The sequence below is a fragment of the Brucella pseudogrignonensis genome (assembly GCF_032190615.1).
Lineage (GTDB): Bacteria > Pseudomonadota > Alphaproteobacteria > Rhizobiales > Rhizobiaceae > Brucella > Brucella pseudogrignonensis_B.
Genome location: NZ_JAVLAT010000001.1, coordinates 1,062,501 through 1,120,015 on the forward strand (window position 1 = coordinate 1,062,501; position 57,515 = coordinate 1,120,015).

Below are 57,515 nucleotides of genomic sequence, written 5' to 3' on the forward strand. Positions count from 1 at the left end.
GCTTTACAGAGTGCTGGCTACACGGACGACGATGCATCCAATATGGCCGACGCCATTACGAAGCTGCTGAATTCACCTCGTCTGAAAGAAGGAAGCGTTCTGCGTGTTGGAACGGAAACACGCAACGGCGAGGATCGCGTCGTCAGAGCGAGCGTTTATCATCGTACAACGCATCTGGTCACAGTTTCGCTTAACGACCGTAATCAATATGTGCCGTCCGATCAGCCCGAAGAAACGCCGCTGCTCGCATCGGCATTTGATGGAGATGCACCGCCGAGTGCAATTCGCGGTAATCTTCCAAGTGTTTATGATGGTATCAGCCGGGCGGCGTTAGCTTATGGCATGACAGAAACCATGCGCGAGCAACTCGTGAAGATGTTGGCGTCAGATGTAGACTTACAAGCGCGCCTCTCGCAGAGCGACAAGATCGACGCTTTCTTCTCCCTGCCTGACGATCCTGAAAAGCCAGACGGCGATTCACAACTGCTTTATGTCGCCGCCAATTTCAGCGGAACCACGCGAAAATTTTATCGCTATCAGGCTCCGGACGGCAGCGTTGATTATTTCAACGAAGACGGAAAAAGCGCCAAGCAATTCCTGTTACGCAACCCAGTACCAAATGGTGTGTTCCGCTCGCCATTTGGAATGCGTCGCCATCCCATCCTCGGCTATAGCCGCATGCACACCGGTGTTGACTGGGCAGCACCTCGCGGCACACCGATCATCGCATCGGGTAACGGTGTTGTTGAAAAAGCCGGCTGGACTAATGGCTATGGCAATCAAACTCTGATTCGTCACGCCAATGGTTATGTCAGCAGCTATAGTCACCAGAATGCGATTGCGCGTGGCGTAACGGCTGGTTCACGAGTGCGCCAAGGACAGGTTATCGGTTACGTTGGATCGACAGGTCTCTCAACCGGACCGCATTTGCACTACGAACTTATTGTCAACGGCACCAAAGTTGATCCGCTTCGCATTCGTTTGCCGGATAATAAGGCTCTCAAGGGCAAGGAACTCGAGGCCTTTATTCAAGAGCGCGAGCGTATCGATACGCTGCTGAACACAGATGATACAGGCACCAAGCTTGCATCAACAGGAACCACAAAAAGTTAGAGAGTCTATTCAATTACTGAATGCCAATCATAAAACACCCGGAAATCGCTACCGATTTCCGGGTGTTCCTTTTTAGCAGATGATCTTCAGCTGTGCTTATTCTGTAAACTCAACAGTTACACCAGCTTTGACGAGTTTCGCTAATTCTTCCGCATCCCAATTCGTCAAGCGCACACAACCATGGCTCGATGTCTTGCCGATACGCGAAGGTTCAGGAGTTCCATGGATACCATAAGTTGGTTTTGACAGTGCGATCCAAACCGTACCAACCGGACCATTCGGACCGGGAGGGATAGTGAGTACCTTGTCATTACTGCCCTGCTTGAAATTGATCTTTGGATTATAAGTGTAGTTCGGATTAATCGCGATTCGCTGCACCTGAACGATACCTGAAGGCGATGGAGTATCGGACGAACCAATTGTCGAGGGGTAAGCCACTACGAGCTTGCCATTTTCATCATAACCCCGAACCTGCTTGCGAGCCTTGTCCGCAATGATCCTCGCAACCTTTGCACGGACCGGCTTACCGAGATTTGGTACCCGAACAACAGAACCCGGCTGATTAAAGTTCACGCCCGGATTGATCTCTTTGAGATAAGCTTCATCGATATGAAATTTCTCCCCAAGCATTTCAGTCACAGACGTGTATGCCATCGCAGGTAGCTGCGCCTTGTGAGCATAGTCATCCGGGATCGAAGCCACATATTGACGACCGACATCTTCATTTGTGATCGTATATTCTGTGAAAGCCGGACCGCCGGTCGCCTGCAATTCTGCCTCGATTGAAGCTTCATCGGTTGGATTGAGGAACTTGCCCGTCATCTCGCTATAAGCGGCCGCTGCCTTATCGACATTGGATCCTGAACGCCCGTCAATCACGCCCGGCGAAGCACCTGCCCGATCAAGCAAGACCTGATAGGCTGCGATCTTCTGCTTCGCACCCTGCCCTTTTGGCATTTCAATGGCTGGCGTCATATCATCGGCATTGGGCACAGCATGTGGCTGTGTCGATGGCTGTTGATAGCCCGGATCGCGATTGATGCTTGCAGTTGGTGATTCTGTATCGGGATATTCCGTACCTGCCGGTGGCAACTCAGAGCGCTGCACCTGACCATCGCGATTAAATTCATAACCCGGTGCTGATGGTGCTTCGGGGTAATAATTCGGATCTTCTGGCACATTACCGAAGCCATCATAAGGCGCACCACCGCCAACAGGACCATCTGACCACCCACCGTCCTGCTGACCACCACCTGCATAACGGCCTGAATCGCGGGGATCTTCAATATTGATTACACGTCCACGGCGATCAATCGTGACCTGCCGGCCATATTCATCTGTATAAACGCGCACTCCCCGATCCCGGCCACGCTCATGCCCCCAGTCGAAAAGCTGTGCCAATTGCACGGGTTGCGAAACATGAGTGGTCGCATCGCGCTCATCCGCAAAGGCTGAACCACCTGCTGCAAAAATGATTGCAGAACCGACCAAACCGAAGCGAAGCATGCGTAAGAGATGCGACATACAAGAAACCCTGAATTACCTTACATAAGGGATGCAACTATATGGTTAACAATTAATTACTCAATAACAGCAAATGCCAGATGAACTGGACATGAAGATGGCCTTAAAAATCGATAGTTCATAAAAAACGCCGCAATCGAATGATTGCGGCGCTTTCGTCATCAGCTCGATAAAGCCTTATGCCTTTTCATCGTCCTTCACCGGCTCACCCTCACCCATCACGCGGATGGGACGAAAGTTCAGTCGATCAGAGCCAGGCAATATTTTGACGATGGAACCGTCAAAAATATCGCCAAGCAGAATGCGTTCTGCCAGCGGGTCCTGAACTTCCTTCTGGATAACGCGCTTCAGTGGACGCGCACCATAAGCCGGGTCATACCCCTTGTTAGCCAACCATTCGCGGGAATCGTCTTCCAGTTCCAACGTGATCTTGCGATCATGCAAGAGAGCCTGCAGACGCTTCATCTGAATATCGACAATCGAGCCCATGTCTTCGCGACGCAGCCTATGGAACAGGATGATTTCATCGACACGGTTCAGGAATTCCGGACGGAACGAAGCCCGCACCACACCCATCACCTCTTCACGAACACTTTCTACATCATCCTTCTCACCAAGATTGACGAGATATTCAGCGCCAAGGTTCGAGGTCATAATGATCAGCGTATTGCGAAAATCGACCGTGCGCCCCTGACCATCTGTCAGGCGTCCATCATCGAGAACCTGAAGCAAGACGTTGAACACATCCGGGTGCGCCTTTTCGATTTCGTCGAACAGGATCACCTGATATGGCCTGCGTCGCACAGATTCCGTCAGAACACCGCCTTCTTCATAGCCGACATAGCCGGGAGGTGCACCGATCAGCCGGCTCACAGAATGCTTTTCCATGAATTCCGACATATCAATGCGAACCATGGCCGTGTCATCCTGAAACAGGAATGAAGCCAAAGCTTTGGTCAACTCGGTCTTGCCAACGCCGGTTGGTCCGAGGAAAATGAACGAACCAATTGGCCGGTTCGGATCCTGAAGACCCGCACGTGCACGACGAACAGCTTTTGAAACAGCCTGCACTGCTTCACCCTGTCCGACAACCCGTTTGCCGATTTCATCCTCCATGCGCAAAAGCTTTTCGCGCTCGCCTTCCAGCATCCGCTCAACCGGGATGCCAGTCCAGCGGGAAACAATCTGCCCGACATGCTCTGGTGTTACGGTTTCCTCCAGCAAGGAGCCTTTGTTCTCATTGCTTTCAGCCTCGACAAGCTGCTTTTCAAGCTGCGGGATCGTGCCATAGGCCAGTTCACCAGCCTTCTGGAATTCACCGCTGCGCTGCGCAATCGCCAAAGCATTGCGCGCTTCTTCAAGCTGCCGCTTCAAATCTGCCGCAAGTCCAAGCTTCTGCTTTTCAGCCTGCCATTTGGCTGTCAGTTCCGCTGATTCTTCTTCCAGATCGGTCAGCTCTTTTTCAAGACGCTGCAAACGATCAATCGAAGCCGTATCAGTTTCGACCTTCAGCGCTTCCCGCTCGATCTTTAGCTGCATCGCACGACGATCAATCTCGTCCAATTCTTCCGGCTTTGAATCAACCTGCATACGCAGACGCGAAGCGGCTTCATCGACAAGATCAATAGCTTTATCTGGCAAAAAGCGATCTGTGATGTAACGATTCGATAGTGTTGCAGCCGCAACCAGTGCCGAGTCGGAAACGCGGACCTTATGGTGCTGCTCATACTTCTCCTTCAAACCGCGAAGGATTGAGATCGTATCTTCAACAGTCGGCTCATCAACAAACACCGGCTGGAAACGACGAGCGAGCGCTGCATCCTTCTCAACATATTTGCGATACTCCTCAAGCGTGGTCGCACCAACGCAGTGCAATTCGCCACGAGCCAATGCTGGCTTGAGCAGGTTGGATGCATCCATCGCACCATCAGACTTGCCTGCGCCCACAAGCGTATGCATTTCATCGATGAAAAGAATGATCTGGCCAGCAGCAGCCTGCGTTTCCGAAAGCACAGCCTTCAGACGTTCTTCAAACTCACCGCGATATTTCGCGCCAGCGATCAACGCCCCCATATCGAGCGCCATCAACTGCTTGTCTTTCAGTGATTCCGGCACGTCACCATTGACGATACGCAAGGCCAGACCTTCGGCAATTGCTGTTTTACCAACGCCAGGTTCACCAATCAAAACTGGGTTGTTTTTGGTGCGGCGCGACAGAACCTGAATCGTGCGGCGAATTTCTTCATCGCGACCGATGACAGGATCGAGCTTGCCCGCACGCGCATCTTCCGTCAGATCACGCGCATATTTTTTCAGCGCATCGTAATTGCTTTCAGCAGAAGCGGAATCGGCTGTGCGGCCTTTGCGCATGTCATTGATAACCTTGTTGAGCGCGGTCGGTGTCACACCGGCGGCAGCCAGAATTTCAGACGTTTTTGCAGATTTCTCGATAGCAAGGGCTGTGAGCAAACGCTCGACCGTGACAAAGCTGTCTCCGGCCTTGCTTGCCAGCTCTTCGGCAAGAGTAAAAACCTTTGCCAATGGCTGCGCGAGATAAAGCTGATCGTTACCGCCGCTCACCTTTGGCAGTTTTTCAAGCGCTGTCTGCAAGCCCAAACGTACGTCGCTGATGCGGCCACCGGCACGCTCAATGAGCGATGCAACAAGACCTTCGTCATCATCGACGAGCACTTTTAAAAGATGTTCAGGGGTAAACTGCTGATTGCCCGAGGAAAGGGCGAAAGTCTGGGCCGACTGAATAAAACCGCGAACCCGTTCGGTGTATTTCTCAATATTCATATTGTCTCCTTTTCCTTCCAACCCATTCTGGCATCGGAAGAGTTCTGGTGACGGAGCCCCCGAATTCGGCTGGCTCACTATCCAAGGAGAAATATGGGAAGATCAATAAGGTTCGGCAAGACCAGAAAAGCCAAAAGCGCGTAAATAAAAAAGGCGCGGAAAACCGCGCCGTTTTTTTGCAATCAACCATATTGCCATTCAGGCTTTATGCGTCGGAATCCGCTGTTTCAGGAACTTCATCCTTCGGAACTCGACGCGGGCGGCCCGGACGACGTGTGACACGGGCTGGAGCTTCTTCCTTAGCCGAAGCTTCAACAGGTGCTTCCGCTACAGGCGCTGGCTTTTCAACAACAGGTGCTGCTTCTTCTGCAACCTTTGCAGGCCTTTCAGCGCGTCTTGGCTTTTCGACCACTGGCTGTTCTGCAACTGGTGCCTCAACAACCGGCGTTTCAACGAAAGGCTTTTCAGCAACTGGAGCTGGAATCGACTGCTGATCGACAACCGCAGCAGCAACCGGTGCCTCTACAGCTGGCTGATCGGACTGCTCATCCGCATTGAAGCGCTCGCGCTGAGGACGACGACCGCGACCAAGACGGCGCTGATCACGTCCGTCGCGTCCTTCGCGGGAATCACGACCTTCGCGTGGCTGCGAACGGTTGTCAGGACGGCCATCAGAACGAGTATCCGGGCGTCCTTCCGAACGATTGTCGCTGCCTTCTTCGCCATAAACCACTTCAGCTGGAGTGCCTTCAATCACAGGCTGCGGACCCGAACCATTGACGGGCTGGTGCACAGGAGTGGTTGGCACGAAGCCACCTTCATCCTCATCGCCACCATCATTGTCGAAGTTTTCTTCGCGCTGATATGGAATGTTCTGCGCTGCCATAGCAGCCATAATGATGCGATTATAATGTTCTGCGTGCTGAAGATAATTTTCAGCCATAACACGGTCACCAGACGCCTGTGCGTCGCGAGCCAGTGTCGTATATTTTTCTGCAATATGCTGAGCATTGCCGCGGATTTTTACGTCCGGACCATTGCTTTCATAATTACGCGACAGAGGATTGGGGCCCTTGCGGTTGTTATTGTTGTTATTATTGTTATTCCCCCGTCCGCGCATACGCCTGTTCTGCTGTGCTGGCCTCATCGTCTTCTCTTTTCAGATTTAAGGGCGTCATATTCCTGTGGCTTAAAGCCACCGGCTTCGCATTATCGAGCCATGGAGGAAGCACACCCTAAAACTTCCCACACATCGAATTGTTAAGAGTTCCGCACTGTCCACCAAAGACAATGCGAACTTTCCGGCTTGGCATTTGCAAGACCCTCCGAAAAGCAAAACTCTTCGGAACTATTTGTGAAAGCCGTGCACTTCCGTACAAACCATCCCTTGAGAAAAACCCTCACGGGAGCATGACCTAAATCGTCATGGAGTATTTCCGCCACCGCCCTCAAGCGGGCAAAACCATTCTGGCTATATACGGTGGCTGGAAACTAAACGGCTTCGCCGCAAATTCCAAGCGCTTTTTTGATGTCATCGCGCGTTTTTTAACATGCAGTCTTTCAAACGCTTACACTGTCTAAATTTATGAAAACCATGGCCCTTCTATGACCACCGAGATCTATTGCTTCATTCGTCAATTGAAAATCAGCGCTTTCAAAAATGACGCGCACATCGTCAAACTGGCCTGCGCCAATCTCAACGGCAACTATTCCACCTTCATATAGGTACGCACGAGCCTCATTTGCAAGGAAGCGATAGAAATCAAGTCCGTCATTCCCGCCATCCAGAGCCGCCATTGGGTCATGCTCACGCACTTCGCGCGACAGATCTTCAATGTCCCTGCTTGGAATATAAGGCGGGTTTGAGACAATGAGATGAAACCTGCCACTTACATTTGAAAACCAGTCGCTTTTAAGCGCAGCAAATCTCGCGCTCACACCATTGGCCGCCGCATTGATCCGTGCCATGGCAAGCGCGCCGTCGGCAATATCGAGCCCGATACCGTTGAGCTTTTCAAACTTGTGCAGAAGTGAAATCACAATAGCACCAGTGCCGGTGCCCATATCGAGCATCAAGGCCCGACCATGCTGTTCGATCAGCTTTTCGATATAGGGTGAAACGAGATCGACAAGCGCTTCCGTATCCGGGCGCGGTTCAAGCGTTTCCGGCGAGAGTCTAAATGGCAGACCATAAAACTCACGCATACCGATGATGCGATGCACCGGCTCGCCTGCAATACGGCGCTCCAGCGCATCGTTTAACTGCGCGACCTTGTCCTCATTTATCAACTTTTCCGGCCATGAAATCAGATCAAGCCGTGTTGCGCCAGTCGTCCATTCGACAAGCAATTGTGCATCAAGATCAGGCGTATCGACGCCCCCCTCCCGCAATTGCATGCGAGAAGACGCCATCAGCCGATCAAGGCGTTCGCCGCTCACGCGTTTTCGCCCAGTTCCATGAGAAGGGCTGTCTGATGATCAGAGATCAGCGCATCGACAAGCTCGTCAAGCTCGCCCATCATCACGCGATCTAACTTGTAAAGCGTGAGGTTGATACGGTGATCGGTCACGCGGCCCTGCGGAAAATTATAGGTACGGATACGCTCGGAGCGATCGCCAGACCCCACCTGACTGCGGCGCGATTCAGATCGTTCGCTTTCTGCTTTCTGACGTTCCATGTCATAAAGACGGGCACGCAGAATCTGCATGGCACGGGCGCGGTTCTGATGCTGTGATTTTTCCGCCTGCACAACCATGATGCCTGTTGGAATATGCGTTATACGAACAGCGGAGTCGGTCGTGTTAACGTGCTGACCACCCGCACCCGAAGCGCGCATGGTATCAATACGAATATCTTCGTTGCGAATTTCGATATCGATGTCTTCCGCTTCAGGAAGAACCGCGACCGTTGCAGCAGAGGTGTGAATGCGGCCACCCGCTTCTGTTTCCGGCACACGCTGCACACGATGCACACCGGATTCAAACTTCAGTTTCGAAAACACACCCTTTCCCGAAACGGTCGCAATGATTTCCTTAAAGCCGCCGGCATCGCCATCGCTTGCCGAAACCAGTTCGACTCGCCAGCCTTTTTCAGCGGCAAAACGCTCATACATGCGAAACAGATCGCCAGCGAAAAGTGCCGCTTCCAATCCGCCCGTACCCGCACGAATTTCCAAAATCGCGTTCTTCTCGTCGGCCGCATCTTTGGGCAGAAGCAAAATCTGAACTTCCTGCTCAAGCACTTCGATGTGCTTTTCAACTTCTGGCAGTTCTTCAAGCGCCAGCGCACGCATTTCCGCATCAGTCGATGCATCATCGCGCATCGCAATCAGATCTCTCGCCTCGCTACGCGCATCCGTCAGTTCGCGAATTTTACCGACAACGTCCTGAAGCTCGGAATATTCGGAAGCCAGTTTCACATAGGTAACAGAATCAGGATTGTTGGCCATCTGGCTTTCAATCATTGAGAACCGCTTCAAAAGCTGGTCCATCCGGTCCTGTGGCAAGGCGCTCATGGGTATGTCCTGAAATCTTTAATCTTGGCGTGAATAAGCAAAATTGAGCGCCGAACATAGAGTCCCGCGCCCAAACATTTCCTGCAATGATCTCAGCTATAGCGGAATATCGTTGTCTTCTGCAAACTGAAGCAGCAATTCACGCAGCGAATGCGCACCATTCGGCTTATCGAGCTTCTCATTGAGAAGTGTATTAAGCTTGCTCACATCAAGCGCACCAAGCATGGCCTTGACCGGGCCAATATTGGCAGCCGACATCGAAATCGAGCGGAAACCAAGACCCAGCAATGCCATAGCCGTCAGCGGACGTCCGGCCATTTCACCACACAATGTCACCGGCTTACCGTGCCGATTACCAGCATCAACAATGTGACGAAGCGTGCGCAGGAAGGCGGGCGACAACTGATCGAAACGGCTTGAAATCAGCGAATTGCCACGGTCAACCGCCATCAAAAACTGGAACAGATCGTTGGAACCGACGGAGACAAAATCCACAATCGCCATCAGTTCATCAAGCTGCCACAAAAGCGCTGGCACTTCGATCATCGCACCAAGCTTGAGATTATTCGGCAATATATGGGCAAAGCGCGAAAGGTGACGCACTTCGCGATCAATGATCTCGCGCGCAGCCTTAACCTCGGATACCTCAGTGACCATCGGCAGCATAATCTTGAGCTCTCGCCCACCAGCAGCTTTCAGAAGTGCGCGCAACTGCGTGCGCAGCAATCCCGGACGATCCAGCGTGAGGCGAATTGCACGCCAGCCAAGCGCCGGATTTTCTTCCTGCGCAGTTGCCCGGAAATAAGGAAGAACCTTGTCACCACCAATATCAAGTGTGCGGAAAGTCACCGGCTTGTTGCCCGCAGCCTCAATCACCGAGCGATAGAGACGCTCCTGCTGCTCAGCACGTGGGAAGGTGGACGCAACCATAAACTGAAGTTCGGTACGGAACAGACCGATACCACTGGCACCTGATGCTGCAAGCTGTGGCAAATCCACCAGCAGACCCGCATTCATCAGCAGAGAAATGTCAACGCCATCTTTGGTCAGTGCAGGCTTGTCGCGTGATTCGCGATAAAGGGCCTGACGGCGCGCACGGAAGCGAACTTTTTCGGCATAGGCCGATTCAACATCTGTCTGCGGACGCAGATGCACGATGCCTTCATCGCCATCGATAATCGCAGCATCATTGTTTTCAGCCATAGACACAGCGCCCTTGGCCTGACCAACGACAGGAATACCCATCGCACGGGCAACAATCACCACATGGCTCGTGGCTGCACCATCTTCCAGCACCACGCCACGCAAACGCTCACGCGGATAATCAAGAAGCTCGGCAGCGCCCATCGTGCGCGCGACAATAATCGCATCCTTAGCCAATGATTCGGCCATCGTTTTGACATCGCGACCCATCAGCTGACGCAGCAGACGATTGGCCAGATCATCAAAATCCGACAAACGCTCCCGCATATAAGGGTCAGTCAGATGCACCATGCGCGCACGCGTATCGCTCTGCACCTTCTCAACAGCCGCTTCTGCTGTCAGACCATTGTGAATGGCTTCTTCAAGACGACGCACCCAGCCGCGATCATGCGCAAACATGCGGTAAGCTTCGAGCACTTCACGATGCTCACCTTCAGCAGCAACATCACGTCGCGAAAGCATATCATCAATGGAAATGCGCAAAGAACCGAGCGCTGTTTCCAGCCGCGTCAACTCCGCCTGGCTGTCTTCGTTAAACAGGTTCGTTACGACGATACGCGGCTCGTGCAGGACAACATGGCCAAGGCCAATGCCGTCATTGAGCCCGTTTCCGGTCACACTCATCGGTCGACCAAGATCCAGTTCGATACCGGGCCGCGCCAAACGCAAGCCATCGCCCGTCGCGATAATCTCGGCCAGAACCATTGCTGTCGTCTCAAGTGCTTCAACCTCGTCTTCGCGATAGGCCCGCTTGGTCTGATTCTGAACGACAAGAACGCCCAAAGTGCGGCCAGCACGAAGAACAGGAACACCGAGGAATGAATTGTAAGCTTCTTCGCCGGTTTCCGGCAAATAAGCAAAGGCTGGATGGCTTTGCGCATCGGTCAGGTTCAGCGGGCGCGCGCTTGCAGCAATCGTTCCCACAAGACCCTGCCCCAGACGCAGCTGTGCCAGGTGGACAGACTGTGGATTAAGACCCTCAGTCGCGTAAAGCTCAAGCACACCATCAGCACGAAGAATATAAAAAGAGCAAACTTCCGCGACCATATTTTGCGCGATTTCACGGACGATCCGGTCAAGGCGTTCCTGTGGCTCCAGTGATTCAGCCATCAATTCGCGCAGCCGCTTCAGCAGCACGCGGGGACCAGTTGTCAGATCACGCATGATCGTGGGGGGCTCCTCATTTGGTACAGGCTCAGCTTTTCCGCAAAGCCAGTTCCCTTTACCCGCCTGCGAAGCGTTACGCCGAATCCTTTGTGAGCATTTTTGACACGCGCGTCTAGTCTAATCGTCAGAAAATCTGACAACTTATATCATAAGAAAATGCCGCGCCCTTATTATAGGGAGCGGCATTGTTTCAAAACGAAGCAGACAAAGAGGGCGAATTACTTATCTAAACCGTAAACGCCATGCAGCGTGCGCACTGCGAGTTCAGCGTAAGGGCCATCAATCAGGATCGAAATTTTAATTTCCGACGTGGTGATAGCGCGGATATTAATGCCCTTTTCAGCCAATGCTTTAAAAGCGGTCGCTGCAACGCCCGCATGACTACGCATACCGATGCCGATTACAGAGATCTTAGCAAGGCCGGTTTCAGACTGGATGTGATCAGAGCCGATTTCGGCCTTCACTTTATCGAGAACACGCAGCGCCTTGTCGATATCGCCCGTTGGGATCGTGAAAGTCATATCGGTTTTCGAGCCGTCTTCCGACACGTTCTGCACAATCATATCGACATTGATGTGCTCTTCAGCCAGTGGGCCGAAAATTGCTGCCGAGATACCTGGCCGGTCGGCCACGCGTCGGAGCGAAATCTGAGCTTCATCCTTCGCATAAGCGATACCAGTGACGACCTGCTGTTCCACGATTTCATCCTCGTCGCAAATGAGTGTTCCGGGCGGGTTGATCGGATCATCCATGCCCGGTGCATTGGGGTCCGTAAAACTTGAGCGCACGAAAGTGCGAACTTTATGTACCATGGCGAGTTCAACCGAACGCACCTGCAGAACCTTTGCGCCGAGCGAAGCCATTTCCAGCATTTCTTCAAACGTAATGCGGGAAAGGCGCTTTGCCTTGGGTTCAATACGTGGATCGGTCGTGTAAACGCCATCAACATCGGTATAGATGTCACAACGGTCAGCCTTCACACCAGCAGCAATCGCCACAGCCGAAGTGTCCGAACCACCACGACCGAGCGTTGCAATGCGGTTATCCGGGCCAATACCCTGAAAACCGGCAACAACGGCGACCTGACCCATTTCCATGCGACGGATGATTTCCGAGCCGTCGATTTCCTGAATACGGGCAGCGCCATGCGCATTGTCTGTCTTGATCGGAATCTGCCAACCCTGCCACGAACGCGCGTCAACGCCGATAGATTGCAGCGCAATCGCCAGAAGACCACTCGTTACCTGTTCGCCAGAAGCAACGATCGCGTCATATTCGCGTGCGTCGTAGAAAGGGGATGTACCACCGGAAACCTTGGGCATGTTCTGCACCCAGTTGACCAGCTCATTCGTCTTGCCCGACATGGCGGAGACGACAACAGCAACCTGATTGCCCGCATCGACTTCACGTTTGACGTGGCGCGCCACATTAGAGATGCGTTCCAGATCGGCCACAGAAGTGCCGCCGAATTTCATCACGATGCGCGCCATTTAAGGATACGTCCCGTCTTTTGCAAAATTACACTAACGCCTGCCGAAACCTTATTTTCTTGCGACAGACAAACCCGGGGTCACATAGCTAAAATGTCGCGCTTCCGCAAGGGTGTGATTCCCGTGAAACAATAATCAACGCGTCCAATTCGGGAATTTGATTTGATCCTTGACTTTAACACGCTACCTTGAGAGCAGGATTGCACGCGCTTCCGCAGGAGAATGATATGACAGAGACCGCCCGCACCACCATCGATGCTTCTGAAATCGAGCATTTTTCGCGTATTGCCGCGCAATGGTGGGACCCACAGGGTAAGTTCCGTCCGCTCCATAAATTCAATCCGACGCGCCTGACTTATATCAAGGAAAAGGTCTGCGAGAAGTTCAACCGCGACCCGAACAGCCCGCGCCCCTTTGAAGGCCTGCGCTTTCTCGATATCGGTTGCGGCGGTGGTCTGTTGTGCGAACCGATGTCGCGTCTCGGTGCGACAGTCATCGGTGCCGATGCTTCTGAGACCAATATCGAAGTCGCAAAAATCCATGCAGCCCAAAGCGGTGTGGACGTCGATTATCGCGCGACCACTGCGGAAGCTCTTGCTGAAGCGGGCGAGAAATTCGACGTCGTCCTCAACATGGAAGTGGTCGAACACGTTTCCGACGTTGACCTGTTCATGTCGAAGACCAGCGAAATGGTGAAACCGGGTGGACTAATGTTCGTCGCCACCATCAATCGCACGCTCAAGGCCTATGGCCTTGCGATCATTGGTGCGGAATATGTGCTGCGCTGGCTGCCACGCGGCACGCATCAATATGAAAAGCTGGTCCGCCCGGAAGAACTGGAAGCAGCCTTTTCAAAGGCTGGCCTTACCCTGATCGACAAGCTGGGCGTGACCTATAATCCGCTTGCCGACAGCTGGAGCCGCTCACGCGATACCGATGTAAACTACATGGTTCTCGCTGAACGGCCTGCTTAATACAGCAACTATTATCGTTTCTGAGCTTTTGTCGTCAGCGCCACACCAATGGCGATGACGACTGCACCTATCCATGTAAGCGGCGGATAGTTTTCCCCCAGGAATAGCGTGCCTGAAATCAGTCCGAGTGCCGCAGCCACATAACCGATCTGGCTCAGATAAACCGGACCACCCACCGCCTGTAGCCGGAAGAAAAGCGCAAACATACCTGCCGCAGCGATCCCTTGCGCCACAGCAGTCGCGGGCGCCAGAGCGAGCGTTTCAATCGGGAAATTGCCGCTAAACAGCAAAATCCCGACAAACAGCATCAGGGCCGCCGCCAGATGACTGCCCGCAGCAAGCTCAGTCGGATCAGCATTTTTCGGCCAATCGATTGTGCGATAGACATTTCCCATCGCCAGAAACACAGGAATGAGAAGCGCCAAGCCGATCCACAGCGGATCGGCTGGCTTGCCCACTTCACCACGGGTCATCGCAACCATGATTGCGCCAATAAAGCCCACAACAATACCAGCAATACCCAGCGCGTTGGGGCGTCGAAGGCCAAAGCCCATCGAAATCAGAAGCGTGATCACTGGCGATAGCGTGTACATGATTCCTGTGAACCCAGCACCAAGACGCGGGATCGCAGACAGTATCAGCAGATTGGGCAGCGCATAGGAAATCGCAGCTGTGCAGATGTAATAACGCAGCCTGCCACCCGCAAAGCCAATACGCCTTTTTCCCAAAAGCATGACCAGCAACAGGATAATACCGGCACTTGCCGAAAACAGAAATGTCCAGATCGCGGGTGGAACACCTGCCTCAGCCGCAATCTTACCAAGCGGTAAAATAAGCCCCAGAAGCGTGCCGGTCGTCAGCAACAAAAGTGGCGCAGAATCCATGAGTTTCATGCGCCTGATCTCCTACGCATCACAATTATCAACTAATTCTTATCTTCCGGGAAAACCGGCAATGGCATGACTTCAACACCATCTTCAAGCAACGAATGAACATCTTCCTTGGACGCTTCACCGTAAATCCCGCGCGCTTCCGTTTCACCGAAATGGATTTTACGCGCTTCCTCGGCAAATTGATCGCCAACATAATCAGCGTTCTCGCGGACCTTGCGGCTGAGCTCGCGCATTTGCTCAAGCACCTGCTTTTGCGCCTGATCCATAGCAATCGCCACCTGCTCTTTCGAACGGCTGGTAGAGACCGCAGGGGCCATCAGTGATTTCTGAATATCAGGCGAATTGCAAACAGGACAGGAGACGAGTTTTCGTTCCGACTGCCGGTCAAAATCGGCATTGTCGCGAAACCAGCCTTCAAATTCATGGCCGTGATCGCAATGAAGCGAAAAGCGGATCATAGATTATGCGTCCTGTTTCTCTTGGGCGACCTTCACCGAAAACTCGCGCGCATTCTTGAGGTTTGGCACTTTCGCACGTGCCGCAACGCTCTCCGCAACATCAATGTCAGCAATGATGACACCCGGCTCATCATGGGCGGCTTCTGCCAGAACTTTGCCCCATGGCGAAACGATCAGTGAATGACCATAAGTCTCCCGACCGTCTTCATGCACACCACCTTGCGCCGCTGAAATCAGGAATGCGCCATTTTCAATGGCACGCGCACGCTGCAAAACATGCCAGTGCGCCTCACCTGTCTGACGCGTGAAAGCGGCAGGCCCCGTGATTACATTTGCACCAGCCAAAGCCTGCGCACGGAAGAGCTGCGGAAAGCGAATATCATAACATACCGCCATGCCAACCTTGGCAAAAGGCAGCTCCGCAATCACCGTTTCCTTGCCAGGCTCATAGGTTGCCGATTCGCGCCAGCTTTCGCCGTTGTCGAGATCGACATCAAACATATGCACCTTGTCATAAGTCGCGATCTTCTCACCCGATGGCGCGAAAATACCGCCACGATTGGCAATCTTGCCATCACCCGCTGCAATGGCTGTCGAACCGATATGCAGGAAAATGCCGTGCTTCTTTGCAAGCGCTGATGCGGCTTTAAAGACGAGGTCATCATTTTCATCACGCAGGCTTGCAAAAAGCGCTGCACGGTCGCGCATCAGCGCGCCCGTCATCTCAGGGGTTTGCACATATTGAGCACCTTTTGCCACAGCATCGGAAACCATTTTTTCCATCGCCTCAACATTGCGGGTCACATCGGTGCCTGAACGCATCTGAACGGCAGCAGCGCGAAAGGTGCTCATAAAAATCTCCCCTACCCTGATCTTAGTTCAGTTCGCCGGTCGCGAGCAGGCCGTCAAGCTTGCCTGCATTGTCGAGTGCGACAAGATCATCGCAACCGCCAACATGCACCGAGCCGACAAAAATCTGCGGGAAGGTATTACGGCCCGAACGTTCCTGCATTTCTGCACGCAGTTCCGGTGTTGCGCCCGCATTAATTTCGTTAAACTCAACGCCCTTGTTTTTGAGAAGGCTGACGGCACGGGTGCAATAAGGGCAGCCGGGACGGGTATAGATGGTAATATCGGTCATGAAAAACTCCATTCGTTGCCATCTATATAAGTAGCAAAACCACGATCTGGAAGCCCCTTATCGCTTCACAAAGCTGTATTCAGGCATCAGGCAGAACCCGGCTGAATGTGAGCACGTCAACGCTTTTTGCGCCGCCACGCAGCAGCGCGCGCGTAGCAGCCTTGACCGTTGAACCCGTGGTATAGACATCATCGATCAACAACACCCGCCGCCCACGCACATGAATTTCATGCTCTTTGGGTACGCGAAACGCACCATCCACATTGCGCTTTCGCTCTTTCAGGCCCAGCCCAATTTGCTGATCAGTCCGCCGAATGCGCTTTACCGCCTGTGGAGCAAAAGGTTTGCTGCTTAATCGCGCCAGTGTACGTGCCAATTCCGCAGACTGATTAAATCGACGCGACCAGAACCGCCATTTGTGCAAAGGCACCGGCAGAATAACGTCGCATTCGTCGAGTAACTCACGCCCCGCACGTTGCATCCAGCGCGCCATCCACGGCGCAAGATCAGTGCGATCATGAAACTTGAGTGCGACCGCCATGCGCTGCGCCGCCCCTCGATGCAGCACGGCAGAACGTAGACGCCGGAAAGGCGGTGGATCTGCAATCGCTTCTGCACTCATGAAATTATCACCAAAATCATGGCTGAACGGAATGCCAAGCACCGGACAACAAGGCTTTTCAATAAAGCGCAGTTGCGACCAGCAGTGCGGGCATAGTGTTCCCGGCTCTGAAACCTGAATGCGACAACCGACACAGGTCGCCGGAAACAACACCTCGGATGAATAGCGCAAGCCAAAGCGAACGGCGCTCTGCACGCTCGTTTTTAGCCTCCACAACAAGCTTTGATGAGACCTCTCGTCATCAACCATTGCATTCGCCCCCGTTCGAATGCATCTACGCCTGTATCTATATTACCAACGCATATCCGAAAGAGAAGACGGAATCGCAATGGCCGCCCCTTCACCTGCCCAATCGTCTGAAAGTGCGATCTTTGATCGCGACCTCCAGCTTACGTTTCGCCGCCGTGCCTTTAAACGCGCGATCCCGGGAGCAGACTTTATTTTGCAAAGGGCAGCAGAAGATCTTGAAGATCGGTTGGATGCAGTGACACGCCGTTTCCCGGTTGCAGTTGACCTCGCGGGGCATAATGGTCTTGCGGCGAGTACCATTGCCCGTTCTGGCAAAGCAGATATGATTTTGCGCATCGAACGCGATGCAACTTTTCTCAATAGCCCCTTCCCGGCAGTCGTTGCCGATGACGAAGCCCTGCCACTCAAGCCGCAAAGCGCTGATCTCATTGTTTCGCTGCTATCACTGCATTCAACCAACGATACTCCGGGTGCGATGATCCAGATTGCACGCGCATTGAAGCCCGACGGTTTGTTTCTGGCAGCACTCAGCGGCAACGGAACTTTGGGCGAATTACGCGAAAGCCTTTTGCAGGCAGAGGTCGAGCTAACAGGCGGCGCTTCGCCGCGTATCTTTCCATTTGCCGACGTGCGTGACGTCGGCGGGCTGTTGCAACGCGCTGGTTTTGCGCTTCCGGTCACAGACGTGGAAAATGTCACTGTGCGTTATGACAGCATTTTCAACCTGATAGCTGATCTGCGCGCCATGGGAATGCAAAATGTGCTGCGCGATCGTTCCCGCAAACCAGTTTCAAAGAAACTATTTCTCCGTGCAGCCGAAATCTATGCAGAGCGCTTCAGCGATCCGGATGGACGCATTCGCGCAAGTTTCTCGACTATCTGGCTGTCTGGCTGGGTACCGCACGAATCACAGCAAAAGCCATTGAAGCCCGGCTCTGCCAAAACTTCACTGGCTGATGCGCTTAAAAAAGCAGAATAAGCCGTTTAGCAGTCGCCCCTTTGAGTGCCGTCTACTTCGATCACACAGATTGGTCGTACGGGTGCCTTGCGCTCCGCATGAACATCCCGCTTGATTGATCCGGTCATCGTGCGATCAATGCCAGCTGGCAGAACCGATTGTGCCGCAAGCTTATTCGCCTGATCATTTAAAACCGGCACAATAATCAGTGCAAGCGCGACTGCGGCAGAGCCAAAAAGCAGCACGACGCGCAGGATGCCGCGACCCGCTTTCGAGAGAGGGCCCGGGGTGTATTCATTATGATCTGCGCTGAAATAATTATTATCAAAACTCATGAGGCTAACTCCGGAACACTTATCCCTGAGAATGCCGCAGTGGAGTGAATCATCGATTAACGCGGAAGGTTAACGGTCAAGGATTTGGGAACTATTTCGTAGCTTTCCACAGGCTCACAACAGATCGATCAAAAATGGGATCAGCGGCTCGTCTGCTGGCGGCATCGGATAATCCCGCATATCCTTCGGACGCACCCATTTCAGTGCCTGACCTTCCAGCCCCTGCGCCACACCTTCAAAGCGACGGCAGACATAAAGCGGCATTAACAAATGGAAGTCATCATAGGTGTGGCTGGCAAAAGTCAGCGGCGCGAGACAGGCCACTTTCGTCGTAATACCAACCTCTTCCTGAAGCTCACGGATCAGGGTTTCTTCCGGCGTTTCACCAGCCTCAACCTTACCTCCGGGAAACTCCCAGAGACCAGCAAGCGACTTACCTTCTGGGCGCTGTGCCAACAGCACACGCCCGTCAGCATCGACCAGCGCACAGGCCGCAACCAAAACAATACGGCGCGATTTCACGTCAGTCATTTCTCATTACTTTCCCGATAAGCGTAGCGATAGGCTTCCTGAAAGCCGAAGCGCTTATAGAGCGCTAAACCAGCAACATTATCAGCTTCAATTTGCAGCCATGCGGTTTTTGCACCCAGCGATTTTGCCCATTTGAGCGTCGCACCGATCAAAGCCTTGCCATGTCCCTTTTGACGCACTTCTGGCAAAGTTCCGACATCAAACAAACCGGCCATCGCGCTATCCTGAACACAGAGCACATTGGATACGGCGCGATTACCTTCTTCGAGAACAAACATCCCCTTATTCGGGCGAATTCCGTCCAGCAATTCGGAGAAGCCCGGACGCAATTCTGTCGGGCGACCATGAATGGCAATCGACGCATCTACATAACGGCCAATGTCTTTCAAAGGTGCTTCATCTCGTTCAACCGTGAGATCAAGAGCACTCAGATTGGCTGTCATAACGATCGTTTCATCGTGACGCTTCCAGCCAAGTCCTTCGAGATAATTCTCCAACTCAACAGGAGCCAGCGGCGAAAGCCTGAAACACGGAACCCGGCCATAGGTACGAAAGCGTTGTGATGCCTGCTCGACACGCGCCGGAATATCGCGCGTATCACCCGGATCGAGTGGGTTAACCGAGTTGAGACGCTTGGAGGGATGCGCAGCCGTCATGCGTATCGCCCATGTCCCATCATAATGAACGGACGTGGCAGGCCATGCGCGAAAACCCACGGCTTCCAGCTGGCGAACGATAGCAAGATTGGACATGTTCAAACTCTCTTTAAGCTTAACTACGGTAGTCGCCGTTGATCGCAACATATTCCTTTGTCAGATCGCAGGTCCAAACAGTTGCCTTACCCTTGCCGAGACCGAGATCAACGCGGATGAGAATATCTTCGCCCTTCATGTAAGCCGAGGTTGCTTCTTCTGAATAATCCGGATCGCGCTGGCCCTGATGCGCCACGCGAATATCGCCAAACCAGATGGCGAGAAGATCGCGATCAGCCGGTTCTCCAGCCTTGCCAACAGCCATAACTACACGTCCCCAGTTTGCGTCTTCGCCAGCAACAGCGGTTTTGACCAGCGGCGAATTGGCGATTGAAAGTGCAATTTTCTTGGCTGAAGTGGCCGATTTCGCACCCGTCACTTCAACTTCGACCATTTTGCGGGCACCTTCACCGTCGCGAACGACCTGAAGTGCAAGTGATTTCAGAACACGGCCCAGCGCCTTCTTAAATTCGCCAAGACGTTTATCGGAAGCATCAGTGACTTCAAGCGCTCCGCGCTCTGTTGCTGCTCCGGTTGCAAACAGCATCAGCGTGTCAGATGTCGACGTGTCGCTATCGACAGTCACAGCATTGAATGTCGAGCCTACGCCTTTTGAAAGCAAGCTTTGCAGCACATCAGCCTTGATCGGCGCATCAGTCACGACGAAGGAAAGCATCGTCGCCATATCAGGCGCGATCATGCCCGCACCCTTCGAGATACCATTGATCGTTACCGGAACCTGTCCAAGCAGCACTGTTTCGGTGGCAACTTTCGGATAAGTATCGGTCGTCATGATGGCTTTAGCGGCTTCTGTCCAGAAATCATCGCTGGCAGTGTTTGCCATATCATCCAGAAGACCTGAGAACTTTGATGCATCAAGCGGCTCGCCAATCACACCGGTAGAAGCAAGAAAGACATCAGTCGTGTTGCAGCCAACAGCTTTGGCTGCTGCTTCGGCAGTCGCCTGCGTTGCTTCGCGCCCTTTAAGACCAGTAAAAGCATTGGCATTGCCGGAATTCACCACAACCGCACGCGCTTTGCCATGAACGAGGTTCTGGCGGCAGAAATCCACCGGGGCGGACGGGCAGAGCGAACGGGTGAAAACCCCGGCTGCTTCCGCAGGCTTGTCAAACACCATCAGCATGACGTCCGTGCGGCCCTTATACTTGATACCGGCAGCAGCAGTTGCAATGCGGACGCCGTGAATGACCGGCATGGATGGGTAATGTTTTGGAGCAAGCGGGGATACGGTCGCAGACATGATTGCCTCTAAAGAAATGCGATTTGATTCTGCCGCATTGGAAAGGTTTGCCGTACAAAATCAAGTTATAAGTAAAGCATTTCCAGCAAAAGTGCGAAGCGGTTTTGCGCGGGATAATGCGGCTAAATAAAACGATCGGGCGGTTTCATAGTTTCATCTGTCTGATACCGCCCGATATCGGCATAAAAAAACGCCCCGCAATGCAGGGCGTTTTCATGCATTCAAAGCTTACTGCTGCGGGGCGGCGTCGGGTGCATCACCCTGTTCCTGCGCCGCTGCGGCTTCCTTCATCGCTTTATCGACGGCTGGATCCTTATACTCGATCTTCATGCCATCGCGCAGCTTCTTCACCATATCGACATAACGCTCACGCATGATGATCGAACGGATCTGCTCAGCCACCTGATCGAATGCTGGCGGCTGCTTGGTGCGGCGGTCTTCCAGCTGAATGACGTGGAAGCCAAACTGCGACTGCACAGGCTCCTTCGTGTATTCGCCCGGCTTCAATGCGAAAGCGGCCTTTTCAAATTCCGGAACCATCTGACCTTCGGAGAAGTAACCGAGATCGCCACCATTGGCAGCAGTGCCATCGGTCGAGCTTTCCTTGGCGAGATCTTCAAACTTCGCGCCACCTTCAAGCTTCTTGATGATCGCTTCGGCCTCTTCCTTGGTCTTCACGAGAATGTGACGCGCACGCACTTCTGTCTGTGGAGGAATAGCCGCGATTTCCTTGTCGTAACGACTACGAACATCCGCGTCCGAAATCTTGTCGACAACGGCATCTTTGAAATATTCGTTGTGGAGCGCGCGTTCACGCAGGAACTCCATGCGCTTCTTGAAATCGTCGCTCTGATCAAGCTTTTCCTTGGTTGCTTCACCAGCCATCGCCTTGATGTCGATGAGGGCTGCAAGAGCGGCCAGACGGCGCTGTTCAGCTGGAAGGCGAGCAAACTGTGGATCAAGATCGCCAGCGGCCTGATCGACTTCACCAACCGTGATGTCATTGCCGTTGACGGTAGCAAGAACCTTTGCCGGATCTTCGGAAGCGGCAGCAGACGTTGCGGCTTCAGCGGGTTTCGCTGCATCCTGTGCAAAAACAGCCGAACTGCTGAAACCAGCAAGCGCAACGGATGTTGCGAGAACGGCAAGAGCTTTGCGGGATGGGGCTTTGAAAAAGGCTTTCATATGAGATTCTCTCCTTCGAGACCGCCTACCGGCCCCATGAATGCGGCGGAATTTGGCCCGAAACCCGGATTATCCTTTAGAAAATACGAGCTTTCCGGCCTTTCGAGCAACATTGACATCGCTTGAAGCCCCTCTTATCTGTCCTTCAGCTTGACGTCCAGTAAGCGGCTGGGGAATTGCGTTGAAAATGCGCCGTATCTGGCAGCTTTCGACGCGCAGTTTTCTTGCATTTGTTTTAATACGCGTGAATAAAGCATTCGACAAAGCATGATCGGCAAAATTGCAATGTGGTTTTGCACTCGAAAATGCGAAAGAATTAAAGAGTTAGAGCCTTTTTAGAGTTTCGGTGAAATCGAAAAAGGCAATGGCGCCGGAAGCGCTTCCGGCTGAACGCACAGGAAAGGACCAGGAATGGTCAGCTTTGGCGGCCTCGCCCGCAAGATATTCGGTTCGTCCAACGACCGCCATGTGAAAACACTGCGCGCTCGTGCGGAACAGATTACTGCGCTTGAGAAGAATTACGCATCCCTTACCGACGAACAGCTTCAGGCAAAGACTGCGGAATTCCGCGCAGAACTCGCCCAGGGCAAGAAGCTCGACGCATTGCTTCCGGATGCTTTTGCAACCGCACGTGAAGCGGCAAAGCGCGTGCTTGGCATGCGTCCCTTCGACGTACAGCTCATTGGCGGTATGGTTCTTCATGAACGCGGCATTGCTGAAATGCGCACCGGTGAAGGCAAGACGCTGATGGCGACCTTGCCCGTGTACCTCAACGCACTTGAAGGCAAGGGCGTGCATGTGGTGACGGTCAATGATTACCTCGCTACCCGCGACGCTGAAACCATGGGCAAGCTTTACAACTTCCTCGGTCTGACCGTGGGCGTGATCAAGCACGGCCTTGATGATGGTGAACGTCAGGCAGCCTACGCCTGTGACATCACCTACGCGACCAACAACGAACTCGGCTTCGATTATCTGCGCGATAATATGAAATATGAGCGCGGTCAGATGGTACAGCGCGGCCACAACTACGCCATCGTCGATGAAGTTGATTCGATCCTCATCGACGAAGCCCGTACGCCGCTGATTATCTCCGGTCCGTTGGAAGATCGCTCTGACTTCTACAACCTCATCGACACTTTCATTCCAGCGCTTGAGCCGGAAGATTTTGAAATCGATGAAAAGCAGAAGACAGCAATCTTCACCGAAGTCGGCACCGAAAAGGTTGAGCAGCTTCTCGACGCTGCCGGACACCTTAAGGGCGAAAGCCTTTACGACATTGAGAATGTCGCAGTTGTCCATCACCTGAACAACGCGCTTCGTGCGCATAAGCTGTTCCAGCGCGACAAGGATTACATCGTCCGCAACGACGAAATCGTCATCATCGACGAATTCACGGGACGTATGATGCCGGGTCGCCGCTTCTCGGAAGGCCTGCATCAAGCGCTGGAAGCGAAGGAACATGTGACAATCCAGCCTGAAAACCAGACGCTGGCTTCGATCACCTTCCAGAACTACTTCCGCATGTACACCAAGCTTTCCGGCATGACCGGTACAGCGTCTACGGAAGCAGAAGAATTCGGCAACATTTATGGTCTGAATGTTCTTGAAATCCCGACCAATCTGCCAGTTAAACGCCTTGACGAAGACGATGAAGTCTATCGTACTGTCGAAGAAAAATACAAAGCCATCGTGAAGGACATTCGCGCCTCCCATGAAAAGGGACAGCCCGTTCTGGTCGGCACGACGTCGATTGAAAAGTCGGAATTGCTTGCTGAGCGCCTGCGCAAAGATGGCATCACGAATTTTCAGGTTCTCAATGCCCGTTATCACGAACAGGAAGCTTTCATTATCGCACAGGCCGGTGTTCCGGGTGCGGTGACCATCGCCACCAACATGGCGGGTCGCGGTACGGACATTCAGCTCGGCGGCAATCTTGAAATGCGCGTTCAAAACGAGCTCGCAGATGTTCCGGAAGGTCCAGAGCGCACAGCAAAGATCGCTGAGATCAAGGCCGACATCGCTAAGCTGAAAGAAAAAGCACTCGCAGCGGGTGGCCTTTACGTTCTCGCGACCGAGCGTCACGAAAGCCGCCGTATCGACAACCAGCTACGCGGTCGTTCGGGTCGTCAAGGCGATCCGGGCCGTTCAAAGTTCTTCCTATCGCTTCAAGATGATCTGATGCGCATCTTCGGCTCCGACCGTATGGACGGCATGCTGCAGAAGCTGGGCCTCAAGGAAGACGAAGCTATCGTTCACCCATGGATCAACAAGGCGCTTGAAAAGGCGCAAACCAAGGTTGAAGCGCGTAACTTCGAAATCCGTAAGAACCTTCTCAAATATGACGACGTGATGAATGATCAGCGTAAGGTGATCTTCGAGCAACGTCTTGAAATCATGGACGACGAAGACCTCACCGACACCGTGACCGAAATGCGTCACGAAGTGATCGAGGACATGGTTGCGCTTCGTATTCCCAAAGATGCTTACGCAGAAAAATGGGAAATTGCCGCCCTCAAGGACGACATTCTCACCAAGCTCAACCTTGCGTTGCCAGTTGACGAATGGGCCAAGGAAGAAGGCATCGCCGAAGAAGAGTTTGAAGCTCGCATCAAGGAAGCCGCCGACAAGGCAGCAGCCGAGAAGGCAGAGCGTTTCGGTCCGCAGATCATGACTTACATCGAAAAGTCAGTGATCATGCAGTCGCTCGACAATCTCTGGCGCGAACATCTGGTCAATCTTGACCACCTGCGTTCGGTCGTTGGTTTCCGTGGCTATGCGCAGCGCGATCCGCTTAACGAATACAAGACCGAAGGTTTTGAGCTGTTTCAGGCTCTGCTCGCCAACTTGCGCGAAGTGGTCATTACACAGTTGATGCGTGTTGAAATCGTTCGTGAAGCTCCGGCTGAGCCAGAACTTCCGCCAATGACCGGCGTTCATATCGACGGCACCACTGGCGAAAATGACTTTGACGAAAATGCTTGGGCCCAACACCAGCAGGATGAGCGCATCATCCCCGCTTCTGAACGGGACCCCACTGATCCTAAAACATGGGGCAAAGTGAGCCGCAACGAATCCTGCCCTTGCGGGTCTGGCAAGAAATACAAGCATTGCCACGGCGCATTCGAATAAGCGCTGACAACAATCTAGCTTACCTGAAAACCCGGCGCGCAATCGCCGGGTTTTCTTTTTAAAACGCGGCATAACGAGTATGGCGGACCCGAAATTCGCTTCACTGCAAAGCGACCACCTGAGCGAATTTCGGGTCCAAAGCCATACCAGCAAATTATTGAATCTAGTGTTGTTTACGGATTTAAAGTTCCTCGAGGTGAATGCAGCGCGAATGATAGGAACTTTAAATCCACCACACTAGCCTTAGTACATGCGCTGAAGCTTATATATTCAGAAAGTAATTACCATCTCTCTCAATTTGCCGGTGCTGTAATAGCTGAGGCCGATTCCTTTTACCTTTTTAAAGAACTGCAATCTAATGTCCGGCTATCGTGGGTTGAAAAATACCCCCGAATAACATCGTGCCTTCTTTAAACCATACGAAAACAGGGTTAGCTTAGCGTGCGTCTCTTAGTATCCAGTGCAGCGAGCCGGTATCTACCCGGCAGTATCGCAGCCGCACTTCGTCCTTTGACGGAGCGGCTTGATACTATGCTCAGCGGAACGGATGCCCAGTCGAGCGCACAGCGTTCTTCAGCCGTCGCGTTCACGGTACGGATTGCGAGCTCAGCTATCGCATTGATTTCACAGGTCATCCTCGCCCGCTGGATGGGAGAGTTTCAGTACGGTATCTTTGTACTTGTCTGGCTGACAATGGTCATTGTCGGTGACCTTGCCTGCTTTGGACTACACACCACCATCATTCGCTATGTGCCTGAATATATTCAACGCAATCTTTTCAATCCATTGCGCGGCATAATCTTTACAGGACGCATTTTTGCTTTTGCATCAGCAACTGCAATAGCTTTACTCGGCTATCTGCTACTCTATTTGCTCAGAGACAGCCTCGAGAGCTATTATCTTGTCCCATTCATTCTGGGCCTCATTTGCCTGCCGATGATCACTCTAGGCAATATGCTTGACGGTATTGCCCGATCACGCTCATGGATCATGATAGCCTTGACACCGAGCTACATCATCCGGCCTTTGCTTGTGCTTGTTTTCATGATTGCCGCCCATGTCATTGGGCTAAAAGCATCAGCGATCACTGGATTGGCTGCTTCCATAGCAGCAACGTGGATAACCGCTTTCGGCCAACTCCTGAGTGTTAATCGGTCGCTGAAAAAAGACATCCCCATTGGCGAGAAAGAAATCCTCTTCTCGCAATGGATGAAAGTCGCGCTCCCGATGTTTCTTGTCGAAGGCTTTTTCTTCCTGCTCATCAATGTTGATGTACTGATGGTTGGCCATATGATGGAACCGCAGGACGTGGCCATTTATTTTGCTGCAACAAAAATTATGGCGCTGGCGCATTTCGTCTATTTCGCAGTGAAAGCGGGGGTGGCTCAACGCTATTCTGACTTGCTACATAGTGGAAATCGCGCTGAATTTGTGCGCTTTGCCGAAGCATCGACAAGCTGGACATTCTGGCCGACACTCCTGCTAGGCATTGTCATTCTTGCATTGGGCTATCCGCTGTTGATGCTTTTTGGAAGCGGCTTCACGCAAGGTTATCCGCTACTCTTCGTACTGATTATAGGGGTCATAGCCCGCGCAAGCGTTGGCCCGGCTGAAAGCCTGCTTAACATGTCAGGCAAGCAGAATATCTGCGCGCTACTCTACGCGCTAACACTTGCCGTGAACATTCTGCTCAACCTCATCTTCATTCCACGCTTTGGATTAATGGGCGCCGCGTTTTCTACCGCTTTTTCAATGTTGCTCGAGGCATTTTTGCTTTCAACGGCTGTGTATAAAACAATGCAAATCACCATGTTTATTCTCAAGCCCCTTAGAACTTTCCCCGAGGAGACTTTGTAATGGCTGCCAAACCTTTGCTTGAGGAATCCGTCGGCGGACATACAGCACGCATAATATCGCAATTCTCAGAAAATGTAGCGGCGATGGATGCAACCAAGAGGCTCGAAGAAAGTCTCCACAATCGCGACATTCCACGGAAGCTAGCCATCTACGGCGCGTCGGCTGGTTTTGAACTGCGTGATGAGCTTGACCATCTGAGCAGTCGTACCATCGAGCCAAACATCTTCTTTAATGCGCGCTTTCTGGCACCTGCCATGCCACGCCTTGAAGATCGAGAAGTCCGCTTCATGGTCATGCGTGATGAAAACGAAATTCGCAGCCGCCTGCGTTTCGTTATGCCCTATACGATTGAGCGACCTGGCTTACCACTGTCCTCGCCGGTCATTCGTGCATGGGCAACCCCATTTGGTCCACAAGGCACCCCGTTGATTGATCATGATGATCCAGTGGGCGTCGTTGAAGATCTGTTTGATATTCTCGCCCGCGACCACATTAAAATGCCGGAAGTAGTCGTACTCCCGGAAATGCGCGCCGATGGCGCTGTTGCAAAACTTATTCGCTCAGTCGCGATCGGACGTCAGTTGCCAATCGTCTCTATAGAACAAAAGGCGCGACCATTTCTTGAAAGCAAGCTGGATGGCGAAACCTATATCAAGCACGCCATCGGATCACACCACCGTCGCGATTACAGCCGTCTATGGCGTCGCCTCGCGGAGAAGGGCAACCTCGTACATCGTATCGCCCGCACGCCCGATGAAATCCGCTTTGCGTTTGAACATTTCCTGACGCTGGAAGCCAGGGGCTGGAAAGGCCGTCGTGGCACCGCGATGGCCGTTGACCGGTTCCGTGCAGCCTTTGCGCGCGAAGCTGTCAACAATCTCGCCGAGCGCGATTGTGCACGCATTCATACGCTTGAATTGGATGGGCGTGTGATCGCTATCCTGATCGTTTTCACCGTGTCCGGCGAAGCATGGACATGGAAAACAGCCTATGACGAGACGTTACGGGCCTACTCACCCGGAACGTTGCTGATGATTGAGGTGGTCAAGAATCATCTTGAAGACCCCAACATCACCCGAACCGATTCTTGCGCCGTGCCGGATCATCCGGTGATGTCGCGACTGTTTGGAGAGCGTGAAACCATCGAAACACTTGTGATTGGGCTCCATCCGGGCGTTGACAAACAGGTCCGCCAGGCAGCTTCACAAATTCATCTTTATCAACGCACCCGCAATCTGACGCGTATCATACGCAACCGTATTCGTAATTTTGCGGAACGGAAATAATATCGAACACTCCAAAGTAGGGACAAATACAAAAATTTGATAATTCGGAAAGCTGTGCTATATTTTCTATTGGGAGAGCGTCTGAATTAAAGCAATGCATGCGAAAGATGAAGGCCTGAACTTGTTGCTCTAATTTTTAATTATATTGCAGCAAGTAAATTTGTAATTAAGACCGTTTTTCGCTGCCTCATAAAAACCAACACGCCTCCCTTGGGAAGGAGATGCGCTATGTTGGAATATCTCACATATCTGAAGACACTCGATCTCATCGTGTTAGGCCTGATTGCTTTTCTCGTCTGTTGGAATATCGTCGAATATAATATGCGCCGCTAAGGTGACGCGATATTGAAAAGTCTGTTTGTTCAGGCGACATCAGCTACTGACTATGTCGCCGGTTTTGAACAGATTGGCGTCTGTGCAAAAGTATAATCAGTCAAGCCGCTTGAGAGCGATTGACCTCGTTTCGTTTAGCCGTTATATCCGTCCCCGCTGTCCGTTTTTGGACCATATCAAACTGCTTCGGCAGTTAAGTGCGGGTGTGGTGGAACTGGTAGACGCGCCGGACTCAAAATCCGGTTCCGCAAGGAGTGTCGGTTCGATTCCGACCACCCGCACCATTTAATTCAATAAATCGCCTATTTTTCAAACACTTAAAAAATTATTATTCAAGGTGCCCCCTCAAAAGCATCAAAAATATTTCAGCTTGATAACCGCCCAAGTTGGACTCTCAGTAAATGGCGGTATTTGAGTGAAAAGCGCTGGAAAAGGGGATAGGCAAAATTGAACAGGCCCACTCCTTAGTATTCAGGCGAAGTTGGCTCGCAACTTGCGCGCAATCGGAATCAGGATATTACTAACGGGATTGACGACGAGGGGGTAACATGCAGCCGTTAGATATGTTGTGGGTCGGTCTAGGAGGCGGCGTTGGCTCATTGTTTCGGTGGTGGGTCGGTAAACTGGCTAACGAGAGCTATAATGGTAAGTTTCCACTCGGAACATTCATGATCAATGTGACAGGCGCTTTTGTTATAGGCTTTCTGTCAGTGTTGTTTTCTGTCGAATGGGATGACCGCTTTGGCAATATATTGAAGGCAGGCGCTCTGACCGGCTTTCTCGGCGGATATACAACATTCAGTTCGATGCAGCTGGATGCTGTAAAGCTGGCGCGGGAGCGTTATCAGGGTTTGGCAATCGTATATCTTTTTGGATCTGTGATTTCGGGCCTGGCTGCGGCGGCATTCGGTGCCACGCTAGCAAGTTGGATAGGTTGAGGGCGGCGCGATGATGAATACAATCATATTGGTTTTCGTGGGAGGTGCCGTCGGTGCAATTTCCCGTGAATTTCTGATGTTGGGCGTGCCAACGCTTTCAAACGGGATTCCAATGTCAATCCTTCTCGCTAACATCATAGCATCATTCTTGCTCGGACTTACGACCAGCCTTTATCAGAAAGGTACGCTCAGCCAAGGTGTTAACACGTTGGTAGCGACTGGCATCATGGGTGGGCTTTCGACTTTCTCCAGCTTTGTTTACGGTGCCTATGTTTTAATGGCAGGGTCAAATACCGGAATGCTGTCGGCATTATTGTATTTAACGTTGAGTATCGTTCTCGGCTATATCGCCGTAGTCTTGGGAATGCGTTTGGGTAATCGTGGTTAGGTTCAGGCCCGATTGATTTGACAGTTATGAACTGATCCAGCTTCGCTTGAAGAGACTGATCGATGCGTAATCTTTACTGGCCAAGTGCAGGACAAATGTCGCGCCTGCCCCCATTTTTCTGCACAACCATGGGCTCACCCAAGGTGCAAACCCGTAAAAAGCCTAACAACTATGAGGAGCGCCAATAGAAGCGGCGCAATCGTATCGAAATTATGTTTGGCAGACTGAAAGACTGGCAAAGAATTGCCAGTCTTTATGAGCGCTGCCTGGTCATGGGCCGTGCCAAACAGAGATAGACCGCAATCTTCTTGCGGCATTAGACGCTTAAGCGACTAAGAGCGAACAGAACCGTCTATCGCCATCGTGCAAATTACCTGACTACTTGATCACCAGAACCGGCACCGAGCTGAAAGAAAGAACCTCAGCCGCCTGACTGCCCAAGAGCAATTTATTGACGCCACGGCGGCCATGCGATGCGATGACGATCAAATCGCTACCAGTCTTTTGTGCCGCCTCGATAATGCCTTGTGCCGGAGATTGGTTTTCAATGTGCAAAGTTTCAGCCTCAACGCCCACAGCTTCTGCCTTGGCTTTCGCTTTTGCGAGAAGCTCAGATGCCGCTTTGGTGATTGCCTCGCGATACTCCTGAAAAGCAGCAGGGCTGGAAGCCCATTCGGCAGCAACCACAATGCCATAGGATGGCAGAAGCTCAGTCACAGAAACCAGCGACACTTTCGAACCAAACTGCTTTGCAAGCGCCACGCCCTGTTCGACGCCTTTATCTGCAAGTTCAGAACCATCAGTAGCAATCAGAATTTTCTTATACACAGCCCAAGCCTCCTGTTTGTGATCACGATCCAATCATGCGCGCCGCTATGAAAAAGGGCATTGATGTGGATCAATCAGACAGGAAAAGGTTATAGACACGAAGAGCTTATCGAAAGAGAGAACGAGTGGTTTGAGAGTGATGAATTGTCTTTTTCAAACAAATCATGGTGCGCACCGTCCGCGCATAACAGCGTGAAAAGATATTCTACTCTCATCGATGTTAAAGAATAAAATTCCAAATTTTAGCAATCCGAAGCACAGAGCCAGCTATGCTTTTGCGCAATTTCCTCTTAAACTTCATCCCAAACACAAGGAGATTTTTCCATGAGCAAGCCACTTGGCGAAAAAGGCGGCGCAGCTGCGGGACGCGGGCGCATTTATGATTCTATCCTCGACACGATCGGCAACACGCCGCTCGTCCGCATCGATAAATTCGCCAAGGAAAACGGCGTAGAAGCCAACCTGCTGGTAAAGCTTGAGTTCTTCAATCCATTGGCGAGCGTCAAGGACCGTATCGGTCTTGCTCTGATCGAAGCACTGGAAGCACAGGGCAAAGCTGTTCCGGGTAAAACCGTATTCGTTGAGCCGACCTCCGGCAATACTGGCATTGCGCTTGCTTTTGCAGCAGCTGCCAAGGGCTACCGCCTCGTGCTCACCATGCCTGAAACCATGTCGGTTGAACGCCGCAAGCTGCTAAAGTTGTTGGGTGCAGAACTTGTTCTCACCGAAGGCGCGAAAGGCATGAAGGGCGCAATAGCCAAGGCCGAAGAAATCGCCGAAGGCAATCCGAATGCGATCATTCCGCAGCAGTTTGAAAATCCGGCTAACCCGGAAATTCACCGTCTTACAACTGCCGAGGAAATCTGGAACGACACCAATGGCGAAGCGGATATCCTGATCTCCGGCATTGGCACTGGCGGCACGATCACCGGCGTTGGTCAGGTCATCAAGGCGCGCAAGCCATCCTTCAAAGTCGTTGCAGTCGAACCAAAGGATTCGCCAATTCTTTCGGGCGGCACACCTGGCCCACACAAGATTCAGGGCATCGGCGCTGGCTTTGCACCAAAGACGCTGGATACCGGCGTTTATGATGAGATTGTTACTGTTTCGAACGAAGATTCCTTCGCGAACTCGCGTCTGATTGCGCGTCTCGAAGGCATCCCGGTCGGCATCTCGTCAGGTGCAGCACTCACCGCTGCTATCGAGATCGGCAAACGACCTGAGAACAAGGGCAAGAACATCGTCATCATCATTCCATCCTTTGCAGAACGCTATCTTTCGACGGCACTCTTTGAAGGTCTCGAATAAGAAACTGATAGATAAAAAGCCAGAGCGGTCACCCGCTCTGGCTTTTCTATTGCCTGAAATCTTGTACTTCGCGCACGAACCTCAGTGGCCCTGCTACGGGAATCTCAATCTTCAGTTTACTGTGCGTGCCGCGCAAGCCGGACCAGGACCGCGCATGTAATGGCGCTCGGGCCTGTAGCTTGGTGCGACGAATTCACGAATAACATTAACGCTGTCACGCAGCTGAACTATAATGTTCATCGTCTTCACCTCTTCACCAAATTGCTTTTCTAAAATGATGTCCAGCACCAGCCCGAATAGGGTTAAGGCAATGCTTTTCGCTTCCGAACATCTTAATGAAAACTTTAACAATTAAAGATGAACAACCCCTGAACTCGTATGGTTAAGGTTAAGTTAACGGTAACGATATTCAGGTTTTCCACAGACGTGGGATATTAGCCACAAATAAAAAGCCGGTATGAATACACCGGCTTTTTTCAATGCTGAGGCTTTAATTAGAGCGCAGATCTGATTGAATCAGATCGGTGTTCTAATCATTTTTTTATGCACATCTTGGTCCGAAAACGGGTTCCGCTTTTCGGGATGTGCTCTATCGCGTTGGAACCGGGTGTTCGCCACGATAATCATAAAAACCACGACCCGTCTTACGACCCAGCCATCCGGCTTCAACATATTTCACCAGCAACGGACACGGGCGATATTTTGAATCCGCCAGGCCATCATGCAGAACCTGCATAATTGATAGACATGTATCGAGACCGATGAAATCAGCAAGCTGCAATGGGCCCATGGGATGGTTGGCGCCAAGTTTCATCGCCGTATCAATGGCTTCCACACTGCCCACACCTTCATAAAGCGTGTAGATCGCTTCATTAATCATCGGCAGCAGGATGCGGTTTACGATAAAGGCCGGAAAATCTTCGGCAACAGTGACTGTCTTGCCGAGCGCAGTCACAAAATCCTTTGACTTGCGGAATGTTTCTTCGTCAGTCGCGATACCGCGCACCAATTCCACCAGCTTCATGATCGGAACCGGATTCATAAAATGAATGCCGATGAAACGCTCTGGACGATCAGTCGTCGATGCAAGGCGCGTGATCGAAATCGATGACGTATTGGTTGCAACAATGGCTTCAGGATTGAGCACAGGGCAAAGCTGAGCGAAAATCTTGCGCTTGATGGTTTCATCTTCCGTCGCCGCTTCGATCGCCAGATCAACGCCTGCAAGATCCTGCATGGTGTTGGCTGCACGGATCAGCTTCATAGCATCGGTGCGTTGCTGTTCTTCCAGCTTACCCGAAGCGACTTGCCTCGCCATATTACCATTGATCGTGGCAATACCTTTTTCCAGCCGATCTGCAGCGGCATCGTGTAACAGCACGTCGTAACCTGCCAAAGCGCACACATGGGCAATCCCGCTGCCCATCTGACCCGCACCAACAATACCTACCGTTTTGATTGCCACAGTATCGACTCCTCCATGCTACGCATTCATGCTTATTAAAAAGCTCACCTAACAAGCCAGTTAAAGGTGAAAAATGCAAGGTCATCGCGCAATCTGTGCGATTTAGCGAATAAAAAAGGCGACAAGAGTGACTTGTCGCCTTTTTAGAAAATTAGAGCGCTTTTTGCAGCTCTGGCAGAATGGTAAAGAGATCACCGACGAGGCCGTAATCAGCCACCTGGAAGATCGGCGCTTCTTCGTCCTTGTTGATCGCCACGATCACGCGGCTGTCTTTCATGCCCGCGAGATGCTGGATCGCGCCGGAAATACCAACTGCGATGTAAAGTTCAGGCGCAACCACCTTGCCCGTCTGGCCAACCTGCCAGTCATTTGGCGCATAGCCCGCATCAACCGCTGCACGGCTGGCACCAACTGCTGCACCAAGTTTGTCAGCAACAGGAAGGATCACTTCCTCAAACTTTTCCGACGAACCAAGCGCACGGCCACCCGAAATGATGATCTTAGCAGAGGTGAGTTCCGGACGATCGGAATCCGACAACGCGTTTTCAACAAAGCTCGACAGCGCCGGATCAGCAGCAGCGTTCACGCTTTCAACCGAAGCCGAACCGCCCTCAGCCGTTGCCGAGAAAGAAGCCGTACGAACCGTGATGACCTTCTTGGCATCAGTCGACTGAACTGTCTGGACTGCGTTGCCTGCATAGATCGGACGCTTGAAGGTGTCAGCGGACACAACTTCCATGATTTCCGACAGCTGCATCACATCAAGCAGAGCTGCCACGCGCGGCAGCACGTTCTTGGCGGACGTCGTTGCTGGTGCAATGATCGTGTCGTAATTGCTCGCTAAGTCAACGATGGCTGCTGCGAGTGGCTCAGCCAGACGGTTTTCCAGTGCATCGCTTTCAGCAAGCAGAACCTTGCGAACGCCGGAAAGCTTAGCTGCGGCATCAGCAGCCGCTTTCGCGCCTTTGCCTGCAACCAGAATATCGACATCGCCGCCGATCTGGGCAGCAGCAGTCAGCGCCTTTGCAGTCTGATCGGAAAGGCTTGCATTGTCATGTTCGGCAATAAGAAGAATAGCCATAAGTTTGTCCCTTCAGATCTCTTACAATACGCCGTCGGCCTTAAGCTTCTCAACCAGCTCGGAAACCGAACCAACCTTCACGCCAGCCTTGCGGCCGCCCGGTTCTTCGGTCTTCAAAACCTTGAGACGCGGAGCGATGTCAGCACCGAAATCAGCAGGCGACTTTTCATCAAGCGGCTTCTTCTTCGCCTTCATGATGTTTGGCAGCGAAGCATAGCGCGGCTGGTTCAAACGCAGATCAACGGTGACAATCGCAGGCAGCTTCACATCAATGGTCTGAAGACCACCGTCAACTTCGCGTGTCACCTTGGCAGAACCATCACCCAGTTCAACTTTCGATGCGAAAGTTGCCTGGCTCCAATTGAGCAATGCCGAAAGCATCTGGCCAGTCTGGTTGGCATCGTCATCAATTGCCTGCTTGCCGAGGAACACGAGGTCTGGCTGTTCAGCTTCGACCACGCCCTTCAGAACCTTGGCAACGCCGAGCGGCTCCACGGTTTCGTCAGTCTTCACGAGGATTGCGCGGTCGGCACCCATGGCGAGCGCGGTGCGCAGTGTTTCCTGCGCCTGTGCAGGACCGACCGAAACCACGACGATTTCTGTGACCTTGCCAGCTTCCTTCAAACGGATCGCTTCTTCAACCGCGATCTCGTCAAAAGGGTTCATCGACATCTTAACGTTTGCAAGCTCAACGCCTGAACCATCACCCTTAACACGGATCTTTACGTTGTAATCTACAACCCGCTTTACTGCGACAAGGACTTTCATCCGCGATTACCTCTTCAATGACTTTTTGCGGCCTGACTATGCCGCCATGAATCTTTGCCCGCATGTCAGAATCCGACATGACAACGCTGCTGACAGAAACGCCGTTAAAACCGCCACTTCCCCGCAGCATCAGGAACCGGCACGAAACCTAAAGACGGTTGACGTGCGCGTCAATCGTGGATGGGCGGCAATATCGATTTAAATGAATATATTCTGACAGATAGTCATTCCGTTTTCGCACTAACGTCTATCCGAAAGCCGCCTGACGACTTGGCACCAGTCGACCCGTTTAATTTCTTCATGCCGCGCCCTCCCATTTTCGTGGCGTTTACAAGCCATACCTCATGCGCTAGGAGTGCAGCGTAAACATCCGGTCGCAGCCTACCCGGTCAAAACAAGGACTCAAACTATGAAGACGCTTGTCATCTGCTCCGGCGGATTGGACTCCGTTTCGCTCAGCTATAAAATCGCAGCGGAACATCAGCTCACTGGCCTTATTTCTTTCGATTACGGCCAGCGACACAAAAAGGAACTGAGTTTTGCGGAAGCCTGCGCAAAGCGGCTTAACGTTCCTCATCAAATCATCGATATTCGATCCATTGGTGCCAGCCTGACCGGCTCAGCACTCACAGATGACGTCGATGTTCCCGATGGTCATTATGCCGAGGAAACGATGAAAATAACCGTCGTTCCCAACCGCAACGCTATTATGATGGCCATTGCTTTCGGTGTGGCAGCCGCACAGAAAGCTGATGCCGTGGCGCTCGCCGTTCACGGTGGTGATCACTTTATCTACCCCGATTGTCGTCCCGACTTTATCGACGCTTTCCAGACCATGCAAAACCATGCGCTGGAAGGTTATGCTGATGTCCGGCTGCTTGCGCCCTATGTGCACAAGTCAAAAAGCGACATCGTGTCAGACGGTGCAAAATACAAAACGCCATTTGAAGCGACATGGTCCTGCTACAAAGGCGGAGAGCATCATTGCGGACGTTGCGGCACCTGTGTCGAACGACGCGAAGCTTTTCATCTCGCTGGTGTCACAGATCCCACATATTACGCAGATGCTGATTTCTGGCATACCGCAATCGAGAAAAGGAGCGCCTGATGTTTCGCATCACCAAGGAGTTCCATTTTTCTGCTTCGCATCAGCTGACAGAGCTTCCCGCCGATCACCAATGCGCGCGGTTGCATGGACACAACTACATCGTGGAAGTGGAACTGTCCGCCAATGATCTCGATCCGCATGGCTTTGTTCGCGACTATCACGAGCTTGCGCCACTCAAGCGCTATATCGATGATGAGCTCGATCATCGCCATCTGAACGATGTGCTCGGACACAACCGTATAACGGCAGAATTTCTGGCGCGTCACCTTTATGAGTGGTGTCATAGCCGCTGGCAGGAAGTGACGGCGGTCAGGGTTAGCGAGACGCCCAAAACATGGGCGGAATATCGGCCAGAACGTCTGCAACCGTGTTTCCTGCAACAATGAACAAGCATCCTGAAATCCGCATCAGCGAGATTTTCGGTCCCACCATTCAGGGCGAAGGCGTATTGAGCGGCGAGCCGACTGTTTTTGTGCGCACGGGCGGCTGCGACTACCGCTGCGCATGGTGTGACAGTCTGCATGCTGTTGAAAGCCGCTTTCGCCATGACTGGAAGCCGATGAGCATTGATGCCATATGGCAGGAAGTGACGGCATTATCAGGTCAAAAGCCAATAACAGTGTCACTTTCTGGCGGAAACCCAGCTATTCAGCCATTAGGACCGCTAATTGATCATGGCCACATGCAGGGATATCGCTTTGCACTGGAAACGCAGGGATCTGTCGCGAAAGACTGGTTTGCGCAACTTGATACGCTGGTCTTAAGCCCAAAACCGCCTTCAAGCGGCATGGAAACCGACTGGCAGACGCTCGCCGCCTGCATTGATGCTGCGGAATCACGACCAAAGACAGTGTTGAAATTCGTAGTCTTTGATGATGCGGATTATGCCTTTGCAAAAGCTGCATCGGCCCGTCATCCGCATTTGGCCGTCTATCTTCAGCCAGGAAATCATACGCCACCACCGCCGGAAGATGACGATGCCAGCGTCGACATAAACGGCATCATGAGCCGCATGGAATGGCTGATCGACAAGGTGATGGAGGATCGCTGGTTTGAAGCGCGCGTCCTGCCCCAGCTTCATGTGCTGATCTGGGGCAATAAGCGCGGCGTCTGAAATTTACCTATTGGCGCCCGGCACCCAAAGAACGTCGTTCGCACCGTTATCATTGACGGCGCGGGCGGCGACAAACAGAAAATCGGAGAGGCGGTTGATATATTGCAACGCCTCTTTTGAGACGACTTCGCCTTCAACCTCTGCAAGCGCTACCATCAGTCGTTCGGCACGGCGCGAAACCGTGCGCGCCAGATGTAACGCGGCAGAAGCAGCCGAACCACCCGGCAGAATAAACGAACGCAAAGGCGGTATCGAAACATTCAAATAATCGATGTCAGATTCAAGCCTTGTCACCTGTGATGCAACAATGCGCAGCGGTTCATAGGCAAGCGGTTCCCCATCATCCGGCGTTGAAAGATCGGCACCGAGATCAAACAGATCATTCTGGATGCGCATGAGCATCACATCAATGGGGCCATGATCTGCGCCACTTGTATGAAGCCGCGCCAAGCCGATACAGGCATTGGTTTCATCAACCGTGCCATAGGCTTCCACGCGCAGATCGGATTTCAGTCGGCGCGCACCGGATGTAAGGCCGGTGGTGCCATCATCGCCTGTGCGGGTATAAATCTTGTTGAGCTTGACCATTTGCTATTGTCCACTTGCCTGACGTGCAAAATAGATTGCCCCAACGACCAGCAGAATTGCAACAAATTGCAGCAGAACACGCAACTGCATCATCTTGTTGGAGAAATTACCGTCGCCACCACGCATCATATTGCGCAGGCCAATAATCAATACGATTGCCACAGCAATAGCGGCGACCGTGGCCGCTGCCTTAAAGACGAAATCCATTTATATTCCTCCCATTGTCCGTTGCCTTGTTGGTTTCAAGACTGATCGGACAGCATTTTGTAGAGCCAGCGTGACGGCAGCAGACGTCGTGCCAGAATACCCAGTTTCGCCGGTCGCGTAACTGCGTAATGCGGACGCGGCTTTGGTGCTTCGAGTGCATGCTTGAGTACCGCGTAAACCGCTTCCGGGCCAAGCTTGTTTTTGGATTTCGTGCCGCCACCCTCTAACTTTGCCATCTGGCGCTGATAGAGTTCGCGATGCACCGAATTTTCGAGATCGATATTGGTCCGCGCATGCGCTGCTGCACTATAGGTAAAGCGTGATGCAATTGGCCCCGGCTCGATCATCGACACCTCAATGCCCGACCCTTCCAGTTCCATGCGTTGCGCCATCATCAAGCCTTCAAGCGCGAATTTCGATGCCACATAAGCACCGCGCCACTTCATCGGCACAAGCCCAAGAATAGACGAACAATGCACAATCCGGCCCTGCCCCTGTGCGCGCATTGTGGGAATGATACGGCGCGTCAGATCATGCCAGCCAAAGAAATTAGCCTCGAATTGCGCACGCAATGCTTCAACCGGCAAATCTTCAATGGCACCCGGTTGCGCATAAGCACCGTTGTTGAAAAGCGCATCAAGCCTGCCATCGGTAGCGCGTAAAACGGCATCAACCAGCGCTTCAATGGATTGCGGTTCCGTATAATCGAGATAAAACGCATCAATGCCTTTGGCTTTGAGTGCAGCAATATCTGCGTCTTTTCTCGCAGTCGCAAACACACGCCAACCAGCCTCATGCAAAGCCGTTGCGCAATAGGCCCCAATACCCGAAGAACAGCCGGTTATAAGAATGCTGCGCTTTGCAATTTCCACGACCATATACGGATTCCGCTCCTATTTTTCGTCAGAGTGCTTGATTCGTCCGAGTATGGCGAACCCGAAATTCGTATCACTTTGGAGCAGCTTCCAGAGCGAATTTCGGGTTCTAAGCCATACGAGTAAACTTTTGAATCTAGTGTGGTTTACGGATTTGAAGTTCCTAAACGTGAATGCAACACAAATGATAGGAACTTCAAATCCACCACACTAGTTTTAAAACCGCTATGCCCTTGCAATATTGAATCTAATACTAGATTTAAACGCTTGGAATGAATGTCGGTCGACCGAAGGAAAAAATCTACGGATGCGAAAAGTTAAACGTTTTCTCCGTCAGGTCACATACGACGTTTACTGGCATTTCAGCACCGACGACGGCTGGGCTTTTGCTTCGCACATCGCCCTTTCCGGACTGATGGCGCTATTTCCATTCCTGATTTTCGCAACAACACTGGCCGGTTTTCTTGGCACCAAGGAATTTGCCAATAATGCCGTGCATGTCATTTTCGATATGTGGCCCTCGAATATTGCGGGCCCCATTGCCAATGAAGTGATGAACGTTCTGACCGTTCAGCGCAGCGGACTTCTGACACTGAGTGTGATCGCGGCAGCCTATTTTGCTTCCAATGGTGTGGAAGCTTTGCGCATGTCGCTTAATCGCGCCTATCGTGTGACCGACCAGCGTTCGATCATCTTCTGCCGCCTGCAAAGCCTGGGCTTTGTGCTTATCGGCACAATCAGCCTAATGGCTATCAGCTTTCTGCTGGTTCTGGCACCGCTCGCCGTGCGTCTCGCCGAACAATGGTTTCCAGACATCGCGCCCTTCACTGGCACAATTGCCATCTGGCGTTATACGATTGCGGTGATCGTTCTGGTGCTGGCACTTTTCATCGTGCACATCTGGCTGCCTGCCGGAAAACGCCGCATGAGTGACATTCTTCCGGGCATCGGCATCACGCTCGTTGCTTGGCTGGCCGCAGCAACGGCCTTCGCAAAATATCTCGAAACATTTGCCAATTACGTCACCACCTATGCGGGCCTTGCTTCTATCATGGTGGCTATCGTGTTTCTTTACATGTTGTCCGCAATCTTCATCATTGGCGCTGAAATCAACGCCGCAATCATGATTTTCCGCAAGCGCGAACAGCAGCCCGAACTTATCGACGCAAAGTAGTGAGTGCCACACCAAGCGTCGTCACGACCATGCCCGCGATCTGAATTGGCCCGAGAGTTTCGCCGAAAATCAGATAGGCCATGATCGCAGCCGTGCCCGGCACCAGATAGAACAGGGACGCAACCTTCGACATAGCGCCTTCGCGGATCATCACCAAAAGTGCCAGAATTGCACCGATGGAGATCGCAAGCGTCAGCCAGACCAGTGCAAAGATAAGCTGTGGCGACCAGACCATAATACGGGTTTCAAAGGCGAAAGCACAAACCGCGGTCATTGCTGCGGCCGCAATATATTGCACCGCAGTCCCGGTCTTCAAATCCGCTGCTGTGCCAAAACGCTTCTGCCACACTGTGCCGGTGCTGATCGCCAGAACTGCCAAAAAGGCTGCAATCAGGCTTTGCGGATCAACACCGCTATGGCCAAAGAACTTCGGCCAAACCACCATCGTAACACCAAGAAAACCAATCAGCAGCCCCAGCCATTGCCGTCCACTGGCCCGCTCTCCGAGAAGAAGTGCTGCAATCAGCGTGGTCAACATCGGTTGAAGACCAGCCACAAGTCCCGACATACCGGCTGGCAGGCCATGATGCACGGCCCAGAAAAGCGCCGAAAGATAACCGCCGTGAATAAGGCAGCCGACAATGGCTGCATTGAGTAGTGTCTTGCCTTTAGGCCAGACACTATGACTTGCCAAAGCCCACAGGATCATTATGCCTGCTGCAATCGAGAACCGCACCGCCATAAAGCTGAATGGTTCTGCATAGGGCATTGAAAGCCCCGCCCCGATAAAGCCAGTGGCCCAGAGCAGCACAAACATAATCGGGAAAAAGCGGGTAGCCATGATCAGAGACTCTTTTCTTTGGCGCCTGCTCTAATCCGGTTCGGAGAATTGCGCTATCGCATAAATCTGATTGCTGCGATCAATTTGCCAAATGCCTCGCTTCTGCCTATGAAAAAGCATGGACACTCAGAACGACACAATCCGCATTTTTGTTGATGCCGACGCCTGCCCGGTGAAGGCGGAAGTCTATCGCGTCGCCGAACGGCACAATCTGCCGGTGGTCCTCGTCGCCAACAGCTACATCGCCATACCGCGCGATGCGGAACGCGTTGAACGCGTCATCGTGTCCGACAAGCTGGATGCGGCGGATGACTGGATTGCTGAAAATTCACGTCCCGGCATCATTGTCATTACGGCAGATATTCCGCTGGTAAGCCGGTCGATTGAGATGGGGGCATCAGTGATCGCCCCCAATGGAAAAGTGCATACAGAAAGCACCATCGGCAACACACTTGCCACGCGCAATCTGATGGATTCACTACGTTCAGCAGGCGAAACGACGCGCGGACCGGCGCCATTTTCGCCAAAAGACCGCTCGGCCTTTTTGTCTGCGCTTGAGCTGACCATTGTTCAGCTCAAGCGTGCTGGTTTCAAATCAGCTTGACCGGATCGAAGCCGTCGCCACACCCGCACCAATAAGCATTGTACCCCCGGCACGATTGAAAATGCGCAACGCCCGTTCGTTGGCAAAGAAACGACGGGCGCGTGTGGCAATCAGCGCGTAAGCAAAAGCATTGAGAAATGCCAACACAAGGAACGTGCTTTCAAAGACCAGCATCTGCGTGAGAAAATCGCGATTTGGGCTTAAAAACTGCGGCAGGAACGCCACGAAAAACGTGATACTTTTGGGGTTAAGTGCTGTCACCAGCCATGCATGAAGCAGCATCCGCACTGGCTTGACCTCATCGTGCCGCGCTTTGGCGTCCATGGTGCCACCGGCTCGAAACAGCTTTATGCCAAGCCAGATGAGATAGGCTGCCCCAATCCATTTAACGGCAGTGAAGACCGTTGCAGAGGCGGCAAGCAAAGCACCAACCCCCAGCATAGACAGCGTCATGGCAGTGAAATCACCAAGCGCCACGCCAATGGCCATAGGGAGTGCCGCTTTCCAGCCCTGTCCCAGTGCATAAGACACGACCAGCAGAACGGTTGGCCCCGGAATTATCAGCATAACAATTGAAGCAGCAGAAAATGCCAGCCAGACTTCCAGACTCATTGGTATCTCCCCCTTTTGTGAGGTTAAGGAAGCCACCAAACAAGATATTTGTCTATCTAAAGTTTTTGGGCAGCTTCAATCAGCTTGATTGCATCCGGACCATCCCATGGAGCGGGACCGTTCATCGATGCAATCTGGCAACCGTCTTTGTCGACAAGCAATGTCACAGGCAGGCCAAATGCAAGATTTTTGCGCTTTAATTCATTGAAGCTCGACATGCTGGCATCGCGGTTGAGGCTCAGGCTCTTGATGCCAATCTCTTCGAGAAATTTCTTTGGCTTCTCGTCCGAGCCGGTATCAATATTGATAGCAACCACATCAAAATCGCTTCCGCCCTTTGCCGCTTGCAAATTATCCAGCTCTGGCATTTCTTCACGACAAGGCGCACACCATGTTGCCCAGAGATTCACAAGCAGGGTTTTGCCCTTGTAATCACCCAGCGTCATCTGCTTGCCATCTGGTCCAGTGAACGCAATATGCGCCACTGAAATCGGCTTTTCAGCTGCACGCATAGCAGCAACACTTCCGGTTGCAGCTTGATCAAGGCTCTTCAGACTATCGGCCTTTAACGCACATTGTGCGGAAGCCTCGTCACTTTGAACGTAAACTTTGCTGGGTGTAGCATTGCCAGAAGGCCGTTCCATCACGTATACCGCGCCTATACCGGCAATGACACCGGCCAGAGCGGCAAGATAGACGATCCTGCGATTTCCTGACTTAGCCTTATCGTTGTCTTTTGCCATCTCGCGTCACTTCTTTCCTAGTCTTGCATTCGAGGCATACGAGCATGAGCGAACAAAAATCAAGCAATCAGATGTGGGGCGGCCGTTTTGCCTCAGGACCCGATGCGATCATGGAAGAGATCAATGCATCGATTGGCTTCGACCGCAAACTCTATGCGCAGGATATTCAGGGATCACTCGCCCATGCAGCCATGCTTGCAAAGACTGGCATCATTGCGGCAGACGATCATAAAAAGATCGAAGACGGCCTGAAAACCATCCTAAAAGAGATCGAAGACGGCCAATTCACTTTCTCGCGCAAGCTCGAAGACATTCATATGAATATCGAAGCACGTCTGGCCGATCTGATTGGCGCATCTGCCGGACGTCTGCATACAGCCCGCTCGCGCAATGATCAGGTGGCGGTGGATTTCCGCCTCTGGGTTAAGCAGGAAATGCAAAAGACTGCCGTCGCACTTGAAGGCCTTATCAACGCGTTTCTTGAACGTGCCGAAGAACATGCGGCAACTGTCATGCCGGGCTTCACGCATTTACAGACCGCCCAGCCTGTCACTTTTGGTCATCATTGCATGGCCTATGTGGAAATGTTTGGCCGCGATCTTTCCCGCGTACGCGATGCGATTGAACGCATGGACGAATCACCTCTCGGTGCCGCAGCCCTTGCAGGCACTGGTTTCCCGATTGATCGTCATATGACGGCTCAGGCGCTCGGTTTCCGCGAACCAACCCGCAATTCGCTCGATAGCGTTTCCGATCGTGATTATGCGCTGGAATTCCTGTCACTCGCAGCCATCTGCGCGGGCCATCTGTCGCGTCTGGCTGAAGAAATCGTCATCTGGTCAACCCCTCAGTTCAACTTCGTGCGCTTGTCCGACGCTTTCTCGACCGGCTCGTCGATCATGCCTCAGAAGAAGAACCCGGACGCTGCCGAACTCGTTCGCGCCAAGACCGGCCGCATCAACGGCTCGCTTGTAGCACTTCTGACCATCATGAAGGGCCTGCCGCTCGCCTATTCCAAGGATATGCAGGAAGACAAGGAGCAGGTTTTCGACGCTGCCGAAAATCTCGAACTCGCAATCGCTGCCATGTCCGGCATGGTGCGTGACCTGACCGTCAATGTTGCAAGCATGAAAAAAGCTGCTGGTTCGGGCTATTCGACTGCCACCGATCTGGCTGACTGGCTGGTGCGTGAACTGGGCCTTCCTTTCCGCGATGCGCACCATGTCACCGGCCGCGCTGTTGCTCTGGCTGAAAGCAAACAGGTTGATCTTGCAGAACTCACGCTTGAAGATCTTCAGTCGATCAATGCAGGCATTACCGATGCGATCTTCGGCTATCTGACGGTTGAGCAGTCGGTTGAGAGCCGCCAGTCCTTTGGTGGCACCGCACCACAGCAAGTGCGCAAACAGATTGCCTACTGGAAAAATCGCATCGCGAAGGCGTAAGCTGACCATTCTGGTGAAGTCACTCTTAAAGGAGTGATTTCACTTTCTGATATTTTGGGTTAGACCTGACCCATCCAAAAATTCCGGGAACCAAAGCTGATGACAGGCCGCTCCGCCATTTCTTCCGTGCTTCTGATCGCAGCCCTTGCTGCCACTCTTGCCGCTTGCGGACGTAAAGGCCCACTTGAGCCACCGCCAGCACAGCTCATCACCAATGAACAGGGCCGTACAGTCGAAAAACCGAAGGAAGACAAGCCCTTCATCCTCGACAAAATCCTGTAAATTCTCCCCATTCGGATTGTTTCCCGTGAATCATTTTGAATATCGCGACGGCGTTCTTCATGCCGAAAATGTAAGCCTGCCTGAGATTGCAAAACAGGTTGGCACGCCTTTTTACGTCTATTCCTGTGCAACCATTGAGCGCCATTTCCGCGTTTTCAGCGAAGCTTTCGCCGATATGGATACGCTGGTGACCTATGCGCTGAAGGCCAATTCCAATTTGGCTGTTCTCAAGACGCTTGCCAAGCTTGGCGCAGGCGCTGACACGGTTTCGGAAGGCGAAATTCGCCGCGCTTTGGCCGCAGGTATTCCGGCAAACAAGATCGTGTTCTCCGGCGTTGGTAAGACACCGCATGAAATGGATTTCGCGCTGGAAGCAGGCATCTACTGCTTCAACGTCGAATCCGAACCAGAGCTTGAAATTCTTTCAGCTCGTGCGGTGAAGGCAGGCAAGGTCGCCTCGGTATCTTTGCGCATCAATCCTGATGTCGATGCAAAGACCCATGCCAAAATTTCGACGGGCAAATCCGAAAACAAATTCGGCATTCCACGTGTAAAAGCCCGTCAGGCCTATGCGCGTGCAGCAAGCCTTCCCGGTCTCGATGTCGTTGGCATCGATATGCATATCGGCAGCCAGATCATTGATCTTGAGCCTTTCGACAATGCATTTGCGCTGATGGCGCAGCTGGTTGAGGAATTGCGTGCCGACGGTCACAACATCCGCCACGTCGATGTTGGCGGAGGCTTGGGCATTCCTTATCGCACCGATAACAACCCGCCGCCGCTCCCTGTGGCCTATGCGGAAATCGTTGCAAAGCACATCAAGCCGCTGGGCCTCAAAACCGTCTTTGAGCCGGGTCGTTTGATCGTCGGCAATGCTGGTCTTCTGGTCACAGAAGTGATTTTCGTCAAAGAAGGCGACGCCAAGAACTTCATCATCGTTGATGCGGCAATGAACGATCTCATCCGTCCGACCCTTTACGAAGCTTTCCATGACATCAAGCCTGTTCTGGAAACCAAAGACAACGCCCCTCGCATTCGCGCCGATTTCGTCGGCCCTGTTTGTGAAACCGGCGATTATCTTGGCCTTGATCGTGAAGTGGCAAAACCCGCTCCGGGTGATCTGATAGCCGTGTGCACGACCGGCGCTTATGGTGCTGTTCTGTCGAGCACCTACAACAGCCGTCTTCTGGTCCCCGAAGTGCTGGTCGATGGTGATCGCTATCACGTCATCCGTCCACGCCGCACCTATGAAGAGCTTCTGGCGCTCGATTCCGTGCCGGACTGGCTATAAGCGCATCCCGAAAAGTGTGAAGCGGTTTTCGGAAAAGATGCGCGTTGAAAACAATGATTAGAGCGCCGATCTGATTTAATCAGATCGAAACGCGCTCTAATTGGGACCAAAGCCTCGCCTTTGCCATGATGCGTGTTATTCTATGAAACAACCATAGGCGTTACACGCATCAGAAAGACCCGATGACACAACAGACAAAAGACAGCAAAGACTTGCCAATCCGCAAGCGCGATGCGTTTTTCCGCCTGTTTTCCGGCGAGGGTGCGGCCCTTCGGCGCCTGCGTCTGCAAAGTTTTCTGACGATCAGCTTTGAGCGGGCATGGCCACTCGTTTTGCCGCTGATTCTGCTGATCGCGCTTTTTGCAAGCCTGAGCTGGCTTGGGCTTTTTGCGCTCATGCCGCGCTGGCTGCATCTGGGCGCACTTGGACTTTTTGGCCTTGCAGGGCTAATTGCACTGTATCTGCCTTTCCGCTTTCGTCTGCCAGATGATGATGCGGTCACCGCCCGCATTGAAGATGTGAATGGACTGATCCACGAGCCATTGGCCGTCCAGACTGGCCAGATGGCGACCGGAGGCAACGATCCCTTCACCATAGCCCTCTGGCGTGAGCATCAGCGTCGCATGGCCGAGCGGTTGAAAAACCTGCAATCCGGTGTTCCACGTCCGCACATCCCTGAGCGCGATCCTTATGCACTGCGCGCTGTCGTGGTCTTGCTGTTCGTGACTTCCGCCGCCTATAGCCTCAGCCCGAATAGCGGTCAGATTGCTGATGCATTTAATATCCGTGCCGGTTCGGCAAATGCCGTTGCGCGCATTGATGCCTGGGTAACGCCGCCATCCTATACCGGTCGTGCGCCGATATTCCTGAGCACAGCGCTGGATGAGGCAAATGTCGAAAAGCCAATAGAAGTGCCGCAGGGCAGCGTCGTCAATATTCGTATTATCGGCGGGAGTTCCGAACGACTGACCACCACCGATGCCACAGGTCATCGCGTAGAGATTAAGCCCATTGCACCAAAGCAAGGCGAAGACGACCAGAAAACAAGCGTCGATGATAGCCGGAATTTCCGCTATGATCTGCAACAGAACCAGACGCTCAATCTTTCCGGCATAGATGCCCGCTGGACTTTTGCTGTCACGCCCGACAATCCACCGACTATACGCTTCAGCAAAGAGCCGGGCCACGCACTAAACGGCACTTTGCAGCTCAGCTATGAAATTTCCGACGATTACGGCGCAGTCAAAGCCTATGGCGAAATAGTTCCGCTCGACATTGACCACGAGGACGAGGAAACGGCACCGCTCTATGACGCGCCAGACCTGCCACTTGCCCTGCCGCGTCGCGGAACCAAAGAAGCGACGACTTCCAAAGACCTGACCCAACACCCATGGGCTGGCCAGAAAGTGGCGTTGACGCTGATTGCAACTGATGCAGCAGGAAAATTCGGACGCAGTGAGACGAAGATCATCACGCTCCCGGAACGTCCTTTTTCCAACCCACTTGCGAAAGCCGTCGCCGAACAACGCCGGATTCTCGCACTCGATGCAACGCAGCGTGATCATGTGCGCGATATGCTGTCAGCACTGATGGTCCGCCCGGAAGAGACGATTAAGGACAAAGCGCACTATCTCGGCCTCGTGACCATCCGTACGCGTCTGCGCTTGGCAACAGGTGACAATGCCCTGCGCGATACAGCGGATTATATGTGGCAGGTGGCACTCGGCATTGAAGACGGCAATCTGTCGGCCGCAGAGAAGCGTCTGCGTCAGGCACAGGAAGCCCTGCGTAATGCACTACAAAATGGTGCATCACAGGAAGAAATCGAAAAGCTGACTGCGGAACTTCGTGAAGCCATGCAGCAATTCCTGCGCGAATTTGCGCAGCGCCAGCAGCAAAATCCAAATGCGCAAAACCAGCCGATGAACCCGAATGCCCGTGTTTTGACCGATAAGGATCTGCAGCGCATGATGGACCAGATTGAAAATCTGGCCCGTCAGGGTTCGCGCGATCAGGCTGAACAGCTTCTGTCGCAATTGCAGGATATGATGAACAATCTGCAGATGGGGCAACAGTCTCAAGCGGGCCAGCAGGGTCAGCCCAATCAGATGCAGCAGCAGATGAACAAGCTGGGCGATCTGATGCGCCGCCAGCAACAGATGATGAACGAGACTTTCAAGCTCGATCAGCAGATGCAGCAGCAGCTATATGGCAGCGGCGAGTTCGGCGATGAAGATATGTTGCCCGGTGATGATGGTACCATGGGGCAAGGCGAATCGCAGCAAGGCGGCCAGTCGGGCGAAACATCTTCGGAATTGGCTGAAGCTATGCGCAAGCTGCAAGAACAGCAGCAAGCACTTCAGCAAGAACTGAAAAAGTTCGGCGAAGACCTGAAAGGCATGGGAATAGACCCCAATAAGGATTTCTCCGACGCCGGAAAATCCATGGGTAATGCCGCTGACGCTCTTGGTCGCAATCAAAGCACTGAAGCCGGAGACCATCAAGGCAATGCGCTGGAGGCTCTGCGCCGCGGTGGTCGCGATATGATGCAGCAAATGCAGCAAGCCATGGGGCAGCAAGGTGAAGGCCAGAACGGGCGACAAGGACAGAATGGCCGCGATCCGCTCGGGCGTCAGCAGGGCAGCAACGGCATGTCGAATGAGAATGGCGTCAAGATTCCCGGCGAGATTGATATTCAGCGCGCCCGCGAGATTCTGGATGAAATCCGTCGCAAACTTGGCGATGCGCTGACACCACAGATGGAAAAAGAATATCTTCAACGTTTGTTGCAGTTCGACTGATCAAAGCGAGATCAGTTTTTCCAAAACGTACACCATTAGCCGCGGGAGATTTTGTTTATAACGTGCCGAAAATGGTGATTTTCGAGAACCGGCGCGCAGCGTACTTAAAGTACGTGAGCACCGGAAGCGCAGGAAAGCGCCATTTGCAGGCCGTTAAAGCCGAAATCTCTGGGTTAGTCCCGGACGTGACCGACGTAAGGTAGCTGGCGGAACGAATGCGCGACATCCATGCCATAGCCGACAACGAAATAGTCCGGGCATTCGAAAGCGACGAAATCGGCATCCAGATCCACCTTGCGGCGCACGCTTTTATCGAGAAGAACGGCAATACTCACACTGCGCGCTCCACGCTCAATCATCAGCTCACGGACAAACTTGAGCGTCTTGCCTGATTCGAGAATATCATCAATCAGAAGAACGTCGCGATCTTTCACATCGCTGTCGATATCGCGCAGCAGACGCACTTCGCTGCTGGTCGTACCCTTGCCATAGCTTGAAACGGTAATGAACTCGACATCCGGTTCAACTCCAGCATCATGCATAGCACGAATAAGATCGGCTGCGAAAATGAACGACCCCTTGAGGATCGAAATCGTCAGCAGATTGTGAAAATCGCGTCCTGCTATTTCTTTTGCCAGCGCGAGATTACGCGCAGCGATTTCCTCCGGGCTGAAAAGCACGTCGATGGTTTTTCCGCCAACCTGAGGCATCCGCTGCGTCTCCTGATTTTTAAACATAACTTCGCGTTGAAAGGCACGCTCTATAGCATGCTTTCAGAAAAATGCACTCTTTTGCAGCGCACGAGTTTGAGAACCGCTGAAGTGCGCATATTCATTTGCCATTTCATCGATTTGATATAGCGTGCCTGCCATGCATCCGGACATTATCGAATTCCGCTCCTTTTATGAAACCACCCTTGGCCATCTCGCCGAGCGATCCATTCGCATGGCGCTTGCGGCACTATGGGGGCACGTCCCGGGTGAACGACTCGTAGGCCTTGGCTATAGCCTCCCCTATCTCGATCGATTCAGCGCAGATACAGAGCGAAGCTTCGCATTCATGCCTGCAGGACAGGGTGCTGTCGCATGGCCATCATCGGGCAAATCAAGCACAGCGCTTGTCTTCGACGAAGAACTGCCGCTGCCTGATTCTTCCATCGACCGCGTGTTGATGGTTCATGCACTCGAATATGCCGAAAACGCTTCCGAAACGCTAAAAGAAATGTGGCGCGTACTGGCCCCAAACGGTCGGCTTGTCATCGTGGTGCCAAACAGGCGTGGCGTGTGGGCACGTCTCGACCGCACGCCATTTGGCAGTGGCCGGCCCTATAGCCGCACACAATTGACGGCGCTGCTGCGCGAGGCAAATTTTAGCGTCAATACAATCAGCAATGCGCTGCATTTCCCACCCGTGAAACGCCGCTGGATGATGCGTCCTTGCATGGCAATTGAAGGAATTGGCCGCAAACTCTGGCCACTGTTTTCAGGCGTTTTGGTGGTTGAAGCACAGAAGCGGCTCTATCAGGGTCTGCCTGTCGCACAACGCTCCTCGCGTCGTGTCTTCGTGCCGGTTCTCGCTCCACAAGGAACTCCGGTCAGCGGGTTGAGAAAAACTGCATTAAAAGACCCCCCAAAATAGCGCTGCAACCTTTCACAGCAAGGTTTTTCTCGACTTGCACGCGACAGAGGTTTATGCCCGCTACGCAACCTTAACATCAGTCCTTTTGGCGGAGCCAAAATCATGACCAATACGCAAGACCTTTCTCGTCCCCAGCCTAAAGCCGGCTTGCTCGATATAGCAGCCTATGTACCCGGCAAGGAACACGTCGAAGGCGTTGCAAAGGTCTATAAGCTCTCCTCCAATGAGACACCAATCGGCCCCAGCCCTCATGCAATTGAGGCCTATCGACATTTGGCCGATACGCTTGCGATTTATCCAGACGGTCAGGCACAGGCGTTGCGCGAGGCAATCGCGGAATCACAGGGGCTTAACATCGGCAATATCATTTGCGGCAATGGCTCGGATGAATTGCTTGGCCTGATCTGCCAGACCTATCTGGCTCCGGGCGATGAAGCCATCATCACCGAACATGGCTTTGCAGTTTACAAAATCCAGACGCTTGGCGCAGGCGCAACGCCTGTGACGGTAAAGGAAAAGAACGAGCGCATCGACATCGATGCGATCCTTGCTGGTGTAACGTTACGCACGAAGATTGTTTTCATTGCCAATCCAGCCAATCCGACCGGCACCTATCTGCCGTTTGAGGAGGTGCGCCGTCTTCATGCAGGTCTGCCGAAGAACGTTCTGCTGGTGCTGGATGCTGCCTATGCAGAATATGTTCGTCGTAATGATTATGAGTCGGGTCTTGAACTGGTGTCGTCGAACGAAAATGTCGTCATGACCCGTACCTTCTCGAAGATTCACGGTCTGCCGGGCCTGCGTATCGGCTGGATGTATGCGCCATTGCACATCATTGATGCGGTTAACCGTATCCGTGGGCCTTTCAACATGAACTCGGCAGCAATCGCTGCGGGTGCCGCCGCAATCCGCGACCGCGCTCATGTGGTGAAGTCGGTCGAATATAATGAAAAATGGCTGTCATGGCTCACAGACGAATTCACCAAGCTCGGGCTTCGTGTCACACCATCGGTCACCAACTTCCTTTTGTTCCATTTCCCCGACGATGCCGCACATTCGGCAGATAAGGCCGATGAGTGGCTTTGCAAGCGCGGCTATATTCTGCGGCGTGTGGGCGGCTATGGATTCCCAAATGCATTGCGCATGACGGTCGGTACGGAAGAAGCCAATCGTGGCGTTGTGGCAGCTCTGACCGAGTTTTTGAAATAAGACGATGCCCACGATCCATTTTGAAAAAATCGCGCTCATCGGTATCGGACTCATCGGTTCATCGCTGGCGCGCGTCATTCGCCGTGAAGGCCTTGCCAATCATATCGCCATTGCAACACGCAGTGCCGAAACACTAAAGCGCGCCGAGGAATTAAACCTCGGCGACAGCTACTCAACCGATAGTGCAAAAGCCGTTCAAGATGCCGATCTCGTCATCGTATCGGTGCCAGTCGGCTCATCCGGCACCGTTGCCAGACAGATTGCTGAACATCTGAAGCCAGGCGCTATCGTAACCGATGTTGGCTCGACGAAGGCTTCGGTGATTGCGCAGATGCAGCCGGAGTTGCCTGAGAATGTGCATTTCATTCCGGGCCATCCGCTTGCTGGTACGGAATATTCTGGTCCTGATGCTGGTTTTGCAGAGCTATTTAACAATCGCTGGTGTATTCTCACGCCTCTGCCGGATACCGATCAGGCGGCCATAGACAAACTTTCTGCCTTCTGGACGGCTTGCGGCTCACGCCTCGACCAGATGGACCCACAGCACCATGATCTGGTGCTTGCCATTGTTTCTCATCTTCCGCATATCATCGCCTATAACATTGTTGGTACAGCCAGCGATCTTGAACAGGTGACAAAATCGGAAGTCATCAAATACTCGGCGTCAGGTTTCCGCGATTTTACACGTCTGGCTGCATCAGATCCAACTATGTGGCGAGACGTCTGCCTGCATAACAAGGACGCGATCCTTGAGATGCTGGCGCGTTTTTCGGAAGATCTCGCCTCGTTGCAGCGCTCGATCCGCTGGGGCGATGGTGAAGCTCTGTTTGATCTTTTCACCCGCACGCGGGCTGTACGCCGCAGCATCATTGATGCCGGTCAGGAAGTCGATGCACCGAATTTCGGGCGTCAGGCAGCCTCACAAACAAGCGACAAGAAATAAAAAAAGGGCAGTAAGTAATACTGCCCTTTTCTTTATAGGTTGGGCAAACGCCCAAGTGGGATAAAGCCAGCGCTGGCCTTACCCTTACGAACGGTGATATCAATAACAGGGTTGCCGTTTTCGTCTTTCGGCATAGCGGAAAGAGCGAAAAGGGCAGTGGCAATATTACCGCCCTGTTCTGGAAACACCGTCTGTCCAGCCTGTGCGAACGATTGCGAGTTGACCATGGTGACTTTCAGGTCAGCATCAATTTCACCTTGCAGACCAACTGAAAAAGGCCCGGCGACAGTCAGCATTGCCCCGTTCGGCATAGAGAGAAATGCTTGATTGATCACCCCGCTATGACCGCGCATCCGTTCGTTGAATGGCGCGGAACTTGGAGCAAGGAACGTCGCTGCATCCACAACAGCTAAATCCACCAGACCGTCAATCTCGGGGCTTTTGGCATTGCCAATAATATAGGGTTCAAGCTTCAATCCAGCGAAACGACCATTGATCTTGAGCTGACCTTCCTCATTGCTCATGCGGAAATTCATCTGCTCAAGCTTGCTAATCTGCTCAGTGGTCGTGGTTTCGGTTCGCAATCCGACCTTAACGTCTCGTGCGTTTAGCTCAATCTCGGTTGGAAAAGGTCGTGCAAGACGCGTGTTGGAAGTAAACGCTCCCCAATTGATTTCGAGCGGCTGAACACCGGGAAATTCTACAAAAGCTGGCCCCACCAACTCATTGCTCAGTGAGTGTGGCGCATAGACCGGAGAACCAGAGGTAAATCGCCCGGCGCGGAGCGCCATACCTTCAGAAGGCTTCTGCCATGATATGCTGGCACAAACCACATTCACGCGAAGCGGGTAGCCACCCATGTGCAGGTTTTCACACTGAACGCCAACGCCCTGCGCTGCCAGTTTGGCTATGTCAGCTTTAGCGCGGACTTCAATCTTATCGGCAGCATAAAACCAGCCAGCCGTATAGGCAGCTATCAGCACAAGAACGATAATCGCAATCGTGATCGGACGCTTTCTGGATTTTTTGGTTTGAGTCCCAGCATGCGCCATTAAAAAAACCTTTTTAATCAAATACTTTGTTAGCGGAAGATGTTGATTGTTTGCAAACCTGACGCAACATAAGTCAATGTGCTGTTCCCAACAGGTGGCTATATTATGGCAGGATTGCGTCTTGTGAAGTTTCGCACATCAAAAAAAGCAGTATATCCTGAGATTGCTGGTAAAAACGCGCCATATTTAAACGTATATTGATTCTCACCATGACAAACCATACCAACAATCAGCATATGAATGACTTCTGGGTATTCGGTTACGGCTCCCTTATGTGGCGACCGGGATTCGCACATGTAGAAACCGCGCGCGCACGCCTGCACGGTTATCGGCGCAGCCTTTGCATCTATTCACATGTTCATCGCGGAACGCCTGATCATCCAGGCCTGGTGCTCGGTCTGGATACAGGCGGCTCCTGCCTTGGAATTGCGTTCCGTGTACCGGGCGAGATGACAGATGAAGTCATGATTTATTTACGCGAGCGTGAAATGTCCAATCGCGTTTATCATGAGAAATGGCTGCGTCTGCGCCTTGCAGATGGTCGCGATGTTAAGGCTGTCACCTATGTCGCAGACCGAGCGCATATTCAATATGCAGGATCCCTCAAAGCCGAAGAAGCAGCCGCGATTGTTGCATCAGCTCGTGGCGATTCAGGCGCGAATATCGATTATGTTTCAAACACTATCGAGCATTTGCGGAATATGCGTGTACGCGATCACGCACTTGAGCACGTCAACGAACTAATAGGCAGAACAAGCGGAAATGCTATCTGATAAGCGCCCTGTCTCAGTTCGGCTTAGCTTCGTGGCTTTCCCGGATGAGAAGCACAGCGCCCACAAAGAAATATAAAGCTCCGATTAGCGTATGCGTATTTGAATAGCTGAGTAACCATAGCGCATCGCCTCGGTCCGGCGACGTCGGCGTAATCGCTGCGATCATAAATGCGACACAGCCCAAAAGGTTGATAAATACGATCTGCCAGGACAAGCTCTTTGGGTGCCAACTCCAGTGCTTGTTTCCAACTTCAACAAAGGCAAGATAGCCTGAAATCAAAAACAAGACAGATCCTTCGAAATTAGGTGCCCATATCTCAAGAACATTTAATTCAGGCGACCCAGGCGCAGCGATGCTATTAAATGTACTGATATTGAAAGCAAATGTTCCGAGTAACTGTGTGAACGAACTAAGCCATCCTGCACTACGCGGATGCCATCCGATAATCGACAAGCCTTTACGCTTACCAATTGATTGCGATAATGCAGCATTAAAATCTTGAGCATTGGCCGATTGAAAGTGTTGTAGCGCAGCAGCAATGGTGAAAGGGATGGAGCCTGCAAAAAAAGTCAGATTGGTCAGATTAGCCAGCTGAGGCCAGCGAAGAGAGCAAAACATAAGGACACTTCCCATCGCAAAAATGAAAGCGCCCACAGCGAATGATATCCCGATTCTGGCATTATAGTCCTGGGTCTGCCAGAACGGAACCTCCTGAGAATTGTTTTCTGAGAACTTAGACCCCAGCCCTTTGCGTTGCATTCTCGCAAGCCAGACCATTCTAGTGCCGTGAAAACTGCAAACTCTTTCGGTCACAAGGGGCCAGACACCCAATAGCTTCATCGCCGTTCCGTAATCAGCAAAAGACGTTATGAGGCGCACAGAATTGCGGGCAAGAAATGCCGACGGTCCCGTACTTAAAGAAAGTGATACACAGCTCGGTTGCTGATGTCACCAGCCCGGTTCATGTAATCAGTATAAGAAACAGGTATCCCAGCTCTTGTTCTTGCCCAATGCAACCGCTACATCTCGGCAAGTTCTCAAGGAGAAGTTTTTATGATCGCATTGTTTCGCACCGTTGATCTGGCGCTCGATATCTATACGTGGATCATCATCGCAAGTGCCATTTTCTCATGGCTCTATGCGTTCAACGTCGTCAATTCTTCCAACCGTTTCGTCGCATCGATTGGCGAGTTTCTTTACAAAGTTACTGAGCCGGTTCTGCGTCCGATCCGTAATATCCTGCCCAATCTCGGTGGCATCGATCTTTCGCCGATCGTCCTGCTGCTGATTATCTTCTTCATCCGCCAGTTCATGTGGACGACGCTGCTTCCAGCACTTTTGTAAGAAGCAAAAGCGACACGACAAACAAAAATGCCCGGATTTTCATCCGGGCATTTTTATAAATCATATAAGGCTGGTTACTTGTTCTTAGCGCGTTCAATCGCTTCAACGATGAACTTGCGTGCGTAATCTTCATCACCCCAGTCACCGATCTTAACCCACTTACCTGGTTCCAGATCTTTGTAGTGTTCAAAGAAGTGCGCAATCTGCTTGAGTGTGATTTCCGGAAGATCGGAATAATCATGCACCTTTTCGTAGCGCTGTGTCAGCTTTGGCGAAGGAACTGCGATGATCTTCTCGTCCTTGCCGGAATTGTCTTCCATGACCAGAACGCCGATTGGACGGCAGTTGATCACGCAACCCGGAATCAGCGGACGGGTATTGCACACCAGAACGTCAATCGGATCGCCATCTTCTGAAAGCGTATGCGGAACGAAGCCGTAATTGCCCGGATAGGTCATCGGCGTATAAAGGAAACGGTCCACAATCAGGGCACCAGCTTCTTTGTCCATCTCGTACTTGATCGGCTGTCCGCCAACTGGCACTTCGATGATTACGTTGATGTCTTCTGGCGGATTCTTACCAATCGAGATAGCATCGATATTCATGATGGGTCCTTTCGTGTCGCGCTCTGATAACGGGTTTCATGTTTGCGTGCAAGAAAAACGAAGTTTCAACAAAACGTGACGAATTGTCGTTCCCTCTGCCGTAACAAAGCGCAATCGAGTTATTTGGGAGTTGTGGTTGTTTCACTGAGTTCCTTCAGCCGTTGCACGGCTGTCGGTGGCATAGGTGGTGCATTAACATCGCGACTTGCTGCAACGAGCAGTTCATCACAAGCCGTCTCCGTCGTTTCGATGAGACGACGCAGAAACTCTTCTTTTTCCAGTCCTGCTGGAATAGGCGGCAAGACCCTGCAACGGATCGTGCCGGGAAAGCGAAAAAACTTGCGGCGCGGCCAGTAAAGCCCGGCATTGTGCGCGATAGGCAGAACTGGAAGTTTCAGCGCATCATAAAGATGCACGATACCATATTTATATTCTGGAGGCGCACCCGGTGAACGACGCGTGCCTTCGGGATAAATCAGAATCTGACGGCCTTCAGAAATCGCCTTCTGCGCGCCAACTGTGATCGAATGCAACGCCTTTACGCGCGATCCACGATCGACCGGGATCATTTCCATTTTTGCGACATACCAGCCAAACAGCGGTATCCGCATCAATTCCCGTTTAAGGATCAGAACCGGATCATCCAGCTGCGGTAGGAATGCATAAGTGTCCCATGCCGACTGATGCTTTGGCGCGACGATATAAGCGCCT

56 protein-coding genes and 1 tRNA gene (2 of these 57 cut by a window edge) are annotated in these 57,515 nt (G+C 52.4%); 24 read left to right on the forward strand and 33 right to left on the reverse strand.

Annotated features, from left to right (window positions below):
* On the forward strand, positions 1–1,113 hold the 3' portion of the coding sequence (locus RI570_RS05195; protein ID WP_313827327.1) for a M23 family metallopeptidase. The gene continues 843 nt to the left of window position 1, outside the view; 1,113 of the gene's 1,956 nt are visible here — the last part of the coding sequence; its start codon lies off the left edge, out of view; the stop codon is at positions 1,111–1,113.
* Between the two features lie 96 nt (positions 1,114–1,209).
* Here RI570_RS05195 and RI570_RS05200 read toward each other — a convergent pair whose 3' ends face one another.
* The 7 genes from RI570_RS05200 to RI570_RS05230 all read right to left on the reverse strand — a co-directional run bounded on the left by RI570_RS05200 (position 1,210) and on the right by RI570_RS05230 (position 12,811).
* Positions 1,210–2,637, reverse strand: coding sequence for a L,D-transpeptidase (locus RI570_RS05200; RefSeq protein WP_313827328.1), 1,428 nt, complete (start codon positions 2,635–2,637; stop codon positions 1,210–1,212).
* A 177-nt stretch (positions 2,638–2,814) separates the two neighbouring features.
* On the reverse strand, positions 2,815–5,436 hold the full coding sequence (gene clpB / locus RI570_RS05205) for an ATP-dependent chaperone ClpB (RefSeq protein WP_313827330.1): 2,622 nt from the start codon (positions 5,434–5,436) through the stop codon (positions 2,815–2,817).
* Positions 5,437–5,641: 205 nt separating this feature from the next.
* Positions 5,642–6,583, reverse strand: a complete 942-nt coding sequence (locus RI570_RS05210) for a DUF4167 domain-containing protein (RefSeq protein ID WP_313827332.1) — start codon at positions 6,581–6,583, stop codon at positions 5,642–5,644.
* 413 nt (positions 6,584–6,996) lie between these two features.
* Complete coding sequence (gene prmC / locus RI570_RS05215) at positions 6,997–7,848, reverse strand: peptide chain release factor N(5)-glutamine methyltransferase (RefSeq protein WP_313828561.1); 852 nt, start codon at positions 7,846–7,848, stop codon at positions 6,997–6,999.
* 23 nt (positions 7,849–7,871) lie between these two features.
* Positions 7,872–8,951, reverse strand: a complete 1,080-nt coding sequence (gene prfA, locus RI570_RS05220) for a peptide chain release factor 1 (RefSeq protein WP_313827333.1) — start codon at positions 8,949–8,951, stop codon at positions 7,872–7,874.
* A gap of 96 nt (positions 8,952–9,047) precedes the next feature.
* Positions 9,048–11,318, reverse strand: coding sequence for a phosphoenolpyruvate--protein phosphotransferase (ptsP, locus tag RI570_RS05225; protein ID WP_313827334.1), 2,271 nt, complete (start codon positions 11,316–11,318; stop codon positions 9,048–9,050).
* 221 nt (positions 11,319–11,539) lie between these two features.
* Positions 11,540–12,811, reverse strand: coding sequence for an aspartate kinase (locus RI570_RS05230; RefSeq protein ID WP_313827336.1), 1,272 nt, complete (start codon positions 12,809–12,811; stop codon positions 11,540–11,542).
* 227 nt (positions 12,812–13,038) lie between these two features.
* On the opposite strand from RI570_RS05230, the gene ubiG reads away from it, so the two are divergent.
* On the forward strand, positions 13,039–13,785 hold the full coding sequence (ubiG, locus tag RI570_RS05235) for a bifunctional 2-polyprenyl-6-hydroxyphenol methylase/3-demethylubiquinol 3-O-methyltransferase UbiG (RefSeq protein ID WP_313827337.1): 747 nt from the start codon (positions 13,039–13,041) through the stop codon (positions 13,783–13,785).
* A gap of 11 nt (positions 13,786–13,796) precedes the next feature.
* Here ubiG and RI570_RS05240 read toward each other — a convergent pair whose 3' ends face one another.
* The 5 genes from RI570_RS05240 to RI570_RS05260 all read right to left on the reverse strand — a co-directional run bounded on the left by RI570_RS05240 (position 13,797) and on the right by RI570_RS05260 (position 17,148).
* On the reverse strand, positions 13,797–14,678 hold the full coding sequence (locus tag RI570_RS05240) for a DMT family transporter (RefSeq protein WP_313827338.1): 882 nt from the start codon (positions 14,676–14,678) through the stop codon (positions 13,797–13,799).
* A gap of 32 nt (positions 14,679–14,710) precedes the next feature.
* The gene (locus RI570_RS05245; protein ID WP_250041645.1) at positions 14,711–15,136 is read right to left on the reverse strand and encodes a DUF1178 family protein; all 426 of its coding nucleotides are present in this window, start codon (positions 15,134–15,136) and stop codon (positions 14,711–14,713) included.
* A gap of 3 nt (positions 15,137–15,139) precedes the next feature.
* On the reverse strand, positions 15,140–15,988 hold the full coding sequence (locus RI570_RS05250; protein ID WP_313827339.1) for a carbon-nitrogen hydrolase family protein: 849 nt from the start codon (positions 15,986–15,988) through the stop codon (positions 15,140–15,142).
* Positions 15,989–16,010: 22 nt separating this feature from the next.
* Complete coding sequence (grxC, locus tag RI570_RS05255) at positions 16,011–16,277, reverse strand: glutaredoxin 3 (RefSeq protein WP_313827341.1); 267 nt, start codon at positions 16,275–16,277, stop codon at positions 16,011–16,013.
* A 79-nt stretch (positions 16,278–16,356) separates the two neighbouring features.
* Entirely contained in the window at positions 16,357–17,148 is a 792-nt protein-coding gene (locus RI570_RS05260) for a ComF family protein (RefSeq protein WP_313827342.1), read from the reverse strand.
* 79 nt (positions 17,149–17,227) lie between these two features.
* Here RI570_RS05260 and RI570_RS05265 point away from each other — a divergent pair, with 79 nt between their 5' ends.
* Positions 17,228–18,127: a methyltransferase domain-containing protein gene (locus RI570_RS05265; protein WP_313827343.1), complete on the forward strand. Its 900-nt coding sequence runs from the start codon at positions 17,228–17,230 to the stop codon at positions 18,125–18,127.
* A gap of 5 nt (positions 18,128–18,132) precedes the next feature.
* On the opposite strand, the gene RI570_RS05270 is transcribed toward RI570_RS05265, so the two are convergent.
* From RI570_RS05270 to RI570_RS05290, 5 genes are all read right to left on the reverse strand, one after another.
* On the reverse strand, positions 18,133–18,441 hold the full coding sequence (locus tag RI570_RS05270) for a hypothetical protein (protein ID WP_313827344.1): 309 nt from the start codon (positions 18,439–18,441) through the stop codon (positions 18,133–18,135).
* 114 nt (positions 18,442–18,555) lie between these two features.
* Positions 18,556–18,972 carry an 8-oxo-dGTP diphosphatase MutT gene (gene mutT / locus RI570_RS05275; protein WP_313827345.1) on the reverse strand — a complete coding sequence of 139 codons (417 nt, stop codon included), beginning with the start codon at positions 18,970–18,972 and terminating at the stop codon, positions 18,556–18,558.
* A complete protein-coding gene (locus RI570_RS05280; protein ID WP_313827346.1) occupies positions 18,969–19,724 on the reverse strand; it encodes a GNAT family N-acetyltransferase in 756 nt (251 codons plus the stop codon). Before RI570_RS05280 ends, mutT begins: the two co-directional genes overlap by 4 nt.
* A 19-nt stretch (positions 19,725–19,743) precedes the next feature.
* Positions 19,744–20,985 carry a bifunctional glutamate N-acetyltransferase/amino-acid acetyltransferase ArgJ gene (gene argJ / locus RI570_RS05285; protein WP_313827347.1) on the reverse strand — a complete coding sequence of 414 codons (1,242 nt, stop codon included), beginning with the start codon at positions 20,983–20,985 and terminating at the stop codon, positions 19,744–19,746.
* A 228-nt stretch (positions 20,986–21,213) separates the two neighbouring features.
* The gene (locus RI570_RS05290; RefSeq protein ID WP_313827348.1) at positions 21,214–22,170 is read right to left on the reverse strand and encodes a peptidylprolyl isomerase; all 957 of its coding nucleotides are present in this window, start codon (positions 22,168–22,170) and stop codon (positions 21,214–21,216) included.
* Positions 22,171–22,581: 411 nt separating this feature from the next.
* Here RI570_RS05290 and secA point away from each other — a divergent pair, with 411 nt between their 5' ends.
* From secA to RI570_RS05320, 6 genes are all read left to right on the forward strand, one after another.
* The gene (secA, locus tag RI570_RS05295) at positions 22,582–25,302 is read left to right on the forward strand and encodes a preprotein translocase subunit SecA (RefSeq protein ID WP_313827349.1); all 2,721 of its coding nucleotides are present in this window, start codon (positions 22,582–22,584) and stop codon (positions 25,300–25,302) included.
* Positions 25,303–25,743: 441 nt separating this feature from the next.
* Positions 25,744–27,159, forward strand: a complete 1,416-nt coding sequence (locus tag RI570_RS05300) for a lipopolysaccharide biosynthesis protein (RefSeq protein ID WP_313827351.1) — start codon at positions 25,744–25,746, stop codon at positions 27,157–27,159.
* Complete coding sequence (bspF, locus tag RI570_RS05305) at positions 27,159–28,445, forward strand: type IV secretion system effector crotonyl transferase BspF (RefSeq protein WP_313827352.1); 1,287 nt, start codon at positions 27,159–27,161, stop codon at positions 28,443–28,445. Before RI570_RS05300 ends, bspF begins: the two co-directional genes overlap by 1 nt.
* 532 nt (positions 28,446–28,977) lie before the next feature.
* Positions 28,978–29,062, forward strand: a tRNA-Leu gene (locus RI570_RS05310).
* Positions 29,063–29,326: 264 nt separating this feature from the next.
* Positions 29,327–29,716: a fluoride efflux transporter CrcB gene (crcB, locus tag RI570_RS05315; RefSeq protein WP_313827353.1), complete on the forward strand. Its 390-nt coding sequence runs from the start codon at positions 29,327–29,329 to the stop codon at positions 29,714–29,716.
* Positions 29,717–29,726: 10 nt separating this feature from the next.
* Positions 29,727–30,104 carry a CrcB family protein gene (locus RI570_RS05320; protein ID WP_313827354.1) on the forward strand — a complete coding sequence of 126 codons (378 nt, stop codon included), beginning with the start codon at positions 29,727–29,729 and terminating at the stop codon, positions 30,102–30,104.
* 378 nt (positions 30,105–30,482) lie between these two features.
* Here the strand turns inward: RI570_RS05320 and RI570_RS05325 are convergent, their stop codons facing one another.
* Positions 30,483–30,932 carry a universal stress protein gene (locus RI570_RS05325; RefSeq protein WP_313827355.1) on the reverse strand — a complete coding sequence of 150 codons (450 nt, stop codon included), beginning with the start codon at positions 30,930–30,932 and terminating at the stop codon, positions 30,483–30,485.
* A 324-nt stretch (positions 30,933–31,256) separates the two neighbouring features.
* Here RI570_RS05325 and cysK point away from each other — a divergent pair, with 324 nt between their 5' ends.
* A complete protein-coding gene (cysK, locus tag RI570_RS05330; protein ID WP_313827356.1) occupies positions 31,257–32,240 on the forward strand; it encodes a cysteine synthase A in 984 nt (327 codons plus the stop codon).
* 111 nt (positions 32,241–32,351) lie between these two features.
* Here the strand turns inward: cysK and RI570_RS05335 are convergent, their stop codons facing one another.
* From RI570_RS05335 to RI570_RS05350, 4 genes are all read right to left on the reverse strand, one after another.
* Positions 32,352–32,480, reverse strand: a complete 129-nt coding sequence (locus tag RI570_RS05335) for a hypothetical protein (RefSeq protein ID WP_260525696.1) — start codon at positions 32,478–32,480, stop codon at positions 32,352–32,354.
* Between the two features lie 349 nt (positions 32,481–32,829).
* Entirely contained in the window at positions 32,830–33,705 is an 876-nt protein-coding gene (locus RI570_RS05340) for a 3-hydroxybutyryl-CoA dehydrogenase (RefSeq protein WP_313827357.1), read from the reverse strand.
* 151 nt (positions 33,706–33,856) lie between these two features.
* On the reverse strand, positions 33,857–34,786 hold the full coding sequence (locus tag RI570_RS05345) for an electron transfer flavoprotein subunit alpha/FixB family protein (RefSeq protein ID WP_313827358.1): 930 nt from the start codon (positions 34,784–34,786) through the stop codon (positions 33,857–33,859).
* 21 nt (positions 34,787–34,807) lie between these two features.
* Positions 34,808–35,554, reverse strand: a complete 747-nt coding sequence (locus RI570_RS05350; RefSeq protein WP_313827359.1) for an electron transfer flavoprotein subunit beta/FixA family protein — start codon at positions 35,552–35,554, stop codon at positions 34,808–34,810.
* Positions 35,555–35,963: 409 nt separating this feature from the next.
* On the opposite strand from RI570_RS05350, the gene queC reads away from it, so the two are divergent.
* From queC to queE, 3 genes are read left to right on the forward strand one after another with little or no spacing between them, the layout of a single operon-like run.
* A complete protein-coding gene (queC, locus tag RI570_RS05355; protein WP_313827360.1) occupies positions 35,964–36,662 on the forward strand; it encodes a 7-cyano-7-deazaguanine synthase QueC in 699 nt (232 codons plus the stop codon).
* Positions 36,662–37,048 (forward strand): 6-carboxytetrahydropterin synthase QueD, encoded by a 387-nt coding sequence (gene queD / locus RI570_RS05360; protein ID WP_313827361.1) that lies wholly within the window; start codon positions 36,662–36,664, stop codon positions 37,046–37,048. Before queC ends, queD begins: the two co-directional genes overlap by 1 nt.
* On the forward strand, positions 37,045–37,776 hold the full coding sequence (gene queE, locus RI570_RS05365; protein ID WP_313828563.1) for a 7-carboxy-7-deazaguanine synthase QueE: 732 nt from the start codon (positions 37,045–37,047) through the stop codon (positions 37,774–37,776). The genes queD and queE overlap by 4 nt, the downstream gene beginning before the upstream one ends.
* 3 nt (positions 37,777–37,779) lie before the next feature.
* Here queE and RI570_RS05370 read toward each other — a convergent pair whose 3' ends face one another.
* From RI570_RS05370 to RI570_RS05380, 3 genes are read right to left on the reverse strand one after another with little or no spacing between them, the layout of a single operon-like run.
* Positions 37,780–38,364 (reverse strand): cob(I)yrinic acid a,c-diamide adenosyltransferase, encoded by a 585-nt coding sequence (locus RI570_RS05370; protein WP_313827362.1) that lies wholly within the window; start codon positions 38,362–38,364, stop codon positions 37,780–37,782.
* Positions 38,365–38,367: 3 nt separating this feature from the next.
* Positions 38,368–38,571, reverse strand: a complete 204-nt coding sequence (locus tag RI570_RS05375; RefSeq protein WP_313827363.1) for a twin transmembrane helix small protein — start codon at positions 38,569–38,571, stop codon at positions 38,368–38,370.
* 35 nt (positions 38,572–38,606) lie between these two features.
* On the reverse strand, positions 38,607–39,449 hold the full coding sequence (locus RI570_RS05380; protein ID WP_313827364.1) for an SDR family oxidoreductase: 843 nt from the start codon (positions 39,447–39,449) through the stop codon (positions 38,607–38,609).
* Positions 39,450–39,753: 304 nt separating this feature from the next.
* On the opposite strand from RI570_RS05380, the gene RI570_RS05385 reads away from it, so the two are divergent.
* Positions 39,754–40,620 (forward strand): YihY/virulence factor BrkB family protein, encoded by an 867-nt coding sequence (locus tag RI570_RS05385; protein ID WP_313827365.1) that lies wholly within the window; start codon positions 39,754–39,756, stop codon positions 40,618–40,620.
* Here RI570_RS05385 and RI570_RS05390 read toward each other — a convergent pair.
* A complete protein-coding gene (locus tag RI570_RS05390; protein ID WP_313827366.1) occupies positions 40,604–41,461 on the reverse strand; it encodes a DMT family transporter in 858 nt (285 codons plus the stop codon). The genes RI570_RS05385 and RI570_RS05390 overlap by 17 nt on opposite strands.
* 118 nt (positions 41,462–41,579) lie before the next feature.
* Here RI570_RS05390 and RI570_RS05395 point away from each other — a divergent pair, with 118 nt between their 5' ends.
* On the forward strand, positions 41,580–42,065 hold the full coding sequence (locus RI570_RS05395; RefSeq protein WP_313827367.1) for a YaiI/YqxD family protein: 486 nt from the start codon (positions 41,580–41,582) through the stop codon (positions 42,063–42,065).
* Here RI570_RS05395 and RI570_RS05400 read toward each other — a convergent pair.
* A complete protein-coding gene (locus tag RI570_RS05400; protein WP_313827368.1) occupies positions 42,057–42,677 on the reverse strand; it encodes a LysE family translocator in 621 nt (206 codons plus the stop codon). The genes RI570_RS05395 and RI570_RS05400 overlap by 9 nt on opposite strands.
* A gap of 56 nt (positions 42,678–42,733) precedes the next feature.
* Positions 42,734–43,420: a thiol:disulfide interchange protein TlpA gene (tlpA, locus tag RI570_RS05405; protein WP_313827369.1), complete on the reverse strand. Its 687-nt coding sequence runs from the start codon at positions 43,418–43,420 to the stop codon at positions 42,734–42,736.
* A gap of 44 nt (positions 43,421–43,464) precedes the next feature.
* Between tlpA and argH the strand changes: the two genes are divergently transcribed.
* The 4 genes from argH (at position 43,465) to RI570_RS05425 (ending at position 49,239) form a co-directional block, all read left to right on the forward strand.
* The gene (argH, locus tag RI570_RS05410; protein WP_313827370.1) at positions 43,465–44,865 is read left to right on the forward strand and encodes an argininosuccinate lyase; all 1,401 of its coding nucleotides are present in this window, start codon (positions 43,465–43,467) and stop codon (positions 44,863–44,865) included.
* A gap of 99 nt (positions 44,866–44,964) precedes the next feature.
* On the forward strand, positions 44,965–45,147 hold the full coding sequence (gene lptM, locus RI570_RS05415; protein ID WP_007872064.1) for an LPS translocon maturation chaperone LptM: 183 nt from the start codon (positions 44,965–44,967) through the stop codon (positions 45,145–45,147).
* Positions 45,148–45,172: 25 nt separating this feature from the next.
* Positions 45,173–46,438, forward strand: coding sequence for a diaminopimelate decarboxylase (gene lysA / locus RI570_RS05420; protein WP_313827372.1), 1,266 nt, complete (start codon positions 45,173–45,175; stop codon positions 46,436–46,438).
* Positions 46,439–46,620: 182 nt separating this feature from the next.
* Positions 46,621–49,239 carry a TIGR02302 family protein gene (locus RI570_RS05425; RefSeq protein ID WP_313827373.1) on the forward strand — a complete coding sequence of 873 codons (2,619 nt, stop codon included), beginning with the start codon at positions 46,621–46,623 and terminating at the stop codon, positions 49,237–49,239.
* Between the two features lie 173 nt (positions 49,240–49,412).
* Here RI570_RS05425 and hpt read toward each other — a convergent pair whose 3' ends face one another.
* Positions 49,413–49,949, reverse strand: a complete 537-nt coding sequence (gene hpt, locus RI570_RS05430; RefSeq protein ID WP_313827374.1) for a hypoxanthine phosphoribosyltransferase — start codon at positions 49,947–49,949, stop codon at positions 49,413–49,415.
* Positions 49,950–50,109: 160 nt separating this feature from the next.
* On the opposite strand from hpt, the gene RI570_RS05435 reads away from it, so the two are divergent.
* The 3 genes from RI570_RS05435 (at position 50,110) to RI570_RS05445 (ending at position 53,029) form a co-directional block, all read left to right on the forward strand.
* Entirely contained in the window at positions 50,110–50,877 is a 768-nt protein-coding gene (locus tag RI570_RS05435; RefSeq protein WP_313828564.1) for a methyltransferase domain-containing protein, read from the forward strand.
* Positions 50,878–50,979: 102 nt separating this feature from the next.
* On the forward strand, positions 50,980–52,086 hold the full coding sequence (gene hisC / locus RI570_RS05440; protein WP_313827375.1) for a histidinol-phosphate transaminase: 1,107 nt from the start codon (positions 50,980–50,982) through the stop codon (positions 52,084–52,086).
* Positions 52,087–52,090: 4 nt separating this feature from the next.
* Positions 52,091–53,029: a prephenate/arogenate dehydrogenase family protein gene (locus tag RI570_RS05445; RefSeq protein WP_313827376.1), complete on the forward strand. Its 939-nt coding sequence runs from the start codon at positions 52,091–52,093 to the stop codon at positions 53,027–53,029.
* Positions 53,030–53,061: 32 nt separating this feature from the next.
* Here the strand turns inward: RI570_RS05445 and RI570_RS05450 are convergent, their stop codons facing one another.
* A complete protein-coding gene (locus RI570_RS05450) occupies positions 53,062–54,081 on the reverse strand; it encodes a DUF2125 domain-containing protein (protein ID WP_313827377.1) in 1,020 nt (339 codons plus the stop codon).
* Between the two features lie 209 nt (positions 54,082–54,290).
* Here RI570_RS05450 and RI570_RS05455 point away from each other — a divergent pair, with 209 nt between their 5' ends.
* The gene (locus RI570_RS05455; RefSeq protein ID WP_313827378.1) at positions 54,291–54,854 is read left to right on the forward strand and encodes a gamma-glutamylcyclotransferase; all 564 of its coding nucleotides are present in this window, start codon (positions 54,291–54,293) and stop codon (positions 54,852–54,854) included.
* 13 nt (positions 54,855–54,867) lie between these two features.
* Here RI570_RS05455 and RI570_RS05460 read toward each other — a convergent pair whose 3' ends face one another.
* A complete protein-coding gene (locus tag RI570_RS05460) occupies positions 54,868–55,695 on the reverse strand; it encodes a hypothetical protein (protein WP_313827380.1) in 828 nt (275 codons plus the stop codon).
* A gap of 213 nt (positions 55,696–55,908) precedes the next feature.
* Here RI570_RS05460 and RI570_RS05465 point away from each other — a divergent pair, with 213 nt between their 5' ends.
* On the forward strand, positions 55,909–56,199 hold the full coding sequence (locus RI570_RS05465; protein ID WP_313827381.1) for a YggT family protein: 291 nt from the start codon (positions 55,909–55,911) through the stop codon (positions 56,197–56,199).
* Positions 56,200–56,273: 74 nt separating this feature from the next.
* On the opposite strand, the gene ppa is transcribed toward RI570_RS05465, so the two are convergent.
* On the reverse strand, positions 56,274–56,804 hold the full coding sequence (ppa, locus tag RI570_RS05470) for an inorganic diphosphatase (protein ID WP_310013280.1): 531 nt from the start codon (positions 56,802–56,804) through the stop codon (positions 56,274–56,276).
* A 119-nt stretch (positions 56,805–56,923) separates the two neighbouring features.
* Positions 56,924–57,515 carry the 3' portion of a 1-acyl-sn-glycerol-3-phosphate acyltransferase gene (locus RI570_RS05475; protein ID WP_313828565.1) on the reverse strand. 209 nt of this gene lie beyond the right edge of the window, so the window shows 592 of its 801 coding nt (coding positions 210–801); the start codon falls outside the window, past its right edge; it ends in the stop codon at positions 56,924–56,926.

Bases quoted from the DNA above. Each gene is read 5' to 3' on its own strand.
- RI570_RS05200 (WP_313827328.1), bottom strand. From the start codon at position 2,637: ATGTCGCATCTCTTACGCATGCTTCGCTTCGGTTTGGTCGGTTCTGCA.
- clpB (WP_313827330.1), bottom strand. From the start codon at position 5,436: ATGAATATTGAGAAATACACCGAACGGGTTCGCGGTTTTATTCAGTCG.
- RI570_RS05210 (WP_313827332.1), bottom strand. From the start codon at position 6,583: ATGAGGCCAGCACAGCAGAACAGGCGTATGCGCGGACGGGGGAATAAC.
- prmC (WP_313828561.1), bottom strand. From the start codon at position 7,848: ATGGCGTCTTCTCGCATGCAATTGCGGGAGGGGGGCGTCGATACGCCT.
- prfA (WP_313827333.1), bottom strand. From the start codon at position 8,951: ATGAGCGCCTTGCCACAGGACCGGATGGACCAGCTTTTGAAGCGGTTC.
- ptsP (WP_313827334.1), bottom strand. From the start codon at position 11,318: ATGCGTGATCTGACAACTGGTCCCCGCGTGCTGCTGAAGCGGCTGCGC.
- RI570_RS05230 (WP_313827336.1), bottom strand. From the start codon at position 12,811: ATGGCGCGCATCGTGATGAAATTCGGCGGCACTTCTGTGGCCGATCTG.
- ubiG (WP_313827337.1), top strand. From the start codon at position 13,039: ATGACAGAGACCGCCCGCACCACCATCGATGCTTCTGAAATCGAGCAT.
- RI570_RS05240 (WP_313827338.1), bottom strand. From the start codon at position 14,678: ATGAAACTCATGGATTCTGCGCCACTTTTGTTGCTGACGACCGGCACG.
- RI570_RS05245 (WP_250041645.1), bottom strand. From the start codon at position 15,136: ATGATCCGCTTTTCGCTTCATTGCGATCACGGCCATGAATTTGAAGGC.
- RI570_RS05250 (WP_313827339.1), bottom strand. From the start codon at position 15,988: ATGAGCACCTTTCGCGCTGCTGCCGTTCAGATGCGTTCAGGCACCGAT.
- grxC (WP_313827341.1), bottom strand. From the start codon at position 16,277: ATGACCGATATTACCATCTATACCCGTCCCGGCTGCCCTTATTGCACC.
- RI570_RS05260 (WP_313827342.1), bottom strand. From the start codon at position 17,148: ATGGTTGATGACGAGAGGTCTCATCAAAGCTTGTTGTGGAGGCTAAAA.
- RI570_RS05265 (WP_313827343.1), top strand. From the start codon at position 17,228: ATGGCCGCCCCTTCACCTGCCCAATCGTCTGAAAGTGCGATCTTTGAT.
- RI570_RS05270 (WP_313827344.1), bottom strand. From the start codon at position 18,441: ATGAGTTTTGATAATAATTATTTCAGCGCAGATCATAATGAATACACC.
- mutT (WP_313827345.1), bottom strand. From the start codon at position 18,972: ATGACTGACGTGAAATCGCGCCGTATTGTTTTGGTTGCGGCCTGTGCG.
- RI570_RS05280 (WP_313827346.1), bottom strand. From the start codon at position 19,724: ATGTCCAATCTTGCTATCGTTCGCCAGCTGGAAGCCGTGGGTTTTCGC.
- argJ (WP_313827347.1), bottom strand. From the start codon at position 20,985: ATGTCTGCGACCGTATCCCCGCTTGCTCCAAAACATTACCCATCCATG.
- RI570_RS05290 (WP_313827348.1), bottom strand. From the start codon at position 22,170: ATGAAAGCCTTTTTCAAAGCCCCATCCCGCAAAGCTCTTGCCGTTCTC.
- secA (WP_313827349.1), top strand. From the start codon at position 22,582: ATGGTCAGCTTTGGCGGCCTCGCCCGCAAGATATTCGGTTCGTCCAAC.
- bspF (WP_313827352.1), top strand. From the start codon at position 27,159: ATGGCTGCCAAACCTTTGCTTGAGGAATCCGTCGGCGGACATACAGCA.
- crcB (WP_313827353.1), top strand. From the start codon at position 29,327: ATGCAGCCGTTAGATATGTTGTGGGTCGGTCTAGGAGGCGGCGTTGGC.
- RI570_RS05320 (WP_313827354.1), top strand. From the start codon at position 29,727: ATGATGAATACAATCATATTGGTTTTCGTGGGAGGTGCCGTCGGTGCA.
- cysK (WP_313827356.1), top strand. From the start codon at position 31,257: ATGAGCAAGCCACTTGGCGAAAAAGGCGGCGCAGCTGCGGGACGCGGG.
- RI570_RS05335 (WP_260525696.1), bottom strand. From the start codon at position 32,480: ATGAACATTATAGTTCAGCTGCGTGACAGCGTTAATGTTATTCGTGAA.
- RI570_RS05345 (WP_313827358.1), bottom strand. From the start codon at position 34,786: ATGGCTATTCTTCTTATTGCCGAACATGACAATGCAAGCCTTTCCGAT.
- RI570_RS05350 (WP_313827359.1), bottom strand. From the start codon at position 35,554: ATGAAAGTCCTTGTCGCAGTAAAGCGGGTTGTAGATTACAACGTAAAG.
- queC (WP_313827360.1), top strand. From the start codon at position 35,964: ATGAAGACGCTTGTCATCTGCTCCGGCGGATTGGACTCCGTTTCGCTC.
- queD (WP_313827361.1), top strand. From the start codon at position 36,662: ATGTTTCGCATCACCAAGGAGTTCCATTTTTCTGCTTCGCATCAGCTG.
- queE (WP_313828563.1), top strand. From the start codon at position 37,045: ATGAACAAGCATCCTGAAATCCGCATCAGCGAGATTTTCGGTCCCACC.
- RI570_RS05370 (WP_313827362.1), bottom strand. From the start codon at position 38,364: ATGGTCAAGCTCAACAAGATTTATACCCGCACAGGCGATGATGGCACC.
- RI570_RS05375 (WP_313827363.1), bottom strand. From the start codon at position 38,571: ATGGATTTCGTCTTTAAGGCAGCGGCCACGGTCGCCGCTATTGCTGTG.
- RI570_RS05380 (WP_313827364.1), bottom strand. From the start codon at position 39,449: ATGGTCGTGGAAATTGCAAAGCGCAGCATTCTTATAACCGGCTGTTCT.
- RI570_RS05385 (WP_313827365.1), top strand. From the start codon at position 39,754: ATGCGAAAAGTTAAACGTTTTCTCCGTCAGGTCACATACGACGTTTAC.
- RI570_RS05390 (WP_313827366.1), bottom strand. From the start codon at position 41,461: ATGGCTACCCGCTTTTTCCCGATTATGTTTGTGCTGCTCTGGGCCACT.
- RI570_RS05395 (WP_313827367.1), top strand. From the start codon at position 41,580: ATGGACACTCAGAACGACACAATCCGCATTTTTGTTGATGCCGACGCC.
- RI570_RS05400 (WP_313827368.1), bottom strand. From the start codon at position 42,677: ATGAGTCTGGAAGTCTGGCTGGCATTTTCTGCTGCTTCAATTGTTATG.
- tlpA (WP_313827369.1), bottom strand. From the start codon at position 43,420: ATGGCAAAAGACAACGATAAGGCTAAGTCAGGAAATCGCAGGATCGTC.
- argH (WP_313827370.1), top strand. From the start codon at position 43,465: ATGAGCGAACAAAAATCAAGCAATCAGATGTGGGGCGGCCGTTTTGCC.
- lptM (WP_007872064.1), top strand. From the start codon at position 44,965: ATGACAGGCCGCTCCGCCATTTCTTCCGTGCTTCTGATCGCAGCCCTT.
- RI570_RS05425 (WP_313827373.1), top strand. From the start codon at position 46,621: ATGACACAACAGACAAAAGACAGCAAAGACTTGCCAATCCGCAAGCGC.
- hpt (WP_313827374.1), bottom strand. From the start codon at position 49,949: ATGCCTCAGGTTGGCGGAAAAACCATCGACGTGCTTTTCAGCCCGGAG.
- RI570_RS05435 (WP_313828564.1), top strand. From the start codon at position 50,110: ATGCATCCGGACATTATCGAATTCCGCTCCTTTTATGAAACCACCCTT.
- hisC (WP_313827375.1), top strand. From the start codon at position 50,980: ATGACCAATACGCAAGACCTTTCTCGTCCCCAGCCTAAAGCCGGCTTG.
- RI570_RS05445 (WP_313827376.1), top strand. From the start codon at position 52,091: ATGCCCACGATCCATTTTGAAAAAATCGCGCTCATCGGTATCGGACTC.
- RI570_RS05450 (WP_313827377.1), bottom strand. From the start codon at position 54,081: ATGGCGCATGCTGGGACTCAAACCAAAAAATCCAGAAAGCGTCCGATC.
- RI570_RS05455 (WP_313827378.1), top strand. From the start codon at position 54,291: ATGACAAACCATACCAACAATCAGCATATGAATGACTTCTGGGTATTC.
- RI570_RS05460 (WP_313827380.1), bottom strand. From the start codon at position 55,695: ATGAAGCTATTGGGTGTCTGGCCCCTTGTGACCGAAAGAGTTTGCAGT.
- RI570_RS05465 (WP_313827381.1), top strand. From the start codon at position 55,909: ATGATCGCATTGTTTCGCACCGTTGATCTGGCGCTCGATATCTATACG.
- ppa (WP_310013280.1), bottom strand. From the start codon at position 56,804: ATGAATATCGATGCTATCTCGATTGGTAAGAATCCGCCAGAAGACATC.